Consider the following 45,305-nt stretch of genomic DNA (forward strand, 5'->3'; position numbering starts at 1 on the left):
GCGTCGTTGACGCCGTCGCCGACCATGGCCACCGAACGCCCGTCGGACTGGAGGCGCTTGACGACGTCGACCTTGTCCTCGGGCATGACCTCGGCGATCACCTCGTCGATGCCGACCTCCGCGGCGACCGCCTCGGAGACAGTCCGGTTGTCACCGGTCAGCAGGATCGGGGTGAGACCGAGGGCACGCAGCCGCCGGATCGCCTCGGCACTGGTGTCCTTGACGGCGTCGGCGACCTCCAGAACCGCGCGGGCCTCGCCGTCCCATGCGACGGCGATGGCGGTGCGTCCGGCACTCTCGGCGTCCTGCTTGGCCAGGGCGAGCTCCGCGGGCAGTTCCATCGCCCACTCCGCGAGCAGCTTCTCGCGGCCCACCAGCACCGCGTGGCCCTCGACGACGCCCTGCACGCCCAGTCCCGGTACGTTCGCGAAGTCCTCCGGGACCGGCAGGGCGCCGGTCTCCTCGGTGGCGCCGGTGGCGACGGCCTGGGCGATCGGGTGCTCGGAGGCGTTCTCCAGGGCACCCGCGAGGCGCAGGACATCGGTCCTGGCGGTCCCCTCGGCGGTGTGGACGGCGAGCAGGGTCATCTTCCCCGTGGTGACGGTGCCGGTCTTGTCCAGGACGATCGTGTCGACCCTGCGGGTGGTCTCCAGGACCTCGGGGCCCTTGATGAGGATGCCGAGCTGGGCGCCGCGTCCGGTGCCCACCATGAGCGCGGTGGGGGTGGCGAGGCCCAGGGCGCAGGGGCAGGCGATGATCAGTACGGCGACGGCGGCGGTGAACGCGGCGGTCAGGCCGGAGCCGTTGCCGAGCCAGAAGCCCAGGGTGCCCAGCGCGAGCGCGATCACGACGGGGACGAAGACGGCGGAGATCCTGTCCGCCAGGCGCTGCGCCGCGGCCTTGCCGTTCTGCGCGTCCTCGACCAGCCGGGCCATCCGGGCCAGCTGGGTGTCCGAGCCGACGCGGGTGGCCCGGACGACGAGACGGCCGCCGACGTTCAGCGTCGCACCGGTCACGGCGTCACCGGCGCCGACCTCCACCGGCATGGACTCACCGGTGAGCATGGAGGCGTCCACCGCCGAGGTGCCCTCGGTCACCGTGCCGTCGGTGGCGATCTTCTCGCCCGGCCGTACCAGGAAGCGGTCCCCGACCCGCAGGTCGGCGGTCGGGACGGTCTCCTGACGCCCCTCGCGGAGAACGGTGACCTCCTTGGCTCCCAGCTCCAGCAGAGCCCTGAGCGCGGCGCCGGCCTTGCGCTTCGAGCGGGCCTCGAAGTACCGGCCGGCGAGGATGAACGCGGTCACGCCGGCGGCCGCTTCGAGGTAGATGTTCCCCGCGCCGTCACCGCGGGCGATCGTGAACTCGAAGGGGTGCGTCATGCCCGGGGTGCCGGCGGTACCGAAGAACAGGGCCCACAGCGACCAGAGGAAGGCCGCCGAGGTGCCGACCGAGATCAGGGTGTCCATGGTGGCCGCGCCGTGCCGGGCGTTGGTGAAGGCGGCCCGGTGGAAGGGCCAGGCGGCGTACGTGACGACCGGCGCGGCCAGGGTCAGGGAGAGCCACTGCCAGTACTCGATCTGCAGCGCCGGAATCATGGCCATCGCGATCACCGGGACGGCGAGGACGGTGGCGGTGACCAGCCGCTGCCGCAGGGGTGCGAGCTCGTCGGTCTCCCGTCCCTCCCCCTCGGTGGACCCGGCCCCGGCGGGGGGCGCAGGTTCGTGGGCGGTGTAACCCGTCGCCTCGACCGTGGCGATGAGGTCGGACACCTCGACGTCACCGCTGAAGCTGACCTTGGCCTTCTCGGTCGCGTAGTTGACGGACGCCTCGACGCCTTCCATGCGGTTGAGCTTCTTCTCGATACGGGCCGCGCACGAGGCGCAGGTCATCCCGCCGATGGCGAGCTCGACCGCAGCGGTGCCGGCTGCTGTCGTGGTGGGCGCACCCATGACGTAGCTCCTCAGGTGGGCGGCATACCCCTAGGGGGTACCTCTGGCTCCATGTATACCCCCTGCCCGTACGGTGTGCAAGCCGGCGGCCGGGGCGTCCCCGGCTGCCCGGCCTGCGGACCGGAGCGCGCTCGTCCCGTCCCCCGTACCGCGAAGGGCGCCCGCCCCCGCGGGTACGGGGGACGGGCGCCTCGGGCGTGTTTCGAAAGTAGCGTCGTCTGCCCGGAGGGCAGGCCCGGCGGCGTCCGGTGCGTGCGATCGCAAGGCGGAGGGTCGCCTCGATACCGGTGTATCGGGGCGATCCCGACAACGCGGCGAGTGTGCGTGCCAGACGCCGCCGGGCAGACGGGACTTTCGAAACGCGCCCTAAAGGTTGTTGCAGAAGGGTGGGAGTGGGCAGGCCGGGATGGCGTTTGACCTGCTGGTTCAGCCTGTCATGGCGAGGTTGTGCATGGTGGCGACGGCTTGGACGGCGTGGTGGAGTCCGTCTCCTTTCTGGCGGCAGTCGCGGAGGATTTTCCAGTTCTTCATGCGGGCGAAGGTGTGCTCGACGCGGGCGCGGACGCGTCGGTGTTCGGCGTTGTCCTCCTCCTGGCCGCGCAGGAGTGGGCGTCCGGCTCTTCTGCGGTGCGGGACGATCAGGCCAGTTCCCAGGTAGGCGCCGTCTGCGATGACCGTTGTCCCGGCCGCGATGGCGGGCAGGCCCGACTTCCGCCAGGCATGCGCGTCAGCCTTGTTCCCGGGGACGGGACGGGCTGAGGCGATCACCAGGCGGCTGTCCGCATCGATGATGACCTGCACGTTCGCCGAGAACCGATAGTTACGGGAGGACGCGGCGACCCTGCGGTCGCGGACCGGGACCAGGGTTCCGTCCACGATCCACAACCGTTCGACATCCGCTACCGGCCGCGGCGCCGGCTCCAGCGCGAGAAGCGGCCGCAGGCGATGAATGACCCGGCAAACGGTGGCCGGGGAGATCCCGAAGAGCGGGGCGAGCTGGCGCATCGTGAGGTTGGTCCGGTAGTAGACAGCCACCAGGAGGACCCGGTCCGCCAGCGGCAGGCACCACGGGCGCCCACCGCCGGGACCGTTTCCTCCCCGCTCCCGTACTACCTTCACCAATTTCTCGAACCGGCCCATCCGCAAGCCAGTGAACGTCTCCACCCACAACGGCTCAGCCCGCAACACCCCACCCATAGAAGAGGAATGCCCTATCCCAGGCGTTCTGCAACAACCTTTAGGGGCCGGGGGTGCCAGGGTGCTCTCACGGCACGCGCGCCGTCCACTCCGTGCTGCTGTACTTCGTGGTGGCCAGCTCCCGCGCCCGTGCCAGTTCCTCGGCGCCGATGCTTCCCGGGGTGAGCCCGTAGCGGTCGCGGAAGGACTCCACCATGCGGTCGATGACCGCCTCGCGCGTCAGGCCTGTCTGACGCCGCAGGGGGTCGACCCGCTTCTTGGCGGAGGCGGTGCCCTTGTCCGACATCTTCTCCTTGCCGATGCGCAGGACGTCCAGCATCTTGTCGGCGTCGATGTCGTAGGACATCGTGACGTGGTGCAGGATGGCGCCGGGCCCGCCGTCCGGGCCGATCATCCGCTTCTGGGCGGCGCCCGCGATCTTGCCGACCTCGGTGGCGATGTCGTTGAGGGGCTGGTACCAGGCCTTGATGCCCATGTCGCCGAGGGCTTCCAGCACCCAGGCGTCGAGATGGGCGTAGGAGTCGGCGAAGGAGAGACCGGCCACCAGGGAGGCGGGGACCGACAGCGAGTACGTGATGGTGTTGCCGCTCTCCACGAACATGGCCCCGCCCCCGGAGATCCGGCGCACGACGGTGACGCCGTGGCGGGCGGCGCCCTGCGGGTCGACCTCGTTGCGCAGGGACTGGAAACTGCCGATGATCACCGCGGGGGAGGCCCACTCCCAGACCCGCAGGGTGGGCGGCCTGCGGCCCGCGGCGACCTCCCTGGTGATGACCTCGTCCAGCGCCATGTGGAGCGCGGGGGACTGCGGAGCCTCCCGGATCAGCTGCCAGTCGTAGTCCCGCCACTCGGTGGCCTGCGAGAGGGCTCGCCGGGTGGCCGTCGCGACGCCCTCGGCGGTCAGCCCGAGCATCACCGTTCCCGGGGGCAGGGCGGCTTCGATGCGAGCGGCGAGCGCGGAGGTACCCGTGTGGGCGGGAACCCCTTCCAGGGCCGCGTCGATGGCGAGGATGGCCTCGTCGGGTTCCAGGAAGAAGTCGCCGGCCACCCTCACGTTCCGCAGTGCGCCACCCTGGACCTCCAGATCGACCACCACGAGCTTGCCGCCCGGGATCTTGTACTCACCGTGCACCACAGCCTCCGATGTGCCGACGTTTCCGCGCGAACGGGCCGAAGCGGCCCTGAGCAGGCACAACGCTGCGGACGCGCCCTTTAATCCAGCGCCGCCGCCACCGTCACCTCCGGCGTCACCGCCGACGCCCGTGCCGGGCCGTCGACCGGGAAGGCCGGCCTGTCCGGCCCGGGAGGGCTCGCCGCCCGGACAGGGCCCGCTCTACGCGAGCGCTCGGTGTTTTTCCGCACGCTTCAGGAAGCTGACCGGCGTACTCCTCCTGGACCCGAACACGTCCGGATCCTGCTCCACCCGGCTGACCGGCGTCTTCCAGGAGCAGGACGGCGGCTACCGCTCCGACCGCGGCACCGAGCCGCACATCGAACCCGTCCGCGCCGCGCAGACGCGCCCGGCGGCACCGAGGAGCAGGGTGCCTCGTGACGGAACCGGTCGGCCGATCGGCTGCGGATGACCGGAGCGCGGTCCGGCACCATCATGGGAGGTGCGGCCTCCGGCCCCCGCCCCTGCGGCGGACCCGATCGAGAGGACGGGCACCCCATGGCCAAGGACAAGAAGCTGCGCAAGGGCGACGACGTCACCTGGAAGAGTCACGGGCAGACCGTGCAGGGAACGGTGCGCAAGAAGATCACCGAGCGTACCGAGGCGGCCGGCCATACCGTCGACGCCTCGAAGGACGAACCGCAGTACGAGGTCGAGAGCGACAAGTCCGGCGGGCACGCGGTCCACAAGCCGGACTCCTTGCGCAAGAAGGGCGGGAAGCCGTGACCGGCGGCGGTGACGGGGACCGCGACGAGAGCGTGCGCAGCTTCGGCGAAGCCGTCAACATGACGGCGGGCGAGATGGAGAAATGGCTCGGCACACCGGAGTCACGTGACGCCGGGCAGTCCGACGGCTCGGGTGAGAGCGTGGGGCACGCGTCGGGCCGTCGGATCGTCGCACTGCTGCGGACCAGGAAGGCCGACCTCACCGACGACGACATCGCCCACATGCGCAAGGTCGTCGGATACGTGCACCGGCACGGCAAGCAGCGGCCGGAAGGTGACATCACCGACACGCGGTGGCGCCACTCCCTCATGAACTGGGGCCACGATCCGAAGAAGTGACAGCGGGCGGCGGCGCCCCGGCCGGCTCAGCCGACCGTACCGTCGACGAACTCGTTGAGGGCACGGCCCGGGCGCAGGGTGGGGCGTGCCCCTTCGAGATGGAAGTCGCCGAACCCCATGATGGATACCGTCTCGCCGTTCCTGAGCCCTTCGGCGATGGTCCCGGGGCGGTCCACCGTGCCGAACAGTGCGTCCAGGATCTGTTCGACGTGCTGGGCCGACACCTGACCGGCGGCCCCGCCGGTCTTGCGGACGGTTGCCTCGATGAGCGCGTTCCTGTCCATGGCGATCTTCTTCCTTCCCCGATGTCCGATGCGCTGCCCGCCCGCGCCGAACCGCGGCAGGTGAACCCACGCACCCGAAGTCAAGCACCCCGGCGGGGCGGCACGCCGCTGCCGGGGAGTGTGGCGTGGATGTTCACCGGTTCGCCGGAGAACCGGTGGGCAGCGGTCCCGTGGACGCCGGAACAGGAGCGCACGCGGCCTCGCGTCGCGATCCGGGTGTTTCCGGCCCCGGGCCAGGGGCAGGCGGATGAGTGAGCCCCTACGAAAGGACCGACATGAGTGCCGGAGAGAAGGCCAAGGCCAAGACGGAGCAGGTTGTCGGTAAGGCCGTGCGGAAGGTGGCCCACGCGATGGGCAACGAGACCACAGCGGTCAAGGGAGCCGCCCTGGAGACCCGCGGCAAGGCCCGCGGCGCCAAGGAGGGTGTGCGGCACTGACCGCCCCCCGTCGTGCGCCGGGCGAAGCTCCCGAGGCCGCCCGCCGCGGCGCCGGGCCCGCGCGGGCCGTGTGCGCGTCGGTTGCGCGCGTGCAGTGCGTCGAAAGGGTCCTGGTGCTGCAGGGCACCGGGACCCTTCGCGATGTCCCAGGCCCGCGCGAGCGGCCTCTTGGAGGCCCGGAGCCCCGACCCTGGGTGGATGCGAGGTCCTGCCGGTCCACTCCGGCACCGCGGCTGCGGCTCCTCCGTCGGCCGGGTGGTCGGCGCGGCCTGCCGCCCCGGTCGACCGGCGCAGGGGACCCCGCGAGGCTGTTCCTCGCGGCCGGGCCCGTCGGCTCCCGGTGCGCGGTACGGCAGTGCGGGCTGCGCCGGACCATGGGCGGGCCCCTGATGAGCGCAGACGATCAAAACCCACTCGAAAGAATGCATAAACGGAGAAAAGAGGGTACACGCAGCTTGCGCACCGCCGGGCAAGAGCACCGGACGGGCCTGATCCAGGAGGAGTTGACGAACGTGGGACTGCAGGACGCATCGAGCGTCGACCGACAGGAGCGTCCGACATGACGACGACCGTGGTGATCATCGTTGCCGTCGTCCTCGTGGCAGCGATCGCATACTTCCTCGTCCGCGCCCGGAGAGGTGGGGGCCAGGGCCTGCACCGCCGCTTCGGGCCCGAGTACGACCGTACGGTTGCCCGGCACGGCGGGGACACGAAGGCCGCTGAGCAAGAACTCGCCGAGCGGGTGAGGCTGCACGGGTCGCTGCATGAGCGGCCGCTGAGCCCCGAAGCCCGCGAGGCATACGCCGGCCGCTGGACGATGGTCCAGGAGATGTTCGTCGACTCGCCGCAGGAGGCCGTGGCCGAGGCCGACGCGCTGCTGGCACGCCTGGCCCGCGACCGGGGTTTCCCGGACGGCGACTTCGACGAGCAGACGGCCGCGCTCTCCGTGCACCACGCCCGGCAGATCGACGGGTACCGCAAGGTGCACAGCGCGGTGCGCGACAGGAGCAGCACGGAGGAACTGCGGGAGGCGCTGGTCGAGGCACGGGCGCTGTTCGACGTACTGCTCGGCGACACGCCCGCCGAGCACGCCCGCCCGGGCCTCGGGAAGACAGGCCGACACGGAACCCACGGAAGGACGGCGGCATGACGCACGACACCGAACGCATCGCACTACCCGATGACGGGAGCTCCCCGGCCGGGCCGGGTTCGCGGCACCCACGGCAGCCCAGCACCGGCGACGGCTTCCAGCAGGGCCCGCCGCCGAGGGAAGCCCCCGTGGTGCAGCAGCAGCACCTGGAGCAGCACCCGGGTACGGGGCCGGACGCGCCGCACGTCACCGAGCCCGTATCCCACATCCCCGAGCCCACCACCGGGCCCGCACCGCACACCACCACGCCGGGGGCGCTCCACTCCGTAGACCCGGCGCGCAGAGGGACCCCGAGGCCCGGCACGGAAGCCACCGGCCGGGACGCCACGGCCGCCCCCGGAACGGATGCGTCAGGCGCCCGGCCGGAGGGTGCGCACAGCGGCCCCGCCCTGCTGCCTCCCGAGGGGAGGGAGGCATTGTCCCTGCGCATGCACCAGGCCGTCACCGACTTCGTCGAGGATCCGCGCCGTGCGGTCGAGGAGGCCGACAGCGCCTTCGACAGGATCGTGGCGGATCTGACGGAGGCGCTCGAAGAGCGCAGGCGCGAACTGCGCGCGGGCTGGCACGGGCAGGGCACCGAGGCCCGGACCGAGGAGCTGCGGCTGGCTCTGCGGCGCTACCGGGATGCCGGCGACCAGCTCCTGCGCATCTGAGCAGCGTTCTCTTTCCGGGCACGGGGTCTCCTCCTGGTCGAAGAATGCCCTGGATCGGATGAGTTGACGGCCGTCGCCGGGGCGCTGCAGGCGGTCGACAGCCTGCTCGACTGTCAGGTGAACGACCTCGCAGGGGGAGACTCGTCAGAGTCTCCCCCTGCGAGGTCGTGAGCCGTGATCGGACCGCTCGACAGGTGCAACGGGCAAGGTGATGCACGATGTTCACGACCCGACCCACCCTCCAGGGCACCTTCGGCATGGTGTCCTCCACCCACTGGCTCGCCTCGCAGTCCGCCATGGCCGTGCTCGAGGACGGCGGCAACGCCTTCGACGCGGCCGTCGCGGCCGGGTTCGTCCTGCACGCCGTCGAACCCCATCTCAACGGGCCCGCCGGCGAGGTCCCCGTGATCCTGGCCCCGCACGGCGGCGAGGTCCAGGTGCTCTGCGGGCAGGGGCCCGCGCCCGCCGGCGCGAGCGCCGGTCACTACCGGGCGCTCGGCCTCGGTCTGGTCCCCGGCACGGGCCCACTCGCCGCCGCCGTCCCGGGGGCGTTCGACGCCTGGATGCTGCTGCTGCGCGACCACGGGACGTCGAGCCTCGCCAGGGTCCTGCGGTTCGCCGTGGGGTACGCCGAACACGGGCACCCGCCCGTCGAACGGGTGGGACGGACCGTGGAGGCCGTCCGCGAGCTGTTCGAGACCGAGTGGACCTCCTCCGCCGACGTCTACCTGCCCGGCGGTACACCCCCGGCCCCCGGGAAGCTGTTCCGCAACCCGGCGCTCGCCGCGACCTGGCGCCGGCTGATCGCCGAGGCGGAGGCGGCCGGCGGGAACGACCGCATCGCCCAGATCGAGGCGGCCCGGACGATCTGGCGCGAGGGTTTCATCGCCGAGGCCCTGGTCCGCCAGGCCGGGGTGCCGACCATGGACACCAGCGGCCTCCGGCACACCGGCACGCTCACCGCCGCCGACCTGGCGGGCTGGTCCGCGTCCTACGAGGCGCCCGTCACCTACGACTGGAACGGCTGGACCCTGGCCAAGGCCGGCGGCTGGAGCCAGGGGCCCGTCTTCCTCCAGCAGCTCGCCCTGCTCCCCGCCGAACTGCCCGCGTACGGCACGGCCGACTACGTCCACCTCCTCATCGAGGGCTGCAAACTCGCCATGGCCGACCGGGAGGCCTGGTACGGCGACGCCGCCGACGTACCCCTGGACGACCTGCTCTCCGAGCGGTACAACGCCGCGCGACGCGCCCTGATCGCGGCCGAGGCCTCCCACGAGCTGCGCCCCGGCAGCCCCGGAGGCCGCACGCCCGTCCTCGCCGAGCACGTCCGTGCCGTCGCCTCCGGACTGCACGTCACGGGCCCCGAGGCGCCCGGGGCTGGTGAACCGACCGTCGCCCGGAACGGCACCACCCGCGGCGACACCTGTCACATCGACATCGTCGACCGGTGGGGCAACATGGTCGCCGCCACTCCCAGCGGCGGCTGGCTCCAGTCCAACCCGGTCGTGCCCGAGCTCGGCTTCCCGCTCGGTACCCGGCTCCAGATGGCCTGGCTGGAGGAGGGCCTGCCCAACACCCTCACCCCGGGCCGGCGCCCCCGCACCACCCTGACCCCGTCCCTTGCGCTCCGCGACGGCGTGCCGGTGATGGCGTTCGGCACGCCGGGCGGCGACCAGCAGGACCAGTGGCAGCTGCACTTCTTCCTCGCCGTCGCCCTGCGCCCGAAGGTACGCGGCGGCCTCGACCTGCAGGGCGCCATCGACGCCCCGAACTGGCACAACGAGAGCTTCCCCGGCTCCTTCCACCCCCGAGGTATGCGCCCCGGCGGCGTGAGCGTCGAGGAGCAGACGGACCCGCGTATCGTCGCGGAACTGCGCCGACGCGGCCACGACGTGGTGGTCGGCGAAGCGTGGTCCGAGGGCCGGCTGGGCGCCGTCGCCCGCGATCCGGGGACCGGGGTGCTGTCGGCCGCCGCCAACCCGCGTGGCATGCAGGGGTACGCCGTCGGCCGCTGAGTGCCCTCCGCGGAACACGGCGGCCCCGCGTGCTTAGCTGGACACATGATCGATGACTTCCTTGCCGAGAGCGCCGGACACCTGACCGAGGTCGAGGCGGCGGTGCGCGCCGCGGTCGCCGACGAGATCCTGCCGCGCTACCGACAGCTCGCCGCGCACGAGATCGTCGAGAAGAGCGGCCCGCACGACCTCGTGACAGCCGCCGACCGGCTCGCGGAGGAGCACCTCACCGCCTCCCTGACCAGGCTGCTGCCCGGCTCGGTCGTCGTGGGCGAGGAAGCGGTGCACGCCGACCCGGCGGTGTACGAGGCACTGGGCGGCGACGCCCCCGTGTGGATCGTCGATCCCGTCGACGGCACCCGCCAGTTCGTCCACGGCGAGCCCGGATTCTGCACGCTGGTGGCCCTCGCGCACCACGGCGAGGTCTTCGCCTCGTGGACGTACGCCCCCGTGCTGGGCGAGTGCGCCGTGGCCGTGCGGGGCAGGGGTGCCACGCTCAACGGCACACCCCTGCACAGCGGTTCGCCCGCGCCCGGCGCCGTGCTCAGGGTGGCGATGTCCCACCCGGACTACACCTCCGACGCCCAGAAGCGGGCCCTGCTCGGCCTGCACACCGAGGGGATCGACGCCCGCGCGTGCGGATCGGCCGGCCTCGAGTACCTCGCCGTCGCCAGCGGCGCGCAGGACGCCGTCGCCTTCAACTGGGAGTTCGCCTGGGACCACGCGGCGGGCCTGCTCCTGGTCACCGAGGCGGGCGGGGCCCAGGCCACGCTCTCCGGCGCCCCGTACCGCCTCACCGGCGGCAACGACCTGCCGTTCACGGCGGCCCGGGACGCGGCGACGGCCCGACGGGTCCTGGACGCCCTGCGCGCCGGCGTCTGAGCCGCGGGCCCCGGGCCGGTCCGCGGCGTCCCGCCCGGCCCGATACTCACGGCCCGCCGAGCACCTCCCGCACCTCCCGTACGACACCGGCCGCCGTCTCCACCGCGTCCGGATCCAGGGCGCGCAGGGCGCCCGAGACCCTGTCCGTGAAGCCTTCGGGCGTGTCCGGAAGAGCGGCCGCCGCCGCGAGGGCGCCCTTCTCGTTCAGGCACCAGACACGGTGGTGGGCGTGGAGGGACTGGGCGAGAACGCCGAACGCCCTCGACAGGCAGAGGGCCACGTGGAGCGTGTCCCCGGACCCGGCCGACTTGCGGGCCGCGGCCACCGAGAAGTCCGCCTCCCACGCCGCCTCCACGAGTGCCCGGCGCAGGGGCTCCGGATATGTGCGGGTCTCCTCCTGGAGGGACGCCAACTCGCCGTAGGGGTCCTGGAGTACGCGGCCGAGCGCCACCTCGCCGGCGTAGCAGGGGGACCAGAAGCCCAGCGGGTGGCCCGGCTGGACGCCCACCTCGAAGCGCCCCTCCCGGCAGTCGGACCAGACGGCCTCCACCCGGTCCAGGTCGCGCAGGATCCAGTCGACCGCGAGCCCGTCCACCGTCAGCCACGCGCCCCCGTTCACCCACGGACCCCAGCCGCCCGGACCGGCCACCTCGACGGGGGATCCCTGCGCCTCGGACGCCAGGGCGGCCAGCCCCACCGTGTCGGGGGCGCCGCGGTAGTAGACGCCGAGGTCCCAGTCCGAATCCGGACGGTGTGCGGAGCGGGCCCGGCTTCCGCCCAGCACGACGGCCCTGACACCGGGCTGCCGGGCGAGCCGGGAGGCCGTCGACGCGACGGCGGGAGGGAGTACCGGATCGCTGCTCATCGTACGGGACAGTACCCGCGGCCCCGTTGTCCGTGCGCCCGAATATCCTGGACGTCCTGGCCGTCGGCTGACGAAGGAGTCCGAAGGTGCCATCGATGCTGGATGCCGTCGTCGTGGGGGCGGGACCCAACGGACTGACGGCCGCTGCCGAACTGGCCCGCCGCGGCTTCGCCGTGGAGGTCTTCGAGGCCATGGAGACGGTCGGAGGCGGTGCGCGCACCGAGGAGCTCACCCTCCCGGGCTTCCGCCACGACCCGTGTTCGGCCGTGCACCCCCTGGCGATCGGCTCGCCCGCCTTCGCGGCGATGCCGCTCGCCCGCCACGGCCTGGAGTGGGTACAGCCGCCGCTGGCTCTCGCGCACCCCTTCCCCGACGGTTCCGCCGCCGTCCTCACCACGTCGGTGGGGGAGAGCGCCAGCACGCTCGGCCCGCACGACGCGGGGGCGTACCGCAGATTCGTCGCGCCCTACCTCGGCCACTGGGACACCCTCGCCGAGGACTTCCTGCGCACCCCCTGGGACGGGCTGCCCCGGGACCCGTACCGCTGGGTGCGGTTCGGGCTGGACGCCCTCCAGCCCGCCGCACTCGCCTCCCGGCGTTTCCGGGGCGAGAAGGCACGCGGGCTGATCGCCGGGCTCGCCGCGCATGCCATCGCGCCGACCAGCGGGATCGCCACGACCGGGATCGCCCTGCTGTTCGCGCTCGCCGCGCACGAGAAGGGCTGGCCCGTGCCGCGTGGCGGCTCGCAGGCCATCTCGGACGCCCTCGCCTCCTACCTCCGCGAACAGGGAGGCACCATCCGTACGGGCACGGAGGTCAAGCGCCTCGACGAGCTCCCGCCCGCCCGCGCGTACGTGTTCGACACCTCACCCGCCGCGCTCGCCCGGATCGCCGGGCTCGGCGGCGCCTACCGCCGCTACCGCTACGGCGCCTCCTGTTTCAAGATCGACTACGCGCTGTCGGGCCCGGTCCCCTGGACGGCACCGGAGGCCCGCCGGGCCGGCACCGTGCACATCGGCCCCACGGCCGGTGAGATCGACGCCGCCCTGCGCGCCGCGGTGACGGGACGCGACCCGAGCGTCCCGTTCCTGATCACGGCCCAGCCGAGCCTGGTCGACCCGTCCCGCGCGCCCGAGGGCCGCCACGTCTTCTGGGCGTACGGTCACGTCCCGGCCGGCTGGGAGGGTGACGCGACGGAGGTCGTCGAGCGCCAACTGGAGCGGTTCGCCCCCGGTTTCCGCGATCTCGTCCTCGCCCGTTCGGTCGCGGGCCCGCCCCAGCTCGCGGCGCGCAACGCCAACTACGTCGACGGGGACATCGCCACCGGGGCGTTCGCGGGGCTCCAGACGGTGATCCGGCCCAAGCTCGCCCGCGTCCCGTACGCGACCGCGCATCCGGCGGTGTTCCTGTGCTCCTCGGCCACCCCGCCGGGACCCGGGGTGCACGGCATGTCCGGCCATCATGCGGCGAAGGCGGTGTGGCGGCGGCTGCGGGCCGAGTGACGGAGACCGGTGGGGCCGAGGGCGGGGGAAGAGAGCCGCACCCGGCCGCCGGATGACCGGGTCCGTGGAGGGGCGAGGTTCCGCGCCGGGCAGGCCGACGGCCTCCGCGCCCGCCCTCCACCGGCCGGTGGAAGGCGGGCGCGGCAGTGGCCCGGTACCCACGCGCGGCTCAGGGCGACGGTGTGAAGGGCTGCTTGCTCTCCTTGGCCAGCCGCTCCAGACCGCTCTGCGTCCTGAGCGGTTTCTCCTTGATGAACAGCACCACCACCAGCGCCAGGAACGCGAACGGCGCGCCGACCAGGAAGACGTCGGCGGTCGCGTGGCCGTAGGCCTGCTCCACGACCTCGCGCGCCTGAGCGGGGAGGGCCGTGAGGTCGGGGATGGCGTGGCTGCCGCCGCCCCCCGCTGCCGCCGCACCACCGAGCCCCTTCTCCAGCTCCTTCGTCACCTGGTGGGCCAGGACGGCACCGAGCGCGCTGGTGCCGATCGCGCCGCCCAGGCTGCGGAAGAAGGACAGGACGGAGGTGGCCGCGCCCAGTTCGGCGGCCGGTACGTCGTTCTGCGCGGCGAGCACGAGGTTCTGCATCAGCATGCCGACACCGATGCCGAGCACCGCCATGTAGAGGGCCAGGAGCCAGAACGGGGTGTCCGTGCCGATCGTGGCCAGCAGGCCCATGCCCGCGGTCATGATGACGCCGCCGGCGATCAGGAAGCCCTTCCACTTCCCCGTCCTGGTGATGATCTGGCCGGCCACCGTGGTGGAGACCATCAGGCCGAGGATCATCGGCAGGCTCATCAGCCCCGCGACGGTCGGCGACTTGCCGAGCGAGATCTGGAAGTACTGCGAGAGGAAGACCGTACCGCCGAACATGGCCACACCGACGAGGAGACTCGCCACGGTGGTCAGGGCGACGGTCCGGTTGCGGAAGATGTCCAGGGGGATCATCGGTTCCTCGACCCGGGACTCCACCAGGACGGCCAGGACGATCAGCACGACACCGGCCGTGACGAGGGCCCCGGTCTGCCACGACCACCAGTCGAACCGGCTGCCGGCCAGCGTGATCCACAGCAGCAGGGCGCTCACACCGGCCATGATGAGGAACGCGCCGAGATAGTCGATCTTCACCTTGCGGCGGACGACGGGAAGGTCGAGCGTGAGCTGGAGCAGCACGATCGCGAGCAGCGCGAACGGTACGCCGATGAAGAAGCACCAGCGCCAGCCCAGCCACGAGGTGTCGACCAGTACCCCGCCGATCAGCGGGCCCGCCACGGTGCCGACGGCGAACACGGCGCCGAACATGCCCGAATAGCGCCCGAGTTCACGTGGCGGGATGATCGAGGCCATCACGACCTGGGCGAGCGCGGTGAGGCCGCCGGCGCCGATGCCCTGGACGACACGGCTGACGATGAGGACGGTGACGCTGTCCGAGAACCCGGCGACGAGCGAGCCGATGACGAACATCCCCAGCGACAGCTGGATGAGCAGCTTCTTGTCGTAGAGGTCGGAGAGCTTGCCCCAGATGGGTACCGTGGCGGTCATGGCGAGCAGCTCCGCCGTGACGACCCAGGTGTACGACGACTGGCTGCCGTGCAGGTCGGTGATGATACGGGGCAGTGCGTTGGCGACGACGGTGGACGCGAGGATGGCCACGAACATCCCGGCCATCAGGCCGGACATGGCCTGGATTATCTGACGTCTCGTCATGGAGGGAGGCGCCTCGGGAGCGGGCGTCAGGGCAGCGGACATCGGTGGGCGTACCTCGGTTCTCTGAGGGGCGGTTGCTACGGGAGTGGAGGACGGGGTCGTCCCGGGCGGGGCGCCGTCAGCCCTGCAGCGCGGTGGCCAGTTCGGTGAACGCCTCGTCGTAGAAGGCCTTGAGGGGCCGAGCGCGTCCGGTGGCGGTCCACAGTTCGACGGCGGCCCGCACCGCGGCGAGGGTGGTGTGCACCAGGAGGCGTGGCCGCAGATCCGTGTCGACTCCCACGCCCAGCCGCTCGGCCACCGCGGCGATGAGGGCCTGCTCGTCGGCGCCGCGCGCCGCGAGGAACCGGGGGAAGAGCGACGGGGTGTGCTCCAGCACGGTGCACTGGAGCTCCCAGCGGCCGTGGCCCTCCTCGATGTGGGTCAGCTCCGCGGAGAGCGCCTCGCGCAGCACCGAGAGGGTGGTGCCTCCGGCCGTGGACCCGGTGATCGCCCGGCGGACGCGCTCGGTGCCGTCGGGGTCGGCGACGAGGATCGCGTCGTCCAGATGGCCGAAGTAGTTGAAGAACGTCCGCACCGAGACGCCGACCTCTGCGGTGACCGCCTCCACCGTCACCTCCTCGAGGCCGCGCTCGGCAGCCATGCGCAGCGCGGTGTCGGCGAGGGCGTCGCGGGTCGCGCGCTTCTTGCGTTCGCGCAGACCGAGGGGTGGGTCTTCCGGAAGGCTCATGAAGATGCATGCTATGCAAAAATGCACGCCATGCAAATTCACCCGTTCGCCTGTCCTCGCATCGGTTGCTCCGGCGGTAGAGACCGGCTGCCGTTGGTCGGGTAGTCTTACCGCAGCCGGTCGATACGCTGCGCGAGTTGCCGTATGCGCATCGTCACCCGCACCATGGAACTCTCGTCCGGACGCCGACTTGCCCGGCCTCGTGGCCGGGGACGGAAGGGGTGCCGCGTATGGCCAGGTACTTCGAGAACGGCGCCGGTGAACTCGTCCCCGACGCACTGTCCGGCTTCGCCCGTGCTCATGCGGATCTCGTGGCGTACGACTCCGCCGACGGGTACGTCACCGCCCGGCACCCCTCGCCGATGCGGCGGGTGGGCCTCCTCTCCGGCGGTGGTTCGGGGCACGAGCCCATGCATACCGGATACGTCGGCGCGGGGATGCTGGACGCCGCCTGCCCCGGGAGGATCTTCGCCTCCCCGCACAACCGGCAGATCTTCCGTGCGTCCCTGGCGGTGGCAGGCCCGGAAGGCGTGCTGCACCTCGTCAAGAACTACACCGGGGACCGGATCAACTTCGGTATCGCCGCCGAGCGGCTCGCCGACGCGGGAATCGCCTGCTCGCGCGTCCTCGTCGACGACGACCTCGCCTCCGACTCCGACGGGGTCGCCGCCGGGCGCCGCGGCACGGGTGCCACCGTGCTGCTGGAGAAGGTGCTGGGTGGCGCCGCGGACACCGGGATGGGCCGTACGGAACTGGTGGAACTCGGCACCGCCCTGGCAGGCCGGTGCCGTACGCTCGCCGCCGCGTCCGCCGCCCACCACGCACCGGCCACCGGCGAGCCCGCCTTCGCGCTGCCGCTCGGCGAACTGGAGTACGGCGTCGGGATCCACGGTGAACGCGCCGACCGTACCCGGAGCCAGGGGCAGGTGGGTGCCCTGGTGGAGGACATGACGGGCGCCCTGCTGGACGCCCTGCGGCCGGGGCCCGACGAACCCGTCGTCGCCCTGGTCAACGGCCTGGGCTCGGTCACCTCCCTGGAGCTGTACGGCATCTTCGGCGAACTGGGCCGGGTGCTGGACGCCCGTCGGGTGCGGCTCGCCCGGCACCTCGTCGGTGACCACGTCACGGCACTCGACATGCGGGGCTTCTCACTGACCCTCATGGTGGCCGACCCGGTCACGCTGGAGTTCTACGATGCGCCGGTCCACACCCCGGCACTGCGCTGGTGAGCGCCCGGCGGGCCGGGTTCCCGGCAGCCGTGGGCAGGAGCACGAGGAGGGCACGATGACGATCCCCGCTTTCGACGCCGCGCAGACCCGTGAGTGGACCCATCGCTTCGCCGAATCGGTGTACGCCACCGAAGCCGAGCTGACCGCGCTCGACCAGCAGGCGGGCGACGGTGACTTCGGGACCAATCTCGCCGCCGGAGTCCAGGCCGCCGGCCCGCTGCTCGAACGGGTGGGAGCGCGGTCCGGTCCGGCGGACGTCATGGGCGCCATGGCCACCGCCTTCCTCGACGAGATCGGGGGTACCAGCGGCCCCCTGTTCGGTTTGCTGTTCCAGGCGCTGAGCCGGGCCGCCGCCCGCTCCGGACCCGGCCTGACGACGGCCGCGCTCGCCGAGGGCGTCGCCGAGGGTCTGGCGGCCATCCGCCGTGTGGGCGATGCCTCGCCGGGGGACAAGACCCTGGTCGACGCGTTGTCCCCGGCCGTCGATGCGCTACGGGCCGCGGCGGACGCACCGCCCGCGGCAGCTCTGGCCACAGCGGCGGCCGGGGCATGGCGAGGGGTGCGGGACACCGCGGCCCTCACGGCGCGCATGGGGCGGGCGAGCTACCTGGGGGAACGGGCGACGGGTATCCCGGACCCCGGAGCGGTGGGCGTCGCGCTCTTCTTCGCCTCCGCCGGTGAAACCGTGCGGGCCCTCGAGCCCCATCTGACCCCCGGGTGACGAGCGGACCGGCCCGGAGTCCCGTAGCGCCAGGGCCGGACGGCCACCCCGGGCGGGCCCGGCTCTACTCGCCGATCCGACTGCGGGCCCACGAGACCAGCTCGGGGTCCGCGAGGCTCGCGACCCACAGGTCCGCCCGCTCCGCGTCCGCCCCCGGCGGACGTGGCCCGATGCCGATGACCCGCAGCCCCGCCCGGCGGGCCGACTCCATCCCGGTGAGGGAGTCCTCGACGGCCAGCGCCTCCTCGGGCGGTACGCCGCAGAGCCGCGCGGCCAGTGCGTAGACATCGGGCTCCGGCTTGGGCCGTACCTCCCCGCCCGGGACCACCACGTGGGCGAAGTGGCTCAGGAGGCCGGCCCTGCCGAGGCACCCTTCCACCATCTCCTGGGGGCAGTTGCTCGCCACGGCGAGCGGGCGGTGGCGAGCGGCCTGCCGGACCAGCGCGGCGGCGCCCGGCATCGTGACGGGGTCCTCGTCGACCAATGAGGTGAAGGTGCTGAGAAGCGTCTCGGTGAGGCCGTCCACGAGGTCCGGTTTGCCGGTCTCCTCGGCCATGAGCGCGCCGCACTCGGTGTAGTGCACGCCCTTGGCGCGGTCGGCGAAGCCGGCGGGTGGGGTCAGCCCGAAGACTCGGAAGGTGATGTTCCGGGCTTCCTGCCAGTGCCTTTCGGTGTCCATCAGGGTCCCGTCGCAGTCGAAGACGATGGCGGACGGGGACCAGGAAAGGATGCGATGAGCTGTCATGTTGCTGCCGTTCTCGGAGGCTGCGCCGACCGGTTCGTGCACAGGCGCAGGCAGGTGCCGGGAGGGGTGATCCACTCGCGGGAAGAAGCGGAAACGAGCGATGCTCCACGACTGCTGCGACCCCGTGGACATAGCTGAGCGCGCCGTGGGTGCGCCGTCCTGACGTGGGCCGTCAGTTCCGGTCGATGCGAAACATCGTGGCGGTTACGTTAATTAGGGCGCTCCGATGTGCGCAATCACCAATTCGAGTGGGAAGAAGGCGCCCGGGCGAAGGTGTCCGGCTCCGGGACGGGGTGCGGGCGAGGGAAACCGTGGGGCTGAGGCGTGGGTTACATGCCTGGTGAGAGGCGGTTCGGTGGTGCCGCCGCTTCGGTCGCGGCAGGGCTCCCGGTTTCCGATGAAACGATTCTGCCCGGCGCGGAGCCGGATTGCGCAAAGGCGGCCACACCTGCGGACGGGCGAAGAATAATAAGATCTTCGCGCGATGCGACTGCGTCCTCCACCGGGAGGGCCCGACTTTCCCGTCGTAGTGGTAGTACGTATGAGCGAAGGTGGAACTGAAGTGCAGGACAGGGCGCGTGCGACCCGCAAAGTATTGCTGGAATCGGCAGCACATCTATTTGTCGAACGGGGATATGCGGGAACGAGTGTCAATGACATAAGTGATCATTCGGGAAAAACCAGCGGAGCGATTTATTTCCATTACTCCAGCAAGGAGAAGCTGGCACTGGCCGTGGTCCGCGAGCGGTTCGCCACCTGGCCGCAGCTCGCCGCCCCCTACGCCGCACCGGGTGTTCCTCCGCTCGAGAAGCTGATCGTCCTCAGCTTCGGTGTTGCCAGGTCCCTCAGCGAGGATGTCGTGGCCCGGGCCGGCGTCCGGCTGTGGGCGGAGCGCCGCGGCATCGAGGCCACGGTGCCCACACCGTTCGGTGTGTGGGTGCTGGCTGCCACCCGGCTCCTCGCCCAGGCCCGCAGAAGAGGCGAACTCGCGGAGGGGGTCGAACCGTCGGCCACGGCCGTGACCCTCGTCTGCGCCTTCTTCGGGCACTGCACCCTGACCGACGAGTTGCCCGGCGGACACGCCTGGGGGGAACGGCTGGACCAGTGGTGGCTGCTGATGCTCAAGTCCCTCCAGAGGGACGCGGATCCGGCCGCTCTGCTCGCCCGCGCGCGGGCACGCATTCCCGTCGGGCGGGAGGACCCGGCCCCGAGCCGTACCTGACACCGGCGGAAGACCGGTGAAGGACGGCCGGCCGGAGGGCCACGGTCGGGCCGCCTTCTCCACGGCCGGGACGGCGGCCCGGAAAAGCACCGGCGGCGCGAGGCTCATGTCGGATTCCCGCCAGCCCTGCCGGTGCGGCTGCCGGATGCTGGAGTCATGCACACCGACACCGAGCGCTGCGTCCGCGCCGTCCGGTCGAAGGACGCCCGCTTCGACGGCTGGTTCTTCACCGCGGTCCTGACCACCCGGATCTACTGCCGGCCCAGCTGCCCCGTCGTGCCGCCCAAGGCCCGGAACATGACGTTCTACCCCAGCGCCGCCGCCTGCCAGCAGGCCGGGTTCCGGGCCTGCAAGCGGTGCCGCCCCGACACCAGCCCCGGCTCCCCGGAGTGGAACGCCCGCGCCGACACCGTCGCCCGGGCCGTGCGCCTCATCCAGGACGGCGTCGTCGACCGTGAGGGCGTACCGGGGCTCGCCGCACGGCTCGGCTACTCCGCCCGGCAGATCGAGCGCCAGCTGCTCGCCGAACTCGGGGCAGGACCCCTCGCGCTGGCGCGCTCCCAGCGCGCCCAGACCGCACGGGTACTCATCGAGACCACCGGCCTGCCGATGGCCGAAGTGGCGTTCGCGGCCGGATTCGGCTCCATCCGCACCTTCAACGACACGGTCCGCGAGGTCTTCGCCCTGTCCCCGGGTGAGCTGCGTTCCAAGGCGGCACCGGGCGCCGCGGCTCCCGGCACCTCCGGGGTGATCGCGCTGCGGCTGCCGTACCGCGCCCCGCTCAACCCGGGCAACCTCTTCGGCCACCTCGCCGCGACCGCCGTCCCCGGCGTCGAGGAATGGCGTGCCGGCGCCTACCGCCGCACGCTCTCCCTCCCGCACGGGCCCGGCATCGTGGCGCTGTCCCCGCAGCCCGGCCACATCGCCTGCCGGCTCTCCCTCAGCGACCCCCGCGACCTCACCCGGGCCATCAGCCGGTGCCGCCGGCTGCTCGACCTGGACGCCGACCCGGTCGCCGTCGACGACCAGCTCCGCTCCGACCCCCTGCTCGCCCCGCTGGTCGAGGCGGGCCCCGGGCGCCGGGTACCGCGCACGGTCGACGCGGCGGAGTTCGCCGTACGCGCGGTGCTCGGCCAGCAGGTCTCCACCGCCGCCGCCCGCACCCACGCGGCCCGTCTGGTCACCGCCCACGGCACCCCGGTCGAGGACCCCGAGGGCGGGCTGACCCACCTCTTCCCCGCCCCCGAGGCGCTGGCGGGGCTCGACCCCGAGGCGCTCGCCCTGCCGCGCAGCCGCCGTACCACCCTGACCACCCTGGTGGCCGCTCTTGCCGACGGGTCCCTGCACCTGGGGGAGGGCACCGACTGGGAGCGGGCGAGGCACGAGCTGAGCGCGCTGCCGGGGTTCGGGCCGTGGACGACGGAGGTGATCGCGATGCGCGGCCTCGGGGACCCGGACGCCTTCCTCCCCACCGACCTGGGCATCCGCCGGGGGGCCGAGCGGCTCGGACTGCCCGCGACCCCGGCAGCCCTCACCGCGCGCGCCGCGCGGTGGCGCCCCTGGCGCGCCTACGCCGTGCAGTACCTGTGGACCGTCGACGACCACCCGATCAACCACCTGCCCGCCTGACGGAGTGAGGACGCACCATGACCACCCCATCCACGACCACCAGGCAGCACACCGTCGTCGACAGCCCGTACGGGGCGCTGACGCTGGTCGCCACCGGCGGTGTGCTGTCCGGGCTCTACATGACGGGACAGCGGCACCGCCCGCCGGAGGAGACCTTCGGCGAACCGGACGGCCGGCCCTTCGCCGAGACGGTCCGTCAGCTCGACGCCTACTTCGCGGGCGAGCTGGCGGAGTTCGACCTGCCGCTCCACCTCCAGGGCACGGCCTTCCAGCGTGAGGTCTGGAACGGGCTGCGGCGCATCCCGTACGGCGCGACGCGGTCGTACGGCGAACTGGCCGCGGAGCTCGGCAGACCCCAGGCCTCCCGGGCGGTGGGCCTGGCCAACGGCAGGAACCCGGTCGGGATCATCGTCCCCTGCCACCGTGTCATCGGTGCGTCGGGAAGCCTGACGGGTTACGGCGGCGGGCTGGAGCGCAAGCGGCGGCTGCTCGCCTTCGAGCGGGGGACGGACGGCGGGACGCCGGCCTTGTTCTGATGTCCTGCCGCCCCCGTGACGGGCCGGCCGGTGCGGCTCCTCAGCGGGGGGCGGGCGCGGGGCCGGCCTGCGGGCAGGACCCCGGCCGCTGATCCCGGCACTCGGATCAGCCGGTGAAGATCTCGACGACCGACCAGATCGCGAGGGCGAGCATGCACAGGCCACCGATGCGCTGCACGGTCTTCAGCGGCACCCGCTTGGCGATGAAACGCCCGGCCAGCAGCGCCAGAGCGGACACCGACATCAGGGCGGCGGCCGCGCCGACGGCCGTCGACCAGGTGCCGTTGCTGGCGGCGAGGTTGGCGGTGGTGATCTGCGTCAGGTCGCCCCACTCACTGATGAAGACCGCCATGAACGCGGTCGAGTAGACCGGCCAGAACCCGGTCACCGTCCGGATCTCGTCCTCGTCCTCCTCGTCCGCGCCCCCGCTGCGCAGCAGCATGAACGCGCCGAAGGCGAAGAGGGCGGCCGAGACCAGCTTGACGATCCAGTCGGGGAGCAGGCCGATCAGTCCGCCGGCCCCGACCGCGATGGCGACGTGCACGACGAACGCGGACGACGTGCCGAACCAGACGTAGAGCGGGCGCATACGGGTGCCCATGGCCAGCGAGGCGAACATGGTCTTGTCGGGGAGCTCCGCGAGGAAGATCAGCCCGAAGGCGGTGAGGACCGCCAGGGGGTCGAGATGCATTCCGGGTGGCTTTCTGTGAGAGCCGGGCCCCGGGCCTTCCGCGAAGCGCCACTCGGGCTTTCGGAGGACCACTCGGCCCGGCATGACCGCAACACCCGCAGGGAAGCGGGCGTGTCATACCTGACCGAAGGTCTCGCCCGCCCGTGGGAACCACGAGCCCGGCCACCGGGAACCCGGGGGTTCCAGTGTGTCGACGACCGGTTTGCGGGGCTACTCCCCTTCGCAGCCGTCAACACTACCCCACCGGGCACCCGGGGCGTGCCCGGTAAGGGCTGTCCCCAGTTCCCGGTGGATCGGCGCGCGGCGTCGGATGCGGGTCACGCACGGCGGAGGGACGCCCCCGTACCGGATGTAGGGGGACGTTCCGGCAATGCGGCGAGGTGCCGAGCTGTCGTCGCGCGCCCGCCGTGCGGTGCGGGACAGCCCGTACCCTTGCGGTGATCATCCGTACCCTTGCCGTGATCATCCGCGGCACCACCGGGAGTGCCCCCGCATGAGCCGCCGCCCGCGCCGGACCGCCGCCGAACCGGGGCCGCCCCGGCCCACCGTCAGCGTCTGCCGAGGCTGCTGCTGCGGTACTCCGAAGATCCCGGGTGTGGACCACCCCGGGCAGCTGGCGCAGCTGCGGCGGTCCCTCGAAGGAAGCGCCACCGTGCGTGCCGTCGAGTGCCTCGACGCGTGCGAACGGGGCAACGTCATGGTCGTACAGCCGTCGGCGGAGGGCCGCCGGGCCGGTGGCCGCCCGGTGTGGCTGGGGCTGGTCAACGACTCCCACGCCGTCGACGACATCGTCACCTGGGCACGGGAGGGCGGCCCAGGGGTCGCGGACCCGCCGGACGTTCTCGACCTCTACGTCTTCCGCCCGTCGCGCCGCATACAGGCGGAACTGGAGCACTGACGCCTCCTGACCCGGCCCGGCCCGCGGTGGCCGACGCCTCCAGCAGGGCGGGAGGCGCCCTCCCGCGGATCCGCGCGTCCCCCCGGCGAGGTCCTCCTACGGGGTCGGTTCCGCGTTCCACGACGACGGCCGGGCCCCGTGCCCCACGGCGGCGCCCGACGGCGGGGCGGTGGGCCGCGCCTGCGGGGTCGTGCCCCTAGCGACGACGCCCGGCCCGCCCGGGTGATCGCCCTCGCCTCACCGGTACCCGCGCGCCGAGGCCGCGCCGCACACGACCGTCGCCGCCTCCGCCCCGAGGACCCGTGCACGGTGGATCGCTCTCACCGGCCTCCATCCGCCGGCGCATGCTCCTCGGGACATGACGCGGCCCCGGCCCACCGCCCCCTCGCGGACGTTGCCGGACCTGTCACCTGTGCGTCCCGAGGCGGCGAAGGAGCAGTTCAGCGGCGGCGAGGCGGTTCGGGACAGCCATGGGCAGACCGGGGGTGGTGCGGATAGGGTCGGGGCGGCGCGACTGCCTGTTCGAGAGCAAGGGATGCAAGGTGACGGACGGAGCAGTGAAGACCGCACGCGTGCTCGTCGCGGCGGACAAGTTCAAAGGCTCGCTCACGGCCGTGCAGGTCGCGGAGCGGGTGACGGCCGGACTGCGGCACGTGGTCCCCGACCTGCAGGTCGAGACGCTGCCCGTCGCGGACGGCGGTGACGGTACGGTCGCGGCTGCGGTGGCCGCCGGATTCGAGCGCCGGGAGGCGCGGGTGACCGGGCCGCTGGGGACGCCCGTCACCGCCGCGTACGCGGTGCGCGGCGCCACGGCCGTCGTGGAGATGGCGGAGGCCTCCGGCCTCCAGCACCTGCCCGCAGGGGAGTTCGCCCCGCTCACCGCCACCACCTACGGATCCGGTGAACTGCTGGCGGCCGCGCTCGACGCGGGCGCCCGGACGATCGTGTTCGGTGTCGGCGGGAGCGCCACGACGGACGGCGGCGCGGGCATGCTCACCGCCCTCGGGGCCCGCTTCCTGGACGCGGACGGCAAGCCCGTCGGGCCCGGCGGTGGAGGACTCGCGGAGCTGGTGGAGGCCGACCTGTCCGGGCTGGACCCCCGGTTGGCGGGCATCGACCTGATCCTGGCCAGCGACGTGGACAACCCGCTGACCGGGCCGAAGGGCGCTCCGGAGGTCTACGGGCGGCAGAAGGGCGCCACCGAGGACGACATCGCCGTCCTGGACGCGGCGCTCACCCACTGCGCCTCCGTACTGGGCCCCGAGCACGCCGTGCTCCCCGGAGCCGGTGCCGCCGGGGGCATCGGTTACGGCGCCCTGGTCGGCCTGGGCGCACGCTTCCGGCCCGGCATCGAGGTCATGCTCGACGTCCTGGGCTTCGCCCCGGCGCTCGCCCGGGCCACTCTCGTCGTGACGGGCGAGGGATCGCTCGACGAGCAGACCCTGCACGGCAAGGCCCCGGCCGGTGTGGCCGCCGCGGCCCGCGCGGCGGGCGTGGAGGTCGTCGCCGTGTGCGGGCGCCTCGGCCTGCCGGCCGAGGCCCTGGACGGGGCCGGTATCCGCCGGGCCTACGCCCTGGCCGAGCTGGAACCCGACCCGGCGGTCTCCATGGCCCAGGCGGGTCCTCTGCTGGAACGCGTGGCCGAGTCGATCGCCCGCGACTTCCTGTCCTGACGCGGTCCGGCCCCGGCGTCCCGGGGCCGGACCGTCGGCGGTGGCACCCCGCGAGGATGCCCCGGCGCCCCTCCCTCAGCCCCGCCGGCGTGGGGACGGGCGGCACATACTCGAGGAGCCCGGCCGGGCGCTCACGCACGGGCCGGCCGGGCTCCGCTGCGGTCGTGTCCTCGCTTCGACTCGTGAAGTTTGACATGCCCATTGACAGTCCATCCGTCCCCCTGGCTTCATGTGAGCAACGAATGGGAGCGCTCCCAGGACCTTCTGCCTGCCTTACTTCAACGAAAGGCGACGACGGATGAAGTCACCCATGAGAAAGCGGCTGGGCCCGGCCTTCGCCGCGGCCGTGACGGCGACCGCGGTGCTGATGGCGCTCTCGGGCCCGACGAGCGCTCAGGCGGCGGCACCGGCGCCCGCGTCCGTCCCGCCCGCGGCCCCCGCGGCGGCCGCGGGCGACGACTGGCTCCACACGGAGGGCAACCGCATCGTCGACAAGCAGGGCAACCGGGTCTGGCTCACCGGTGCCAACTGGTTCGGCTTCAACACGGGTGAGCGGGTCTTCCACGGCCTGTGGTCCGCCAACCTGGACACGATCACGCGGCAGATGGCGGAGCGGGGCATCAACATCCTGCGCGTACCGATCTCCACACAGCTGCTGCTGGAGTGGAAGAACGGGCAGGCGGCCGTCTCCAGCGCGGTCAACACCTGGGCCAACCCCGAGCTCAAGGACAAGACCACCCTGGGGGTCTTCGACGCCTTCCTCGGGGTGGCGGAGAAGTACGGCATCAAGGTCATGCTCGACGTCCACAGCGCGGAGGCCGACAACTCCGGCCATGTGTATCCCGTGTGGTGGAAGGGGGCGATCACCACCGAGCAGTTCTACTCCGCCTGGGAGTGGGTCACCGCCCGGTACCGGACCAACGACACCCTCGTCGCGATGGACATCAAGAACGAGCCGCACGGCAAGCAGTCCGAGAGCCCGCGAGCCAAGTGGGACGGTTCCACCGACCAGGACAACTTCAAGTACACCTGCCAGACCGCCGGCAGGCGGATCCTCGCCGTCAACCCGGACGTCCTCGTCCTGTGCGAAGGCATCGAGATCTACCCCAAGGACGGCGCGAACTGGTCCTCCACCGCGGCCGCCGACTACCACGGCATGTGGTGGGGCGGAAACCTGCGCGGAGCAAGGGACCACCCGGTGGACCTCGGGGCGCAGCAGGACCAGCTGGTCTACTCGCCCCACGACTACGGCCCCCTCGTCTACCAGCAGCCCTGGTTCGAGGGCACGTGGGACCGCACCACGCTGGAACGTGACGTGTGGGACCCGAACTGGCTGTTCCTGCACAAGAACGGCACCGCACCGCTGCTCGTCGGCGAATGGGGCGGACACCTGGACAACGGTCCGAACCAGAAGTGGATGACGGCGCTGCGTGATCTGATCGTGGAGAACGGGATCCACCAGACCTTCTGGTGCATCAACCCCAACTCCGGTGACACGGGCGGGTTGCTGGGGTACGACTGGGCGACGTGGGACGAGGCGAAGTACGCGATGCTCAAGCCCGCCCTCTGGCAGTCGGGTGGCAAGTTCGTCGGGCTCGACCACCAGGTCAGGCTCGGCGGCGCGGCGAGCACCACGGGCCTCAGCCTCACCGACCTGTACGGCGGCTGACCTCGCAGGCGAGTGTCACCCCCGAACTGTCCTGGGGTGCCGATGAATCCCACCCCCTCGGCGCCCCGGGACTCCACACAGGACGGGCGTCCGCCGGCTACGGCCGTCAGCCGTCCGTCCGCAGTGCGTTGATGAGCAGCAGGGCGATGTCGTCGCTGCCGGGCGTGAAGCGCTCGGCGTACCGCACGAGTGTGTCGGCGACCTCGTCCATGGTCCGGTCCAGAGCCAGGGCGAAGTGCTCCGCCAGCGCGGCGGTGGCGTCGTCGAAATCCACCCCCGGGGCCTCCACGAGCCCGTCGGTGAACAGGGCGAGCGCCGCACCGGGCGGGAGTGGGATCTCCACCGTCGGGTAACGGGACGCCGGATCGATGCCGAGCAGGAGACCTGGAGGCAGTGAAAGGGACTCGGTGCCCCCGTCGGGGTGCCGCAGCAGCGGCGCGGGGTGACCCGCGGTCGCCAGGCGGGCGGTGTGCGCAGCCAGGTCCAGGTGGACGTACAGGCAGCTCGTGAACAGACCAGGATCGAGATCGGTGAGCAGCCGGTTGGTCCGCGCGAGCACTTCGTCGGGCGGCGCACCGGCCGAGGCGTGCACGGCGGTACGGACCTGACCCATCAGCGCGGCGGCGTTCACGTTGTGGCCCTGTACGTCCCCGATGGCCGCCGCCGCCGTCGTCTCGTTCAGCCGGATCAGGTCGTAGAAGTCCCCGCCGATGCCCACGCCCCTGGTCGCAGGGAGGTAGCGGGCGGCGACGTCGAGGCCGGGGATCCGGGGCAGGGTGTGCGGCAGCAGGTGGGCCTGGAGGCTGTGTGCGAGCCGGTTCTTGGTGTCGTAGAGCCGGGCGCGGTCGAGGGCCTGGGCGAGCAGGCCCGCGATCGAGGACAGCAGGGCACGTTCCTCGGGGTCGAAGGGGTGGGGCCGGTCGTAGGCGAGTACCAGTGAGCCCACCGGACGGCCGGAGACGATCAGTGGGAGGAACGCGCACGCGGGGACGGCGTCGAGGAGGTTCGCGGCGGGGTAGGCGCGCGCCAGCTCCGTGACGTCGGCGAAGAAGCCGGGGACGCCGGTGATGAGCACGTGTGCGGCCGGGTTGTCCATGGTCAGCGGGGCGCCGTCGAAGCGGTCCATCAGCGTCGGCTGGCTGCCCCTGCGGCCTTCGATCTGCAGCCGCCCCTGTTCCGAGGTGAGCACGAGGAGGGACTGGATGCGGAAGGCCGACAGGAGCTGGTCGCCGGTCAGCTCGATCACGTCCTCGGTGCTGACGGCCTCGGTGAGCGTCGCCGCCAGGTGCATCAGGTGGTACAGGGCGGTCGCCCTGTACGGCGCCGGGGAGGGTGGCGGCAGCGACGGCGGCGGTTCGCCGACCGGGTCGGGTTCCGTGGCGGGCAGGACGCGAACGCTGATGCCGGTGGCGTTCGGGAAGAGGTGGAAGTGCAGCCACCGGTCCGGGGGCCGCAGGGCGGTGAAGGACGTCTGCTGGCGGCTGATGACCGCGGCGCGGTAGTGGTCCTCGACGGCCGGGTCGTCCAGCCAGGGCAGCGACTCCCACGGCAGTGTGCCCAGCAGGTCGGTGGCGGGAGCCCCCAGGAGAGCGGCCGCGGCGTCGGTGAGGAACGTGAGGGTCCCGTCCAGGGCCAGCGCGCAGCTCCCGCCGGGAAGACGCTGGACGAATTCCATGGCCGCCGCGCTCTCCACCGGTCCGGGAACGGGCGGGGCCGGCGGCGGAAGCACCCTGGGCCGGCTCCCCGGGCGTACCGGGTATCCGCTGCCCTCCGCCTGCTGCAGGAGCATGCCGAGGCCGTGGCAGCCGTTGACCACGGCCTGTCGCTCCTCGGGCGACAGCTCCTCGGGGTGCGAGCCGGGCCACAACAGCAGGAGCCCGCCCCGGACGGCCGCGCCGGTGCGGATCGGGGCGGCGCCCAGCGCGAAGTGGTAGGGCAGCACGAGCGCGGCACGCGGATAGCGGCGGGCCAGTTCCTCCTGGCTGCCGAGCCAGATCAGCGTCCGGTGGCGTACCGCGTCGGCCACCGGCATCGGGGAGGCGAGCGGTACCCGGGTCCAGGGAGTGGCCAGCTGGGCGGGGACTCCGGACAGCGTGGTCAGCTGCAGCGCGCTGTCGTTCCCCGGCAGCAGGTACACCATGGCCACCGAGGCGCCGGTCTCCCGCAGCACATGAGCGACGGCGCTGTCCAGGAACTCGGTGCCGGAACCCTGGGCGGCGGCGGAGGCGGCTCGGTCCTGCACGCTCTCAACCCTTCCCGACGAGGGGCGGCTGGGTGTCCGCTTCGGAATACGGCATATACCGGACGATACGCCCCCAGCCTACCCAGGACACGGCAAGGCGTGGAGACGCACGAGGGCCCGGATGCCGGGGAGCATCCGGGCCCTCGTGTGTGATGTCCGACGGGTTCTCGGGCTGTCGTCCGCACCACGCCGGTCGGCCGACCGGACCTGGTCCGGAGACCGAAGAGCCTAGGGAAGCTGGGCCGCCCGAGCCTCACGCCGGTTGTCGCGGAAGGTGTTCACCCGCCGCGCCGTGGCGAAGAGCGGGATCACCGCACCCAGCACGACCTGCAGCGCACAGCCGGTCTGCAGAAGCAGCTGTCCACCGGGGGCGTCGAACGCCCATGCGGCCAGGAGCCCCATCGCGGCCACGATCCAGCTGAGCATCGCCACCGCCAGGACACCGCGCGGTTTCGGGTACTCGACCCGGCTGACCATGAGCCACGCCACTCCGATGATCGCGAGCAGCGTCGGCACGAACGGCAACTCCAGGAGCACGATGGAGACGACCGTGAGCGCCCCGAACGGGCTCGGCATGCCCTGGAACATGCCGTCCTTCAAGGTCACGCAGGAGAATCTGGCGAGCCTGAGCACCACCGCCAGCAGCACGACGATCGCCGCGAGCGCCGACACCCTCTGGTGTGCGTCGTCCGCGACCATCCCGTACACCAGGACGAAGTACGCCGGGGCGAGCCCGAAGCTGATCAGGTCGGAGAGGTTGTCCAGCTCCGCACCCATCGGCGAGGACCGCAGCTTGCGCGCCACGAGCCCGTCGAAGAGGTCGAACACGGCCGCCATGAGCATGAGGATCACCGCGGTGGCGGCGGAGTGCCGGGCCATACCCGACTCGTCGCTGCCCGTGAGGTGCGGGATGAGGATCCCCGTGGTGGTGAAGTACACCGCCATGAAGCCGCAGGTGGCATTGCCCAGGGTCAGGGTGTCCGCTATCGACAGCCTCATCGACAGGGGCATGTCCTGCGTTCCGTCGGCGTCCTCGTCCTCCGGAACCCAGCCGGCCGGTGTATCAGGATCAATCACGGTCAATTCGAGTCACCCCCGCGGTGGTGGCCTGTCCGACCTCGACCGCGACCTCGACACCTTCCGGGAGGTAGATGTCGACGCGCGAGCCGAAGCGGATCAGACCGATGCGTTCGCCCTGCTCCACCTTCGTGCCCTGCGGGAGGTAGGGCACGATACGACGGGCGACCGCTCCTGCGATCTGCACCATCTCGATGTCGCCGAGCTCGGTGTCGAAGTGCCAGACAACGCGCTCGTTGTTCTCGCTCTCCTTGTTGAACGCCGGGACGAACCCGCCCGGGATGTGCTCCACCGATGTCACGGTGCCGGCCAGCGGTGCCCGGTTGACGTGGACGTTGAGGGGGCTCATGAAGATCGCGACGCGGGTGCGTCCGTCCTTCCACGGCATGATGCTCTGCACCACGCCGTCGGCCGGCGAGATGACCCGGCCCTGCGTGATCTCGCGCTCGGGGTCACGGAAGAACCACAGCATGCCCGCCGCGAGCGCGGTGGTGGGCACGGCCACGGCGGCCCAGCGCCCGGACCGGCGGGACCGGGCGAGGCTGAGGGCCGCGGTGGCGACGGTCGGCAGGAGCCACGGCGATGCTCCGCGCGCAAGGCGGACCCCGCCGCGGGGTGCGGAGGTTTGGCTGTCGGGCATGGATGACCTTCGTAGCGGATGATGCCGCGCTGGCAACGGGGGGACGGCGGCTTTCCGGCGATGCTATCGGGTGCGAGAGGCAACTGGGCAAGCCAGCAGCCGAGTCGGACAGCTGACGGCCTCCCGACGAGGGCGACTCGATGTGATCTTCTTCGCCACCAAACCTCCTCGAAAGGGACAATCAGCCTGGGATCCGGTACTCCTCCAGGAGCCGGCGACCGATGATCATTTTCTGGATCTCGGCGGTACCTTCACCGATCAGCAGCATCGGGGCCTCGCGGTAGAGGCGCTCGATCTCGTACTCCTTGGAGAAGCCGTAACCGCCGTGGATGCGGAAGGCGTCCTCGACGACTTCCTTGCAGTACTCGGAGGCGAGGTACTTCGCCATCCCTGCCTCCAGGTCGTTCCGCTCGCCGGAGTCCTTCTTGCGTGCCGCATTCACCATCATCGCATGGGCCGCTTCGACCTTGGTGGCCATTTCGGCCAGTTTGAACTGGATCGCCTGGTGCTGGGCGATCGCCTTTCCGAAGGTGTGGCGCTGCTGGGCGTACGAAATACCCAATTCGAATGCACGCTGTGCGACACCGCAGCCACGCGCTGCGACATTCACGCGTCCGACCTCGACGCCGTCCATCATTTGGTAAAAACCCCGGCCGGTGGTGCCGCCGAGCACACGATTGGCCGGAATGCGCAGTCCGTCCATGATGAGCTCGGTCGTGTCGACGCCCTTGTAACCCATCTTGTCGATCTTTCCCGGGATGGTGAGACCCGGCCGGACCTCACCGAATCCGGCTTCCTTCTCCACCAGGAAGGTCGTCATCGACCTGTGCGGGGCCGTGCCCTCCGGGTGTCCTTCGTCACTCCGGCACAGAACGGCGACGAGTGTGGAGGTGCCGCCGTTCGTCAGCCACATCTTCTGGCCGTCCAGGACGTACTCGTCGCCGTCCTTCACGCCCTTGGACGTGATCGCGGAGACGTCGGAGCCCAGCCCCGGCTCCGACATCGAGAAGGCCCCGCGTACCTCGCCCAGCGCCATACGCGGCAGGAACGTGTCCTTCTGCTCCTGCGTGCCGTGCTGCTTGAGCATGTAGGCCACGATGAAGTGCGTGTTGATGATGCCGGAGACGCTCATCCAGCCCCGGGCGATCTCCTCCACGCACAGCGCGTAGGTGAGGAGTGACTCGCCCAGACCGCCGTACTCCTCGGGGATCATCAGCCCGAACAGGCCGAGCTCCTTGAGTCCTTCGACGATCTGTGTCGGGTACTCGTCGCGGTGCTCCAGTCCGGTCGCGACCGGGATGATCTCCTTGTCGACGAAATCCCGGACCGTGGAGAGGATCTCCTGCTGGACATCGGTCAGACCGGCGGTCTGCGCGAGTCGGCTCATGGCTACTTCTCCCCGTTCTTCTGCGGCGGCTGCACCAATTCCGGGCGGCCGGGCTGCTCTCCGCCGCGCTCCTGGATGTACGTCTCGGTGGGGACCATCACCTTGCGGCGGAACACGCAGACGAGCGTGCCGTCCTGTGTGTAGCCCTTCGTCTCGACGTACACGATGCCGCGGTCGCTCTTCGACCTCGACGGCGTCTTGTCGAGCACGGTCGTCTCGCCGTAGATCGTGTCGCCGTGGAACGTCGGAGCCACGTGCTTGAGTGACTCCACCTCCAGGTTGGCGATCGCCTTTCCGGAGACGTCCGGCACGGACATGCCGAGCAACAGTGAATAGACGTAGTTGCCGACGACGACGTTCTTCCCGAAATCCGTCGTCCGCTCGGCGTAGTTGCTGTCCATGTGCAGCGGGTGGTGATTCATGGTCAGCAGGCAGAAGAGGTGGTCGTCGTACTCCGTGACCGTCTTTCCCGGCCAGTGCTTGTAGACGGCACCGACCTCGAACTCCTCGTAGGTGCGCCCGAACTGCATGATCAGGCCTCCGGAGCTTCGAACGTGGAGGTGCGCCGCATGCCGGCCGCGCGGCCCTTGCCCGCGATGACGAGTGCCATCTTGCGGCTGGCCTCGTCGATCATCTCGTCGCCGAGCATCGCCGAGCCCTTCTTGCCGCCCTCCTCGGAGGTGCACCAGTCGTACGCCTCGAGGATCAGCTCGGCGTGGTCGTAGTCGTCCTGGGAGGGTGAGAACACCTCGTTGGCGGCGTCCACCTGACCGGGATGCAGCACCCACTTGCCGTCGAAGCCCAGCGCGGCGGCACGGCCCGCGACCTCGCGGTACGCGTCCACGTCGCGGATCTGCAGGAACGGTCCGTCGATGGCCTGCAGGTCGTGCGCACGGGCGGCCATCAGGATGCGCATCAGGATGTAGTGGTACGCGTCCGCCGGGTAGCCCGGCGGCTGCTGGCCCACGACCAGCGTCTTCATGTTGATCGAGGCCATGAAGTCGGCCGGGCCGAAGATCAGGGTCTCCAGGCGGGGCGAGGCGGCGGCGATGTCGTCGATGTTCACCAGGCCCTTGGCGTTCTCGATCTGCGCCTCGATGCCGATCCGGCCGGCCTCGAAGCCCATCGTCTTCTCGATCTGCGTCAGCAGCAGGTCCAGCGCCACGACCTGCTGCGCGTCCTGGACCTTCGGCAGCATGATGCAGTCGAGGTTGGGGCCCGCACCCTCGACGACCGTGATGACGTCGCGGTACGTCCAGTGCGTCGTCCAGTCGTTCACGCGCACGACCCGGGTCTTGCCCGTCCAGTCGCCGTTGTTCAGCGCGTCGACGATGTGGTGCCGGGCGCCTTCCTTGGCCAGGGGCGCGCAGGCGTCCTCCAGGTCGAGGAAGACCTGGTCGGCCGGGAGACCCTGGGCCTTCTCCAGGAACCTCGGGTTGGAGCCGGGCACCGCCAGGCAGGAACGGCGCGGACGCAGCCGGTTCACGGGGGCGGCGGGCGACGGGCTGGTCATGCGGGGACCTCCAGAGGGTCGAGCTTGTTCGCTTTCCGGATCTCGTCGACGATACGGCCGATGATCCCGGTGATTCCGAAGTCCTTCGGGGTGAAGACGGCGGCGACGCCCACCGCGAGGAGAGCGGCCGCGTCGGCCGGGGGGATGATGCCGCCCGCGATCACCGGGATGTCCGGTGCCCCGGCCTCGCGCAGCCGGTTCAGGACGTCCGGCACCAGCTCGGCGTGCGAGCCGGACAGGATCGACAGGCCCACGCAGTGCACGTCCTCGGCCAGGGCCGCGTCGGTGATCTCCGCGGGCGTCAGCCTGATCCCCTGGTAGACCACCTCGAAGCCGGCGTCCCTGGCGCGTACGGCGATCTGCTCGGCGCCGTTGGAATGCCCGTCCAGGCCCGGCTTGCCGACCAGCAGGCGCAGCCGGCCGACCCCCAGGTCCTCGGCGGTCCGGGTCACCTTCTCGCGGACCAGGGCGAGCGGGGTGCCGGGCTCCGCGGTGACCGCGAGCGGCGCGGACGAGACGCCGGTCGGCGCCCGGAACTCACCGAACACGTCGCGCAGGGCCCAGGCCCACTCGCCCGTGGTGACGCCGGCCCGCGCGCACTCGACGGTGGCCTCCATCATGTTCTCGGTGCCCGCCGCGGCCTTCTTCAGGGCGGCGAGCGCCTCGGTGGCCCGTGCCTCGTCGCGGTTGTCGCGCCACTCGTGCAGCGCGGCGACGACCCGGGCCTCGTTCTCGGGATCCACCGTCATGATCGCCGCGTCCAGGTCGGCCGTCAGCGGACTGGGCTCGGTCGTCCCGTAGATGTTGACGCCGACGATCTTCTCCTCGCCCGCCTCGATCCGGGCCCGCCGCGCCGCGTGCGAGGCGACGAGTTCCGACTTGAGGTAGCCGGACTCGACGGCGGCCATCGCGCCGCCCATCTGCTGGATCCGCTCCATCTCGGCCAGCGACTCCGTGACCAGCCCGTCCACCGTGTCCTCGATGACGTGCGAGCCCGCGAAGATGTCCTCGTACTCCAGCAGATCGCTCTCGTGGGCCAGCACCTGCTGGATACGGAGCGACCACTGCTGGTCCCAGGGCCGGGGGAGCCCCAGCGCCTCGTTCCAGGCCGGCAGTTGCACCGCGCGGGCGCGGGCGTCCTTGGAGAGGGTGACGCCCAGCATCTCCAGGACGATGCGCTGGACGTTGTTCTCCGGCTGGGCCTCGGTCAGCCCGAGGGAGTTGACCTGCACGCCGTAGCGGAAGCGGCGCTGCTTCGGGTCGGCGACGCCGTACCGCTCGCGGGTGACGTGGTCCCAGATGCGGCCGAACGCGCGCATCTTGCACATCTCCTCGATGAAGCGGACTCCCGCGTTCACGAAGAAGGAGATGCGGGCGACGACGTCGCCGAACCGCTCCTCGGGTACCTGCCCGGAGTCGCGCACCGCGTCGAGGACGGCGACGGCCGTCGACATGGCGTACGCGATCTCCTGGACCGGGGTGGCTCCCGCCTCCTGCAGGTGGTAGCTGCAGATGTTGATCGGGTTCCACTTCGGGATGCGGTTGACCGTGTACGTGATCATGTCGGTGGTCAGGCGCAGCGAGGGAACCGGCGGGAAGACGTGCGTCCCGCGCGACAGGTACTCCTTCACGATGTCGTTCTGCGTCGTGCCCTGGAGCTTGCCGGGGTCCGCTCCCTGCTCCTCGGCGACCACCTGGTAGAGCGCCAGCAGCCACATGGCGGTGGCGTTGATCGTCATCGAGGTGTTCATCTGCTCCAGGGGGATGTCCTGGAACAGCCTGCGCATGTCACCGAGGTGCGAGACGGGCACCCCGACCCGGCCGACCTCGCCGCGGGCCAGGACGTGGTCGGGGTCGTACCCGGTCTGGGTCGGCAGGTCGAAGGCGACCGACAGGCCGGTCTGGCCCTTGGCGAGGTTGCGCCGGTAGAGCTCGTTGGACGCCTCGGCGGTCGAGTGCCCCGCGTACGTCCGCATGAGCCACGGGCGGTCCTTCTGACGTTCGGTCATCGCGGACCTCAGACGTTGCGGAAGCGGTTGATGGCGTCGATGTGCTGCTCCCGCAGCTCGGTGTCGCGGACCCCGAGGCCCTCGCGGGGCGCCAGCGCGAGGACGCCGACCTTGCCCTGGTGGACGTTGCGGTGGACGTCGTGGGCGGCCTGCCCGGTGTCCTCCAGGGAGTACACCTTGGAGAGCGTCGGGTGGATCTTCCCCTTGGCGATCAGGCGGTTGGCCTCCCACGCCTCGCGGTAGTTGGCGAAGTGGGACCCGATGATCCGCTTCAGCGACATCCACAGGTAGCGGTTGTCGTACTCGTGGTGGTACCCCGACGTCGAGGCGCAGGTGACGATCGTGCCGCCCTTGCGGGTCACGTACACACTGGCACCGAAGGTCTCGCGGCCCGGGTGCTCGAAGACGATGTCCACGTCCTCGCCGCCGGTCAGTTCACGGATGCGCTTGCCGAACCGCTTCCACTCGCGCGGGTCCTGGTGGTGCTCGTCCTTCCAGAACGCGTAGCCCTCGGCGTTGCGGTCGATGATCGCGGTCGCGCCCATCTTCCGGCAGATCTCGGCCTTCGCGTCGCTGGAGACGACACAGATCGGGTTGGCGCCGCCGGCCAGCGCGAACTGCGTGGCGTACGAGCCGAGTCCACCGCTCGCGCCCCAGATCAGGACGTTGTCGCCCTGCTTCATGCCCGCGCCGTTGCGCGAGACGAGCTGGCGGTACGCGGTGGAGTTGACCAGGCCGGGCGCTGCGGCCTCCTCCCAGCTGAGGTGCTTCGGCTTCGGCATCAGCTGGTTGGACTTGACGAGCGCGATCTCCGCGAGGCCGCCGAAGTTGGTCTCGAAGCCCCAGATGCGCTGTTCGGGGTCGAGCATCGTGTCGTTGTGGCCGTCGGAGGACTCCAGCTCGACCGAGAGGCAGTGCGCGACGACCTCGTCGCCGGGGTTCCAGGCGTTGACGCCGGGGCCGGTGCGCAGGACGACGCCCGCCAGGTCGGAGCCGATGATGTGGTACGGGAGGTCGTGGCGCTTGGTGAGCTCACTGAGCCTGCCGTAGCGCTCCAGGAAGCCGAAGGTCGAGACCGGCTCGAAGATCGAGGTCCAGACGGAGTTGTAGTTCACCGAGCTGGCCATGACCGCGACCAGGGCCTCGCCCGGGCCGAGCTCGGGGACCGGCACGTCGTCCACGTGGAGGGACTTGCGCGGGTCCTTGTCGCGGCCCGCGACACCCGCGAACATCTCTGCCTCGTCCTTGTGCACGGTCACCGCGCGGTACGACTCGGGGAGGGGCAGGGCGGCGAAGTCCGCGGCCGTGCTGTCCTGCGATTGGATCGCGTCCAGGATTTCCTTCACGGTGATGCCTCCGGCAGATCGGGCCCCGGCGTCGAGGGAACGCCGGAGAGCCCCTGTGGACAGGGGGAGTGGTGCGGTGTGGAGGTGTGCCGTCGGTTCGGCGGGTGGTGCTTCGGCTTGCTCGGTGGAGCAGAAGGTTGCCTGTGACGCAGGCGCCCGGGCGCGCAGACACGTGGTTTGCGGGGACAGCCGACGTACGAGAGGTCTCTGCACGCCGGCCGCCCGGACACCTTCAACGTATGGCACTGCGTGACAGGTGGCAAGGCACCCAGTGCCAACAATTTCTCTCAGTTGTCATCCCGGTGGCACGCATGAGCAACATCATGCGTGGTATGCCGGTTTGGTCGCTCTGTCGCGGCGGCTACGGCGTGGTGCGGTACACGTACGGCGTCGTCCTGCTCAGGGCGGTGAAACCGAGCCGGCGCAGGATCGGGGCGGACCGGTCGGTCGCGTCCACCTGGAGATACCGGTAGCCGCGCTCCGCGGCGATACGGACCCGGTGGGCAGTCAGGGCCCGGTAGACGCCCCTGCCCCGCCACCGCGGGTCCGTACCGCCGCCCCAGAACCCGGCGAACCCGGTGCCCGGTACCCACTCCATGCGGGCCGCGCTCACCGGCTCGTCGCCCGCCAGGGCGACGACCGCGACGAAGGTCTCCGGCGCCTCGGCGAGCCGCGTCAAGGCCCGGTGGCGCAGCCGTGCCCCGTCCCCGCCGAAGGCCGCCTCGTGCGCGCGGACCATCAACTCCACCCCGGCCGTGTCGGTCACCGGGTGCAGCCGGACGCCCGGGGGGAGGACCACGGCGGTGGGCAGTTCCGTGACGGGGGCGACCAGCAGGGTCTCCGCGTCCTCCGGCACGAAACCCGCCGCCCGCAGCCGCCGGCCCAGGTCGTGCGGCCGGTCGTGGGCGTAGCACTTCCACTCGAACTCGTCGTGGCCCAGGCCCGTGTAGTGGGCGACCTGCGCGGCGATCGCCGCGTCGGCGGCCGCGCCGTCCATCTCCGGAGCCGACCAGACGACCCCGTTCCAGTCGTCGGCGGCGCCCACCTGGCGTACGAGGGGGCCGTCACGTTCCACCCGGACCCCGGGGCCGTCGGGACGGGCGTGTTCCCGCATCTCGCGGTCGAACAGGGCAAGCAGCTCGGAAGGGTTCACGGGCCCACCCGAGCACGGGCCCGGCGGGGCGGACAAACAGATTTCGCGGGCCGCCTGCGTCAACACCGGCACCCGGGGGCAGACGCAAGTGATCTTGAGTTCGGCCGTACCGGAGCGCACACCGAGGCGCACGGAAAACGAAACAGGGGGCTACCCATGGCGATACCGGTCCGCAGCAGCGTCCCGAGGGCCGGCCGGCCCGCGTTCAGCCTCCGCCGTACGGCGCTCGGCTTCGTCCTCGCGGCTCTGCTGCTCTGCGGCACCGGACTGGTCCTGCGCACGGTCTGGCAGAGCGCCCTGCGCCATCCGGCCGCCGGCGTGACGGCCGCGGTGGTCCTGACCGCCGTGGCGGCGGCGTACCTGCGCCGGCGGCGCAACCGCCGGGCCGCGCTCAAGGGGGCGGCGGCGGTGGTCGAGGCCACGTACGAGCTGGTGGACGCGGGAGTCGCGGAGGCCGGGGCGGCGATCGCCGCCCCGGAGCCGCAGCGCCGCGAGCCGGTCGACTATCCGGCCATGGACCCGTACGCCTTCGAGGAGGCGGTCGCCGGGCTCTGCCGCCGGGACGGCTGCGCGGACGCGGAGGTCGTCGGCGGCGCCGGCGACCTCGGGGCCGACGTCGTCGCCACCACCCCCGACGGGCGCCGCCTCGTGATCCAGTGCAAGCGGTACGCCGCCGACAACAAGGTCGGCTCCCAGGAACTCCAGCGCTTCGGCGGCACCTGCTTCGCCGTGCACGAGGCCGAGATCGCCGTCCTCGTCACCACCAGCGAGTTCACCGAGCCCGCCCTCGAGTACGCCGGACAGTGCGGCATTCTCTGCGTCGACCTGCCCTCCCTCACGGCGTGGAGCGAGGAGGGCGTGCCCCCCTGGCACACGGAGACCACCTGGCTGGAACGGCCGTCGGCGAACGCCTGAGGGCTGTCCCGTCACGCCGCTCGGATCAGCGCACGGCGTCGGACGCGGTGCGTCGCGGGATCCCCCGGCGGAGAGGTGTCCGCCTGCGGGACGTGCCCGTACGCTGCGGCAACCCGGCAACCCGGCAACCCGGCAACCCGGCAACCCGGCAACCCGGCAACCCGGCAAGGTGGCGGGGCGCCGAAGCGGCGAGGCGCCACAGGTGCCGTCGTGCGCCCGCCCGGCTCCGCGGGGCATCCCTCAGGGTCGTGCCGGAGCGCGTTCAGCGCTCCTCGAGCGCCTGCCGGATCGTGCGCATCACCTCGTCGAGCGGCGCGTCCGTACGGGCCACCGCGACCAGCACCTCGTCCCGGGACGCCACCGTGGCGGCCGGGGCCTTCGCGGTCTCCCCTCCCACCGCGCGCCCGGCGCCGATGCCCGAGCCGAACGTGTCCCGGACGATCGCGAACGCGTGGTCCAGCTGTGCCTCCACGTCCCCCTGGCCACCGGCCCGCAGCCAGCGCCGCAGTACATGGTTGTGCGCGGTGACGACGGCGGAGGCCGCCACCTCGGCCAGCAGCGGGTCGTCATTGCCCACATGGTGGTCGCGCTCGTCGAAGTGGCCCAGCAGATAGCGGGTGAACAGCCGCTCGTAGCGGGCCACCGAGGCGATCTCCGCCTCCCGCAGCGTGGGGACCTCACGGGTCAGCTTGTAGCGGGCCACGGAGACCGCGGGCTTGGCCGCGTACATCTTCATGACCTCTTTGATGCCGCGGCACACGGTGTCGAGCGGGTGCTCGTGCGCGGGGGCCGCGTTGAGGACGGCCTCGGCCCTGACGAGGGTGTCGTCGTGGTCCGGGAAGATGGCCTCTTCCTTGGAACGGAAGTGGCGGAAGAACGTGCGCCGGGCCACCCCCGCGGCACCCGCGATCTCGTCGACCGTCGTCGCCTCGTACCCCTTCGTCGCGAAGAGTTCCATCGCCGCCGCGGCGAGTTCACGGCGCATCTTGAGCCGTTGGGCGGCGGCACGGGTGCCTGCGGCACTCTCCGGGGCGTCGGGCGCGGCGGAGGAACGGGGGGACCTGGCGGGTTGGGACATGGTGTGAACGTAGCTCATCCGGGCCGGTGAGCGCGCCTGTGGGGGCGGGCCGCCCGAGGGCCCCAGCAGCCCGCCCCACCCGGCCGCCGTTCCGGAGGGCCGGCGGCCCGGCGGTTCAGCGCCGGGCATATTCGCGGAAGCCACGCCCCGTCTTGCGGCCGAGGCAGCCCGCGGCCACCAGGTGCTCGAGCAGCGGCGCCGGGGCCAGACCCGGATCGCGGAACTCGCTGTGCAGCACCTTCTCGATGGCGAGCGAGACGTCGAGGCCGACGACGTCCAGGAGCTCGAACGGGCCCATCGGGTAGCCGCCGCCCAGCTTCATCGCCGCGTCGATGTCGTCGAGCGTGGCGTAGTGCGCCTCGACCATCTTGATCGCGTTGTTGAGGTACGGGAACAGCAGCGCGTTCACGATGAAGCCCGCCCGGTCGCCGCAGTCCACCGGGTGCTTGCGCACCTTCACGCAGACCTCGCGGACGGTGGCGTGCACGTCGTCGGCGGTCAGCACCGTGCGGACCACCTCGACCAGCTTCATCGCGGGCGCCGGGTTGAAGAAGTGCATACCGATGACGTCCTGAGGACGTGAGGTGACCCGTGCGACCGCGACGACCGGTAGCGAGGACGTCGTGGTGGCCAGCACGGCACCCGGCTTGCAGACCTTGTCCAGCGTCGCGAAGAGCTCGCGCTTGACCTCCAGGTCCTCGGCGACGGCCTCGACCGCGAGATCGACCTCGGAGAAGGAGTCCAGCGAGCCGGCCGGGGTGATCCGGGCGAGCGTCTCGTCGCGTGCCTCCTCCGTCAGCCGCCCCTTGGAGACGGAACGGCCCAGGGACGTGGCGATGCGTGCCTTGGCCGTGTCGGCCTTCCCCTGGTTGCGGGCGGCGAGGACCACGGAGTATCCGGCCTTCGCGAAGACCTCCGCGATGCCCGAGGCCATCGTCCCGGAGCCCGCCACCCCCACCGCGGACACCGCGCGCCCGGCCACCTCGCCGGAACCGGCCGAGGGCGTCAGGGCGTCGGGCACCACGTTCTGGCCGCCGGGGGCGTCGTACGTGTAGAAGCCGCGGCCCGCCTTGCGGCCGGTCAGGCCCGCCTCGCTGAGCTGCCCGAGCACGGGCGCCGGTGCGTGGAGCCGGTCGCGAGAGGCCGCGTACATGGCCTCCAGCACCGTACGGGCGGTGTCGATGCCGATCAGGTCGAGCAGGGCGAGGGGGCCCATCGGAAGTCCGCAGCCCAGCTTCATCGCGGCGTCGATGTCCTCGCGGGAGGCGTAGTTCGCCTCGTACATGGCCGCCGCCTGGTTGAGGTAGCCGAACAGCAGCCCGTCCGCGACGAAGCCGGGCCGGTCACCGACCGCCACCGGTTCCTTGCCCAGTTCACGCGCCAGGCGGGTCACGCTCTCGACGGCCGGCGGCGCGGTCAGCACCGAGGAGACCACCTCGACCAGCTTCATCGCGGGCGCCGGGTTGAAGAAGTGCAGGCCGAGGACGCGCTCCGGGTGCTGTGACTCGGCGGCCAGCCGGGTCACGGAGAGCGCGTTGGTGCCCGTGGCGAGGATCGCGGTGGGGGACACGACCGCGTCGAGCTCCCGGAAGACCTGCTGCTTGATCTCGTACGTCTCCGGCACGACCTCGATGACCAGCTCCGCGTCCGCGGCGGCCCGCAGATCGGTGAACGTACGGAACCGGGCGAGGACATCGCGCCGCTCCTGCTCGGAGATCCGCTCGCGGTGCACGGCGCGTGCCGTGGAGGCCTCCAGGGAGGCGACGGCCTGCAGGGCGGCGGCTTCGCTGACGTCGATGCCGATGACCTCGCGGCCCGCACGGGCCAGGACCTCGGCGATGCCGGTCCCCATGGTGCCGAGGCCGACGACGGCAATGGTGCTGAGCGGGGTGTCCATCACGGGACTCCAGGGTGAGTGACGGCTGTGAGGAGCACCCGGGCGCGGGCCGCTGAGAGGAACCGGCGCTCGGCGTGCGGAAGTTGCGTGTCGTGGTGCACGGGTCCCGGGTGCTCGGGGAGCACCGGGATCCGGAAGGGGCGACGGACTCTGTCCCGGAGTCGCGTCTCACATGGCTGCCGAACCGACAAGCACTCCGGGTGGCTGCGTCACCAGGCCACCGGAGCCGGCGGGAGGATGTCCCGCTCACATGAGATTAACCGGCGGGTAACGAGCGCGCCAGCCCTGGCTGCCTGTGCACTGGCCCACACTTTCCCGTCCGTGGGGTGCGCCACCGTCCGTGTGCGCGGGTAAACTCACCGTCATGGACGAGGAGTTCCGCTCGCTGACCGACCGGCTCCGGGGCGAGGCGGGGGAGTCGCCGGCCTTCGCCCTGCTGCTGGCGACCGAGGACGCCGAGGAGCTCGCCCGGGTCCTCGTCGAGGCCGAGCGCCCCCTCTGGGCCCGCGAGCTCGCGGCGTTCCGGCTCGCCTGCCGGGGTGACCGCCGCGCCTTCGAGGCGCTGGTCCTCCTGCTGAACCACCGCGACCCGGAGCGGTGCGTCACGGCGGCCCACGCACTCCTCGCCCTGGGTGACCCCCGAACCCCCCGGGCTGCGGCGGCACTTGCCACCAACACCCTGCGGACGGCCTACGCCCTGCACCCGGTTCGGCTGCTCACCGCCCTACGCGCACCGGAATCCGTACCCGCCCTCGTCAGCACGCTGCGCGGACTGCTGGCACCGCAGGAGCCCCACTGGCGCGTCGCCCTCGCCTGCGTCGAGGGGCTGGGCAGCCTGGGTGACGGAGCGGCCCGCCCCGTTCTGGAGGCGGCGCTGCCGCACCCGCGCCTGGGGGAGGCGGCTGCGGCGGCGCTCGGCCGGCTGCCGACCGGCTGAGCGGGCGGCCCGGCCGTACGCCGAAGTCGCCCGGGTCCTCGGCAGGACCCCTCCTCCGGAAGGCGGTGGCCTCCCCGATCCGGCGGTCGGGCGCGGGTGATGGTGCAGGCGGTCGCGTTCCGGAGCCTGCGGAGCATGATCCATTCCCTGCGCGGCGGCACCGACGGCGCATAGCCCACCGTGTCGGCCGGTCCGCTGTGGAGTGGTGACCGACTCCCGCGGGCCTGAGCGGTACCGGGCGACTCACCGGGGCGGCCTGCTGGGAGCGGGTGGCGATGACCGCGCCCCCTCGGCGCGGAGGTCGCGACGTCTCGCCGGGCGGAGACCCGGGAGAGCTGTACCCGTGGACACCCGGTGATGCGGCCCCCGCTGAGAAACGGCAGGTGGCGCGGGTGCACCGGGGCGGGGCAGGGCGGCGCCGGTCGTCACCTGCGGGCCGTCGTGGGTGATCTCGAGCTGAGCGCCGTGCCGGGGCGGGAGGGATGCCCCGGCCACGGGGTCGTCGGGCCCGGCTGGTGGGGTCGCGGAAGCGACAGGAGGTCTGCGGCGCGAAGCGTTTCGGGACGTGCCGGCCGCCGGAGGGGGCGTACACGGGGGACACGCCTTCACGCGCCCCCGCGCACGCCTCCGCACTGTTCAGCCGCGGAAGCCGAGCAGCCCGTGCAGCGTTGCGCCCTTCGAAGCCGAGCCGGCCTTCGCGTTCGTCAGCGGTTCGGGGTCGGGCAGGGCGTCGCAGACCGCGTCGGCCCCGCTGCCACCGGCGTTCGGGACCGTGCCGTCGGTGAGGTAGTCCACGAGGTAGGCGTCCAGGCAGTCGTTGCCGCTCAGGCTGATGCCGTGGTTGCCGCCGCCCTCTTCGACGACCAGGCCGGAACCCTTCAGCTTGCGGTGCATGGCGACGCCGCCCTCGTACGGGGTGGCCGCGTCGTCGGTGGCCTGGAGCAGCAGGGCCGGGGGGATCTTGTGGTTGGTGACCCGGACCGGGTTCAGCGGCTTCACCGGCCAGGTGGCGCAGGGTGCGTTGTACCAGGTGTTGTTCCACGCCATGAAGGGCGCCTTGCGGTGCACCCGCCAGGTGTCGTTGCGCCAGGTGTTCCAGCTGCGGGGCCAGGCCGCGTCACGGCACTGCACGGCCGTGTAGACCGAGTACCCGTTGTCCCCGGCGGAGTCCACGGCCGCCAGGTTCTCGTACGCGGTGGCGAGCGCGTCCTGGTCCTTGTCGTTCACGTACGCCGCGAACGCCTCGGCGAGGTGGGGCCAGTAGCCGTTGTAGTAGCCGCCGGGCAGGAAGGTGTCCTCCAACTCGCTCGGGCCGACCTTGCCGGCCGCCGGGTGCTTCTTCACGGCGGCGCGCATCCGGTACCAGGCGGCCTCGACCTCCGCCGGGTCGGTCCCGAGCCGGTAGGTCGCGTCATGCTCGGCGACCCACGCGGCGAACGCCTTGTGACGGGCGTCGAAGGCGTAGTCCTGGCCGAGGTTGTCCTCGTACCAGACACCTCCCGGGTCGACGATCGAGTCGAGCACCAGGCGCCGCACGCGCTCGGGGAACAGCTTCGCGTAGACCGCCCCCAGGTAGGTGCCGTAGGAGTAGCCGAAGTAGTTGATCCGCCGGGCGCCGAGGGCTTGGCGGATGACGTCCAGGTCCTTGGCCGTGCTGACGGTGTCCATGAAGGGCAGCAGGTCACCGTGGGTCTTCCCGCAGGCGGCGGCGAAGGACGCCGCCCGGTCGCGGTTGGCCTTCTCGGCCGCGTAGGAGTCCGGCACGGTGTCGGGGCGCACCGGGTCGAAGTGCTTCGGCGCGCAGTCCAGTGCGGGGGTGCTCTTCCCGACCCCGCGCGGGTCGAACCCGATCACGTCGTACTGGGCGGCGAGTTCCGCGGGGAGCGAGGACGCCACGAAACCGGCCATCGAGAGCCCGCTCCCGCCGGGGCCGCCGGGGTTGGCCAGCAGCGGGCCCTGATAGGTCTTCGCCGTGTGGGGGATCCGGGACAGGGCGAGGGTGACCTGTCTGCCCGACGGCCGGTCATGGTCCAGCGGCGCGCGGACCGTCGCGCACTGGAGGGTCGGGTAGGACGTCGTCCCGCAGTCCGTCCACGTGAGTGGCGCGGCGGCATGGGCGCCTGCCCGCGTGGTGGGTGAGGGTGACGCGGAGGGTGAGGCGGCGGACGGTACGGCGGTCAGCACGCCCGCGACCGTGGCGCCGACGGCGACCAGGATTCCTGCACGTTTCGTCATGTGGCCTCCCGTGGTGGAGAGAACGCGGCTGTGAGGGACACGGCCTCCGCCGCATGCTCCCCGAAATACGACGCGGAAGGACAGATTCCGACGAGAGTTGACCCAATTGATCACCGCGCGCACGTGTCGGTACGGGAGAGGAACGCTTGGGCGCGAGGGAAGGAAGCGCGGACACAGGAGAGTGAGGCGCGGGCGCGGGGGAGTGGCGGGGGGACACGGAAGGTGCTCGGCGGGCGGGCGGGCGCGGGCGGTGCGGTGCGGG

At 71.8% G+C, this 45,305-nt stretch carries 39 protein-coding genes (1 of these 39 only partly in view); 18 read left to right on the forward strand and 21 right to left on the reverse strand.

Features of this window, described 5'->3' with window-relative positions:
- The 3 genes from BA175_RS02825 to BA175_RS02835 form a co-directional block, all read right to left on the reverse strand.
- Positions 1–1,949: the 5' portion of a heavy metal translocating P-type ATPase gene (locus BA175_RS02825; protein WP_069169588.1), read on the reverse strand. The gene continues 307 nt to the left of window position 1, outside the view; 1,949 of the gene's 2,256 nt are visible here — the first part of the coding sequence; it begins with the start codon at positions 1,947–1,949; the stop codon falls past the left edge of the window.
- A 426-nt stretch (positions 1,950–2,375) separates the two neighbouring features.
- Complete coding sequence (locus BA175_RS02830) at positions 2,376–3,146, reverse strand: transposase (RefSeq protein WP_069169589.1); 771 nt, start codon at positions 3,144–3,146, stop codon at positions 2,376–2,378.
- Between the two features lie 67 nt (positions 3,147–3,213).
- Positions 3,214–4,278, reverse strand: coding sequence for a lipoate--protein ligase family protein (locus tag BA175_RS02835; RefSeq protein WP_069170298.1), 1,065 nt, complete (start codon positions 4,276–4,278; stop codon positions 3,214–3,216).
- 537 nt (positions 4,279–4,815) lie between these two features.
- On the opposite strand from BA175_RS02835, the gene BA175_RS02840 reads away from it, so the two are divergent.
- Positions 4,816–5,043, forward strand: a complete 228-nt coding sequence (locus tag BA175_RS02840) for a DUF2945 domain-containing protein (protein ID WP_069169590.1) — start codon at positions 4,816–4,818, stop codon at positions 5,041–5,043.
- Complete coding sequence (locus tag BA175_RS02845; protein WP_079159352.1) at positions 5,040–5,381, forward strand: DUF3140 domain-containing protein; 342 nt, start codon at positions 5,040–5,042, stop codon at positions 5,379–5,381. The genes BA175_RS02840 and BA175_RS02845 overlap by 4 nt, the downstream gene beginning before the upstream one ends.
- Positions 5,382–5,407: 26 nt before the next feature.
- Here BA175_RS02845 and BA175_RS02850 read toward each other — a convergent pair whose 3' ends face one another.
- Positions 5,408–5,665 (reverse strand): HU family DNA-binding protein, encoded by a 258-nt coding sequence (locus BA175_RS02850; RefSeq protein ID WP_069169591.1) that lies wholly within the window; start codon positions 5,663–5,665, stop codon positions 5,408–5,410.
- Positions 5,666–5,940: 275 nt separating this feature from the next.
- Between BA175_RS02850 and BA175_RS31005 the strand changes: the two genes are divergently transcribed.
- The 5 genes from BA175_RS31005 to BA175_RS02870 all read left to right on the forward strand — a co-directional run bounded on the left by BA175_RS31005 (position 5,941) and on the right by BA175_RS02870 (position 10,802).
- On the forward strand, positions 5,941–6,102 hold the full coding sequence (locus BA175_RS31005) for a hypothetical protein (protein WP_175420730.1): 162 nt from the start codon (positions 5,941–5,943) through the stop codon (positions 6,100–6,102).
- Positions 6,103–6,661: 559 nt separating this feature from the next.
- Complete coding sequence (locus tag BA175_RS02855; protein ID WP_069169592.1) at positions 6,662–7,252, forward strand: hypothetical protein; 591 nt, start codon at positions 6,662–6,664, stop codon at positions 7,250–7,252.
- On the forward strand, positions 7,249–7,905 hold the full coding sequence (locus BA175_RS02860) for a hypothetical protein (protein ID WP_069169593.1): 657 nt from the start codon (positions 7,249–7,251) through the stop codon (positions 7,903–7,905). The genes BA175_RS02855 and BA175_RS02860 overlap by 4 nt, the downstream gene beginning before the upstream one ends.
- Positions 7,906–8,123: 218 nt before the next feature.
- Positions 8,124–9,920, forward strand: coding sequence for a gamma-glutamyltransferase family protein (locus BA175_RS02865; RefSeq protein WP_069169594.1), 1,797 nt, complete (start codon positions 8,124–8,126; stop codon positions 9,918–9,920).
- Between the two features lie 45 nt (positions 9,921–9,965).
- Positions 9,966–10,802, forward strand: coding sequence for an inositol monophosphatase family protein (locus BA175_RS02870; protein ID WP_069169595.1), 837 nt, complete (start codon positions 9,966–9,968; stop codon positions 10,800–10,802).
- A gap of 46 nt (positions 10,803–10,848) precedes the next feature.
- Here the strand turns inward: BA175_RS02870 and BA175_RS02875 are convergent, their stop codons facing one another.
- Positions 10,849–11,667: a nucleotidyltransferase domain-containing protein gene (locus BA175_RS02875; RefSeq protein ID WP_069169596.1), complete on the reverse strand. Its 819-nt coding sequence runs from the start codon at positions 11,665–11,667 to the stop codon at positions 10,849–10,851.
- A gap of 86 nt (positions 11,668–11,753) precedes the next feature.
- On the opposite strand from BA175_RS02875, the gene BA175_RS02880 reads away from it, so the two are divergent.
- Positions 11,754–13,169 carry a phytoene desaturase family protein gene (locus BA175_RS02880; protein WP_069169597.1) on the forward strand — a complete coding sequence of 472 codons (1,416 nt, stop codon included), beginning with the start codon at positions 11,754–11,756 and terminating at the stop codon, positions 13,167–13,169.
- A 169-nt stretch (positions 13,170–13,338) separates the two neighbouring features.
- Here BA175_RS02880 and BA175_RS02885 read toward each other — a convergent pair whose 3' ends face one another.
- Together BA175_RS02885 and BA175_RS02890 are read right to left on the reverse strand one after the other, a co-directional pair.
- On the reverse strand, positions 13,339–14,916 hold the full coding sequence (locus BA175_RS02885; RefSeq protein WP_069169598.1) for an MDR family MFS transporter: 1,578 nt from the start codon (positions 14,914–14,916) through the stop codon (positions 13,339–13,341).
- A gap of 76 nt (positions 14,917–14,992) precedes the next feature.
- Positions 14,993–15,601 carry a TetR/AcrR family transcriptional regulator gene (locus BA175_RS02890; RefSeq protein ID WP_069169599.1) on the reverse strand — a complete coding sequence of 203 codons (609 nt, stop codon included), beginning with the start codon at positions 15,599–15,601 and terminating at the stop codon, positions 14,993–14,995.
- A gap of 230 nt (positions 15,602–15,831) precedes the next feature.
- On the opposite strand from BA175_RS02890, the gene BA175_RS02895 reads away from it, so the two are divergent.
- Complete coding sequence (locus BA175_RS02895) at positions 15,832–16,830, forward strand: dihydroxyacetone kinase subunit DhaK (protein ID WP_069169600.1); 999 nt, start codon at positions 15,832–15,834, stop codon at positions 16,828–16,830.
- A 55-nt stretch (positions 16,831–16,885) separates the two neighbouring features.
- Positions 16,886–17,551, forward strand: coding sequence for a dihydroxyacetone kinase subunit DhaL (gene dhaL / locus BA175_RS02900; RefSeq protein ID WP_069169601.1), 666 nt, complete (start codon positions 16,886–16,888; stop codon positions 17,549–17,551).
- A 64-nt stretch (positions 17,552–17,615) separates the two neighbouring features.
- On the opposite strand, the gene BA175_RS02905 is transcribed toward dhaL, so the two are convergent.
- The gene (locus tag BA175_RS02905) at positions 17,616–18,296 is read right to left on the reverse strand and encodes an HAD family hydrolase (protein ID WP_069170300.1); all 681 of its coding nucleotides are present in this window, start codon (positions 18,294–18,296) and stop codon (positions 17,616–17,618) included.
- A gap of 541 nt (positions 18,297–18,837) precedes the next feature.
- On the opposite strand from BA175_RS02905, the gene BA175_RS02910 reads away from it, so the two are divergent.
- From BA175_RS02910 to BA175_RS02920, 3 genes are all read left to right on the forward strand, one after another.
- Positions 18,838–19,518 carry a ScbR family autoregulator-binding transcription factor gene (locus BA175_RS02910; protein ID WP_069169602.1) on the forward strand — a complete coding sequence of 227 codons (681 nt, stop codon included), beginning with the start codon at positions 18,838–18,840 and terminating at the stop codon, positions 19,516–19,518.
- A 156-nt stretch (positions 19,519–19,674) separates the two neighbouring features.
- Entirely contained in the window at positions 19,675–21,147 is a 1,473-nt protein-coding gene (locus BA175_RS02915) for a DNA-3-methyladenine glycosylase 2 (RefSeq protein ID WP_069169603.1), read from the forward strand.
- Positions 21,148–21,164: 17 nt separating this feature from the next.
- Positions 21,165–21,683 carry a methylated-DNA--[protein]-cysteine S-methyltransferase gene (locus BA175_RS02920; RefSeq protein ID WP_069169604.1) on the forward strand — a complete coding sequence of 173 codons (519 nt, stop codon included), beginning with the start codon at positions 21,165–21,167 and terminating at the stop codon, positions 21,681–21,683.
- A 106-nt stretch (positions 21,684–21,789) separates the two neighbouring features.
- Here BA175_RS02920 and BA175_RS02925 read toward each other — a convergent pair whose 3' ends face one another.
- Positions 21,790–22,374: a TMEM165/GDT1 family protein gene (locus BA175_RS02925; RefSeq protein ID WP_069169605.1), complete on the reverse strand. Its 585-nt coding sequence runs from the start codon at positions 22,372–22,374 to the stop codon at positions 21,790–21,792.
- Between the two features lie 493 nt (positions 22,375–22,867).
- Between BA175_RS02925 and BA175_RS02930 the strand changes: the two genes are divergently transcribed.
- From BA175_RS02930 to BA175_RS02940, 3 genes are all read left to right on the forward strand, one after another.
- Positions 22,868–23,272 (forward strand): hypothetical protein, encoded by a 405-nt coding sequence (locus BA175_RS02930; protein ID WP_069169606.1) that lies wholly within the window; start codon positions 22,868–22,870, stop codon positions 23,270–23,272.
- 557 nt (positions 23,273–23,829) lie between these two features.
- Entirely contained in the window at positions 23,830–24,945 is a 1,116-nt protein-coding gene (locus tag BA175_RS02935; protein WP_069170301.1) for a glycerate kinase, read from the forward strand.
- A gap of 310 nt (positions 24,946–25,255) precedes the next feature.
- Positions 25,256–26,614, forward strand: coding sequence for a glycoside hydrolase family 5 protein (locus BA175_RS02940; protein WP_254667798.1), 1,359 nt, complete (start codon positions 25,256–25,258; stop codon positions 26,612–26,614).
- A 106-nt stretch (positions 26,615–26,720) separates the two neighbouring features.
- On the opposite strand, the gene BA175_RS02945 is transcribed toward BA175_RS02940, so the two are convergent.
- From BA175_RS02945 to BA175_RS02985, 9 genes are all read right to left on the reverse strand, one after another.
- On the reverse strand, positions 26,721–28,856 hold the full coding sequence (locus BA175_RS02945) for a PP2C family protein-serine/threonine phosphatase (protein ID WP_069169608.1): 2,136 nt from the start codon (positions 28,854–28,856) through the stop codon (positions 26,721–26,723).
- Between the two features lie 228 nt (positions 28,857–29,084).
- Entirely contained in the window at positions 29,085–29,939 is an 855-nt protein-coding gene (gene pssA, locus BA175_RS02950; protein WP_175420731.1) for a CDP-diacylglycerol--serine O-phosphatidyltransferase, read from the reverse strand.
- Positions 29,926–30,573, reverse strand: coding sequence for a phosphatidylserine decarboxylase (locus tag BA175_RS02955; protein WP_069169610.1), 648 nt, complete (start codon positions 30,571–30,573; stop codon positions 29,926–29,928). Before BA175_RS02955 ends, pssA begins: the two co-directional genes overlap by 14 nt.
- A gap of 181 nt (positions 30,574–30,754) precedes the next feature.
- The gene (locus tag BA175_RS02960) at positions 30,755–31,960 is read right to left on the reverse strand and encodes an acyl-CoA dehydrogenase family protein (protein WP_069169611.1); all 1,206 of its coding nucleotides are present in this window, start codon (positions 31,958–31,960) and stop codon (positions 30,755–30,757) included.
- 2 nt (positions 31,961–31,962) lie between these two features.
- Entirely contained in the window at positions 31,963–32,490 is a 528-nt protein-coding gene (locus tag BA175_RS02965) for a MaoC family dehydratase (protein WP_069169612.1), read from the reverse strand.
- A gap of 2 nt (positions 32,491–32,492) precedes the next feature.
- Positions 32,493–33,473, reverse strand: coding sequence for an HpcH/HpaI aldolase/citrate lyase family protein (locus tag BA175_RS02970; RefSeq protein WP_069169613.1), 981 nt, complete (start codon positions 33,471–33,473; stop codon positions 32,493–32,495).
- On the reverse strand, positions 33,470–35,482 hold the full coding sequence (locus tag BA175_RS02975; protein WP_069169614.1) for a protein meaA: 2,013 nt from the start codon (positions 35,480–35,482) through the stop codon (positions 33,470–33,472). The genes BA175_RS02970 and BA175_RS02975 overlap by 4 nt, the downstream gene beginning before the upstream one ends.
- An 8-nt stretch (positions 35,483–35,490) precedes the next feature.
- Positions 35,491–36,828 (reverse strand): crotonyl-CoA carboxylase/reductase, encoded by a 1,338-nt coding sequence (ccrA, locus tag BA175_RS02980; protein ID WP_069169615.1) that lies wholly within the window; start codon positions 36,826–36,828, stop codon positions 35,491–35,493.
- Positions 36,829–37,189: 361 nt separating this feature from the next.
- Positions 37,190–37,942: a GNAT family N-acetyltransferase gene (locus tag BA175_RS02985; RefSeq protein WP_079159411.1), complete on the reverse strand. Its 753-nt coding sequence runs from the start codon at positions 37,940–37,942 to the stop codon at positions 37,190–37,192.
- Positions 37,943–38,137: 195 nt separating this feature from the next.
- On the opposite strand from BA175_RS02985, the gene BA175_RS02990 reads away from it, so the two are divergent.
- On the forward strand, positions 38,138–38,896 hold the full coding sequence (locus BA175_RS02990; RefSeq protein WP_069169617.1) for a restriction endonuclease: 759 nt from the start codon (positions 38,138–38,140) through the stop codon (positions 38,894–38,896).
- A gap of 262 nt (positions 38,897–39,158) precedes the next feature.
- On the opposite strand, the gene BA175_RS02995 is transcribed toward BA175_RS02990, so the two are convergent.
- Both BA175_RS02995 and BA175_RS03000 read right to left on the reverse strand, forming a co-directional pair.
- On the reverse strand, positions 39,159–39,974 hold the full coding sequence (locus tag BA175_RS02995) for a TetR family transcriptional regulator (RefSeq protein ID WP_069169618.1): 816 nt from the start codon (positions 39,972–39,974) through the stop codon (positions 39,159–39,161).
- Positions 39,975–40,089: 115 nt separating this feature from the next.
- Positions 40,090–41,871, reverse strand: coding sequence for a 3-hydroxyacyl-CoA dehydrogenase family protein (locus BA175_RS03000; RefSeq protein ID WP_069169619.1), 1,782 nt, complete (start codon positions 41,869–41,871; stop codon positions 40,090–40,092).
- Between the two features lie 364 nt (positions 41,872–42,235).
- On the opposite strand from BA175_RS03000, the gene BA175_RS03005 reads away from it, so the two are divergent.
- Positions 42,236–42,808: an adenylosuccinate lyase gene (locus tag BA175_RS03005; RefSeq protein WP_069169620.1), complete on the forward strand. Its 573-nt coding sequence runs from the start codon at positions 42,236–42,238 to the stop codon at positions 42,806–42,808.
- 636 nt (positions 42,809–43,444) lie between these two features.
- Here BA175_RS03005 and BA175_RS03010 read toward each other — a convergent pair.
- The gene (locus BA175_RS03010) at positions 43,445–45,043 is read right to left on the reverse strand and encodes an alpha/beta hydrolase (protein WP_069169621.1); all 1,599 of its coding nucleotides are present in this window, start codon (positions 45,041–45,043) and stop codon (positions 43,445–43,447) included.
- Between the last annotated feature and the right edge of the window lie 262 nt (positions 45,044–45,305).

Origin of the sequence: Streptomyces griseus (genome assembly GCF_001715295.1) — a bacterium.
GTDB lineage: Bacteria > Actinomycetota > Actinomycetes > Streptomycetales > Streptomycetaceae > Streptomyces > Streptomyces griseus_G.

Coding starts and splice junctions, on each gene's coding strand:
- BA175_RS03005 (WP_069169620.1), top strand. CDS start 42,236: ATGGACGAGGAGTTCCGCTCGCTGACCGACCGGCTCCGGGGCGAGGCG.
- BA175_RS03000 (WP_069169619.1), bottom strand. CDS start 41,871: ATGGACACCCCGCTCAGCACCATTGCCGTCGTCGGCCTCGGCACCATG.
- BA175_RS02990 (WP_069169617.1), top strand. CDS start 38,138: ATGGCGATACCGGTCCGCAGCAGCGTCCCGAGGGCCGGCCGGCCCGCG.
- BA175_RS02940 (WP_254667798.1), top strand. CDS start 25,256: ATGAGAAAGCGGCTGGGCCCGGCCTTCGCCGCGGCCGTGACGGCGACC.
- BA175_RS31005 (WP_175420730.1), top strand. CDS start 5,941: ATGAGTGCCGGAGAGAAGGCCAAGGCCAAGACGGAGCAGGTTGTCGGT.
- BA175_RS02895 (WP_069169600.1), top strand. CDS start 15,832: ATGGCCAGGTACTTCGAGAACGGCGCCGGTGAACTCGTCCCCGACGCA.
- BA175_RS02960 (WP_069169611.1), bottom strand. CDS start 31,960: ATGAGCCGACTCGCGCAGACCGCCGGTCTGACCGATGTCCAGCAGGAG.
- BA175_RS02865 (WP_069169594.1), top strand. CDS start 8,124: ATGTTCACGACCCGACCCACCCTCCAGGGCACCTTCGGCATGGTGTCC.
- dhaL (WP_069169601.1), top strand. CDS start 16,886: ATGACGATCCCCGCTTTCGACGCCGCGCAGACCCGTGAGTGGACCCAT.
- BA175_RS02920 (WP_069169604.1), top strand. CDS start 21,165: ATGACCACCCCATCCACGACCACCAGGCAGCACACCGTCGTCGACAGC.
- BA175_RS02850 (WP_069169591.1), bottom strand. CDS start 5,665: ATGGACAGGAACGCGCTCATCGAGGCAACCGTCCGCAAGACCGGCGGG.
- BA175_RS02955 (WP_069169610.1), bottom strand. CDS start 30,573: ATGCCCGACAGCCAAACCTCCGCACCCCGCGGCGGGGTCCGCCTTGCG.
- BA175_RS02875 (WP_069169596.1), bottom strand. CDS start 11,667: ATGAGCAGCGATCCGGTACTCCCTCCCGCCGTCGCGTCGACGGCCTCC.
- BA175_RS02995 (WP_069169618.1), bottom strand. CDS start 39,974: ATGTCCCAACCCGCCAGGTCCCCCCGTTCCTCCGCCGCGCCCGACGCC.
- BA175_RS02890 (WP_069169599.1), bottom strand. CDS start 15,601: ATGAGCCTTCCGGAAGACCCACCCCTCGGTCTGCGCGAACGCAAGAAG.
- BA175_RS02965 (WP_069169612.1), bottom strand. CDS start 32,490: ATGCAGTTCGGGCGCACCTACGAGGAGTTCGAGGTCGGTGCCGTCTAC.
- BA175_RS02840 (WP_069169590.1), top strand. CDS start 4,816: ATGGCCAAGGACAAGAAGCTGCGCAAGGGCGACGACGTCACCTGGAAG.
- BA175_RS02975 (WP_069169614.1), bottom strand. CDS start 35,482: ATGACCGAACGTCAGAAGGACCGCCCGTGGCTCATGCGGACGTACGCG.
- BA175_RS02885 (WP_069169598.1), bottom strand. CDS start 14,916: ATGTCCGCTGCCCTGACGCCCGCTCCCGAGGCGCCTCCCTCCATGACG.
- BA175_RS02985 (WP_079159411.1), bottom strand. CDS start 37,942: ATGCGGGAACACGCCCGTCCCGACGGCCCCGGGGTCCGGGTGGAACGT.
- BA175_RS02905 (WP_069170300.1), bottom strand. CDS start 18,296: ATGACAGCTCATCGCATCCTTTCCTGGTCCCCGTCCGCCATCGTCTTC.
- BA175_RS02860 (WP_069169593.1), top strand. CDS start 7,249: ATGACGCACGACACCGAACGCATCGCACTACCCGATGACGGGAGCTCC.
- BA175_RS02925 (WP_069169605.1), bottom strand. CDS start 22,374: ATGCATCTCGACCCCCTGGCGGTCCTCACCGCCTTCGGGCTGATCTTC.
- BA175_RS02830 (WP_069169589.1), bottom strand. CDS start 3,146: ATGGGTGGGGTGTTGCGGGCTGAGCCGTTGTGGGTGGAGACGTTCACT.
- BA175_RS02915 (WP_069169603.1), top strand. CDS start 19,675: ATGCACACCGACACCGAGCGCTGCGTCCGCGCCGTCCGGTCGAAGGAC.
- BA175_RS02910 (WP_069169602.1), top strand. CDS start 18,838: ATGAGCGAAGGTGGAACTGAAGTGCAGGACAGGGCGCGTGCGACCCGC.
- BA175_RS03010 (WP_069169621.1), bottom strand. CDS start 45,043: ATGACGAAACGTGCAGGAATCCTGGTCGCCGTCGGCGCCACGGTCGCG.
- BA175_RS02970 (WP_069169613.1), bottom strand. CDS start 33,473: ATGACCAGCCCGTCGCCCGCCGCCCCCGTGAACCGGCTGCGTCCGCGC.
- BA175_RS02870 (WP_069169595.1), top strand. CDS start 9,966: ATGATCGATGACTTCCTTGCCGAGAGCGCCGGACACCTGACCGAGGTC.
- BA175_RS02855 (WP_069169592.1), top strand. CDS start 6,662: ATGACGACGACCGTGGTGATCATCGTTGCCGTCGTCCTCGTGGCAGCG.
- BA175_RS02930 (WP_069169606.1), top strand. CDS start 22,868: ATGAGCCGCCGCCCGCGCCGGACCGCCGCCGAACCGGGGCCGCCCCGG.